Source organism: Methanobacterium sp., from assembly GCA_016222945.1.
In the GTDB taxonomy this organism is placed as follows: domain Archaea; phylum Methanobacteriota; class Methanobacteria; order Methanobacteriales; family Methanobacteriaceae; genus Methanobacterium_D.
On the sequence record JACRPY010000002.1, the window covers coordinates 57,672 to 115,342 of the forward strand.

Sequence of the window (57,671 nt, forward strand, 5' to 3'; positions counted from 1 at the left end):
GAACCCGATGAAGAAGAAGTTAAAAAAGTTTCCAGGCTTGCAAAACTCAGAATTTACGCCGCAGGATCTATATTTAATCTTAGTCTTGCAGCCATTGCATTGGGAATTCTTTATATATTAAGCAGTTTTTTCATTCCTGCCGCATTCCACTCTGAAGGAATTACAGTAACAAGCGTGGTTCCAAAAAGCCCGTCAGACGGTATTTTAAAGGAAGGAATGATTATTTACAATATAAATGGTCAAGATATAAAAAATATCACCGAATATGCGCAACTTAGAAATAATACAAAAATTGGTGATATTTTAACCTTTAAAACGAACCAGGGAACTTTTACCATTAAAACATTGCCCAATCCCAATAATTCAACTTTAGCTTATGCTGGATTTAGGTCTGCAGATAATTTAGTTTTAAATAAAGGTGTTTCTAACACTTATGGAGATATAATTCCATGGATCCTTTTCTATCTTAAAGAATTATTTACATGGATAGGTATATTAAATCTCGCTGTTGGAACAATCAATTTACTTCCAATAAAACCTTTAGATGGAGGATTAATCTTTGAAGAGCTTTTAGGCTATAAATTATCCAAAGAAACTGTTAGACCAATAGTTAACACTATATCATATGTTTTAATCGCGATTTTAGTGGTGAATATTGTTTATGGAATTGGAAGAGGTATTCTACTTTCAATTTAATTTTTTTTCTTTTTTTCACAATTAAAACAAAAATATGTTGCCCTATTAGTTTTGAAAATCTTGCCACATTCTTTACACATCACCTGTCTAAGCTGCGAACCTGCTCTTTCTACAGCTCTATCCTGGCATTGGCACCTTATTCCAACCATTATCTTTGATTCTCTAGTTTTTTTCCTCTTAACCATTATACCCTCTAGAAACTTAAAATCTGGTCAAATTTTTCCATTATATTTATAACTAAATCATCGTAACCTTCAAGTAGCATTATTCCACCTATTAAATCGTCTTTTTCAATGCCTCTGGCTTTTAAGTCACCTGAATTTGCATAAATTTGCGTATTTTCAATTAATTTTTCTATTTCACCCTGATTTGAATGTCCTTTCCTTGCACTAAACACTCCATTACCTATAAAATAAATAGAAATTTCTTCCTTTCCATGATATATATTCGCAAATTCCAGGAATGTTTTAAATCCTTCTTCTGCAGGAGTTTTAGTTAAAATAAGTCCAATATGCATGTTGTATTCCCTTATTGAGTGTCTATTTATAAAAATTATCTTTTTTTCATTGATTATGATTTCCAGCCGAGTATTTCCATTATTTGGATTCCTACTGTAGATTTAAGGCATTTTACATTATTCATATATCCCATTTCATGTAAAAGCATGCATTCATTGAGTTTACACTCTCCTGAAAGTAGTTTCATTGCAAATGCCATGCATGTTTTTTCCCCACATTCTTCACAGTCAGTTTGAGGCAGGCAGCTATAAATTGAAAGAGGACCTATTTTAGACAATTTTTCCTTTATTAACCTATAATCTACTGATTTTCCCTCTTTATGTTCTACATGTGTTTCGTTTATTATGGCTGTTATTTCTTTGATTATTTCAATAGATTCCTCTTTGGTGTTGGTTTTGTTCATACTGACTTTTCCAGAGGGATAAATCGTTATAAGTCGCTCGTAGATAGAAAGAGTTATAACATTTTTCTTTTCAAGATAATTCACCTTTCCTGGAGGGAATTTCGCCATAAGAAGAGGTAAAACATGATGAAGTTCACTGTCAAGCTCCATTAATACACTTATCTGCCCTTCAGATATTATACATGGCTTTATATTTTTAATTACAACTTTTTTTACCAGTACTCCATCCTCAAATAAGTCATATTCCAATTCTTCCATTTCCATTATTTATTCCCCCAACCACCATAACCTTTATAAACCATTAAATATCAAATTAAGCTTTCTAAATTTTTATAACCACTTCTTTAGACTTAGATAATTCATAAAGCTCATTATCATCGATTATTTCAATAGTTTCCATTAAATCTTCTTTATGAATACCTCTTTCTTTAAGGGAATTATTATAAACAAATATATTCCCTTCAGGGAATATTAGATAGGTTAGTTCTCCAACACCTGGAAATTTAAGTCCTTCTGAATTTTGATTATCAATGGCCGCATATACTCCATCTTCAATTAAAACAACATCCGCTACTAGCTGCCTGTTTAAACAAGCTATTTCTACAAAAAATCCGCTAAAAGCATCTTCATATCCATATGGAGCTTTGTTTATTATTATCAAAACTGAATTCATGATTATCAGCTTTTTTTTAGATTTATCCTAAACTTATAACTTTATCACTCGTTTTAATCCATTCAGGAATGTCATAAACAGTGGTTATAGTTATTCCCTGTATATATGGGAATTTAGCATCACATGCATAACCTCTTGCTGTTGCACACCTTACACAGGCCCTTATATCTGCGCCCATTTCCACCAGGGCCTTATATTTTTCTAATACATTAGGAAATGAGTGTGGATTCTGTCCTTTACGTGGTATATGGGTTGCATCCATGTATAAAAACATGTTAACATTATATTTATTATTTAAAGCACTTTTAGCAATTTCATGGGCCATATCTGCATATTGGGAGCGGTACGGGCCTTCTGTTAATATTATGGTCAATGTTTTGGTGCTTTCTTCCATGATTTAATATAATCTCTTTTAAAATAAATAATTGTCCATGAATAATAATGAAGAATATAAAAGCTCATATTAAATTATTGCAAAATAATTCATAAATTCAATTAAAAAAAAGGAGTTAAAGTATTTTAAAGATGACTCAATTTAAACTAATTTTTAAAATAACGTCTTTGGAAAATCAATGCAACATTAACAAGACCTATAAGCACTGGGACCTCAATTAATGGCCCTATAACTGCTGCAAACGCGACCCCTGAACCTATTCCAAAAATTGCAACAGCAACTGCTATTGCCAGTTCAAAATTGTTACTTGCAGCTGTAAAGGATATTGTTGCAGTTTTTGAATAATCTGCCCCTATTTTATATCCTAGATAAAATGTTATAAAAAACATTATTACAAAGTAAAAAAGGAGCGGAATTGCAATACGTACAACATCCAGCGGGATTTGAATTATAAAATTTCCTTTGAGGCTGAACATCACTACAATTGTAAATAGTAATGCTATTAATGTAATGGGGCTAATTTTAGGAATAAATTGGTTTTGATACCATTCTTTACCTTTATTTTTTATTAAAACAAATCTTGTAAGCATTCCTGCTAAAAAGGGAATACCTAAATATATAAATACACTTTGAGCTATTTGCAATATGCTGACATTTACAATACTTCCTTCTAATCCCAATAATGGTGGCAGGACTGTAATAAATACATAAGCATAAACACTGTAGAAAAGTACCTGAAATACGCTATTAAAAGCTACAAGACCTGCAGCATATTCAGTATCACCTTTTGCAAGTTCATTCCACACGATCACCATTGCAATACAAGGAGCTATTCCAATTAAAATTAAACCCACCATATATTCTGGATATCCCCTAAGGAAAACTATTGCCAAAATAAACATTAATATTGGTGCAATTATCCAGTTCTGGAAAAGTGCCAGCCCTAATATCTTCCAATCTCTAAATACATCCCCTAATTCTTCATATTTAACCTTAGCAAGAGGCGGGTACATCATCAAAATTAGGCCAATGGCAATAGGTATACTTGTTGTTCCAACTTGAAACTGATTGATAAATGATTCCACGCCAGGAATAAAATAACCTAAAGACACTCCAATAACCATTGCCAGGAAAATCCATAGTGTTAAATATTTATCAAGGAAACTAAGCCCTTTAGCATCGTATGTTCGCCCTTTAACATCACCAGGATTACTTTTTGACATAAATAAACCTCTTTTTGCTAAAATAATCAATGAACGAGAAAAATACAAACAATTAATTCTCTTTTTTCTTTTTTATTGCATTTTCGAATGCTTCTTTATGAAAATTAGCTGCCATTTCCTTTTTACACTCGTCATCAGCGAATAATCTCATTTTTGGAGCTCTACAAGGATAATGTTGCAGTTTAAGACCTGCTTTAATTGGTAAATCTTCTAAGTCTTGTCCAATCATTTCTTCAGCCACAAAAAATGTTGATCCACATGGGGAGGACCTTAAAACTTCTATATCCACTATTTTATCTCCCTGGCAATTTACTTTGACAATTGGCCTTCCAAATTTAGATACAAATTCATCAAATACTGGATTTCCATTTTCTTGAAGATCACACATGTTTTCAGGACATGTAACATTTCCAAATCGTTCCACCTGATTTTTAAAGCCATCTCCCCTCCATGCAGCCACTATTATCCATTTTACCTTATCATGAAGCAGTTCAACAAGATCAAGGGTGAGATCGGGGTGTAGTGTATAGGTTATCAGTATGTCTGCACCTCGAATTTCTTTAAGGGCATCTTCCGGGATTTCAATATCATCGGCAAACATGGAAGTCGGCTGTTCAAGCTCTATAAACTCTGTATCGAATTCTTTGCTTATGTGGTCATATGCACGTTCCCCATAAGGACCATCTGTTACGATTACAATTTTTAACATATTTTTATCTCCTACGCCCTATTTGAATTATTTAATTTCATCTACTAACGAATTTCGTATCCAATCATTAATTTCATCCCGTATAGCCCTAAATAACTTTAATTTTGCTTTTTTATCGCCGCCAAATGATTTGGGATCATTAAATCCGTGATAAATGTGTTTTTTACCCTTTAAAAACGTAGGGCATGAACCTTCTTCATCTCCACATAACGATACTACATAGTCAAATTCATATTCCTGGAATTCCTTCAGGCTTTTGGATCGGTTTAAAGATGTATCAATCCCTATTTCTTCTAAAACTTTTATTGTAAGAGGATTGATTTCTTTAGGATCAGACCCTGCACTATAAACTTCATAATATTCCCCATAAGCTTGTTTAAATATGCTTTCAGCCATTTGTGATCTTCCAGAATTATTTTTGCAGATGAAAATGATTTTTTTCTTATTAAAAGTCATTTAATCCCCTGATTATAAATGATTAATCTGTCATTTCATTGATCTTCTTTTTAATTTCTAAAACGCATTCTTCGCCAGATTCTCCCAGTCGAGCTACATCTCCCGGCTGCATATTCTTTTCTTGAAGAGGAGTCATTACATTCATGCTTTTAGCTACTTTAACTCCTTTATTTTCCATTATTTTATTCACACACTGGTGTTCACAGCCATTAACTGCAATTATGGGATATTTTTTTATCATATCTTTGAAACCTTCTTTATCTGCCGAAGTAGCAGTTATACAAATAGATATGATGTTTGAAGATTCTTCTACTGTGTCTGAACATGATGCCCGTGCAATTAAGCCATATGGGCTCATTCCATTGCAGGGACACAGTGCAATTTTATCTTTTTCCATTTTTTGACTCCTTTTATATCATAATAACCAATATTTGAAGTTATATCTCTAAATTTTCAATATATTCTAACAGATTATTATTTGAGAGTTTGTAATGAATCCAAAGTCCTTCTTTACGACCTTGAATAAATCCTGCCTTTTTTAAAACATTTAAATGATGAGATATGGTAGATTGAGGTTTATTTAGTGCCATTATTATTTCACATACACATAACTCGCCGCCCTGTAAAATATAGAGAATTTTAAGGCGAGTAGGATCAGAAAGAGCCTTGATATTTTCAGATTTATCTTCAATATCATTATCAGAAGGAATTTTTGACAATAACTTTTCTAAATTCTCCATTTGTTCACTGCATGGCTCATCTTTTCCGTTTATTTGACATGTCTTCACATAATCACCTTAAATTTTCAACTTTTATTTTGACAATCAGGACAAATATATTCATCTTTATCTGTTTTAAACACCTTATCACACTTTTCACATATGGCTTCTTTAAGATGAGACTGCTTTTGTACTGCTATTCCCCACTTACATGAAATTGCGCCTCTGCTGTGGGTATTTTTCATTTTTATCCCTTTATTTTCTTTTTCAACCATCTAATCATCTTATTTTAGGAGTTTAATTTTTTTTAATGTACTCTTTAATTCATCATGTCGCACATAGCTAATTACTCTGAACAGCACTTATTTTTATTTTTTTCCATTAATTTAGTATTCATTTTATCAAATTTATTTTTAACGTGCTCATATCCTTTTTTATCAAATGGACATTCTTCTATACAATATGTACATCCTTGACTGCAACCTATACACCGTTTTTGTATAAATTCGGTTTCTTTACCGCCACAACAAGTTTCTTTTTCAATCAGTGCTTTTTCAGGGCATGCTTTGATACATTTACCACATTTATCGCAGTAATCTGGTATCCATGAGTGTTCGTTATGTTCTTTTTGTGGTAAATTTTCTATATTGGTGAATATAGCAGAGATTTTTATTCTAGGACCTAATTCAGGAGTTATTAAAAGACCATTTTGTCCTATCCAACCTAAACCTGCCTTTTGACCAAGTAGTGAAAAACCTACCATATTACCATAGGGGTGAGCAATCTGGGTAGCATAACCCTTTGCTCTAATAAAATCAGATATTGCATAAGTTATATAGCCCAGCTTTGCATAAGTTGCGTCGTTTAGTTGTTTGGCTTCTGTACCGGGATCAGTTTCGATAATATCTTTACCCATCTCCATAGTTAAAACAATGGCATTGGAATAAAGAGGTTTTTCTTTATTTATTAATTCCGGAGTAATTTGTGTATATCCAATACTTACTATGCCTGTGGAATGGACAAATTTCTCAAAATCTTCAAAGAAATCATCGTCAGCTATATTTTCAGGCTTATCAGGATTCTTTACAAGTGATATATCCGGGAATTCTCCTACACTGCCACAGCCACATCCTGTATCTCCTTCTAAATCCGTGCTATCTTCTGTTTCTCCACATCCACATTCCTCTTTTTGAGGCATATTTTTTTTATCTTCAACTGATTCGTCAGTGTATTCCATATCTTCGCATCCGCATCCGCTTTTGTTATTTTCCATAGTTTTTACCTCTTTAATAATAAATTTTTAGTTTTAAATTCCTTTATATATCCTATTTACTTGCCTTAACTTGAATACTGGTGATTTTACCCACTAATCGCTCGTCCATGCCGGGTTCTGTAAAGTAGTGCTGTTCAACAATTTCAATATCGATGAATCCTGCTTTTTTTATTGTGTCAAGATACGACTGTTTTTCCATTGCCCCTGCAATGCACTCTGACCATGCTTGGAAGCTACGTTTAATTTCTTGTGGAATTTCTCCTTCAGTTACTATATCTGAAACTAAAATTCGTCCCCCGGGCTTTAAAACCCTGAATCCTTCTTTATAAGCAGCTAATTTATCAGGTGTAAGATTAATGACACAGTTACTTATAATAACATCGACAGAATCATCATCCACTGGTAGATTCTCTATTTCACCGAGTTTAAACTCCACATTTTCATATTTACCTTCGTGTGCGTTTTTTTGGGCTGTTTCAATCATTTCTTCAGTCATGTCCACTCCAATGACCTTTCCTTTATCTCCAACCTTATTTGCTGCCAGGAATACATCTATCCCTCCGCCGGATCCTAAATCAAGGACTGATTCACCTTCTTTTATTTCAGCCAGTGCTGTGGGGTTACCACATCCCAGGCCAAAGACTGCTTCCTCAGGAATACTTTTCAGTTCTTCCAGGGAATAACCTGCTTTTTTGGCTTGTTCCAGTGTTAAATCCGCTCCAGAGCAGCATGAACAAGAAGATTCTTCTCCCACGGCTATTTTTGAGTATCGGTTTTTTACATGTTCTTTAATTTCTTTTTCTCTCATTGTATTGCCCCTTTTGAAATTTAATTAATTCTATATATCCAAATCTATCGATATAATTAAGGGTGTTTGAAGTAGTATATAAACTATTTGATCAGTTAGTATTTTAAAAATAGAATAGAAAAAAGAATTATTTTCTTTTTGGCAATAAAAATCCACTTATAACCATAAATAGGGCAAATATTAGATAATTTATTGGTAATCCAGTTTTTTGCATTTTTATTGTATGATTTAATGCATATAACTTTGCTTGACTAACATTTAAACTTTTATCCACTCTTTGACCATCCAATGTAACCGTTAAAATGTATAATCCTGCTCCTGATGACGCTCTCAATGTGGCAATTGCTTTTCCAAAACTCATTACAACACTGATTTCTTTGCTTCCAATTTGACCCCGGTTTGTGGTAAATTTCACTGAAACATCACTGAAAAATAGAGGCCAATCATTACTATGATCACCGCCAGCACAATCATTATAGACATCTGCAGTTATTGTAGCTGTTTTACCCTCCCGTATTGAACTGGGATTTGTTTTAATGCTTAAAACCAGCCATGGGTAATAATTAATTTCGCCTACAAGTTTTTCTATTGCAGGACCACTGTTTAATCCCCACCAGTTATATCGAGCATCTACTTGGCCATTAGAACTAAAAATTGCACTACCTTGTGCTGCATTATTCCCAATAATTCTGCTGTAACATAAGATAGAATTACCAAAATAATTGCTTATAGCACCGCCATTAGCTGCAGTATTATTTTCAAAATTGCAACCAGTAATGGCAGAATTACCATGACGATTACCAAACGCACCCCCATCTATTGAAGCTTTATTATTAGTAAATGTACTGCTACTTAGAGTACAGTTACCATAGTAATTGTAGATAGCTCCCCCATAACTTGCCCTGTTACCTGTGAAAATGCTTCCAGTAACGGTACAATTAGCATAATCATTAGTGATAGCTCCGCCACTCACAGTTGAAGTGTTATTAATGAAGATGCTGCCATTAACTATGCAAGTGCCTTTATTAAATATAGCAGATCCGCAATTTATTACAACACTATTGTTTGCAAATAGGCCATCATCAACAATACAAACACCATTATTAAATATAGCACCACCACTGAGATATGCACTATTACTTATGAAATTACACTCTTTTAGAGTTATAAACCCATCATTATAAATAGCTCCACCCCTACTATCAGTTGCATTTCCATTAATAATCGTTAAATTATAAATAATAACATTTACATCGTTTATAATAAATATTCGGGCATTATTAGTCCCATCAATTATTGTTCCTTCCTTACTTTCACCATTAATGGTCATATTCTTATGAATAATAATGTTATTATTGCCTACTCCTTTATAATATCCCTTGGCAATATTCACCGTTCCATTCGAATTTACTGACCCTGTAGCACTTTTAATAGTCTTTTTAGCAAATTCCCACGAAAATCCATCATTAAAATCGTTTCCAGAAGAATCATTAACATATATCATATCGCCAGGAGCTGCTGAAACGACATTAACAGCAAACGCTACAGTTAATGTTAATAATATTAATGGAATATTAATTTTCATTCTTTTTATTTGTTCTATAATATTTTCACCTCCCTTTTAACATTATTAATAGATAATTATAATTTAAATGTAAAATGTACACATCAAAAAACTAATTAGTGCGAATAAGTAGTTATAATTGACTAATCAATGATAATTATCGTTGTTCTCTATTTTAAGATGTTATTAGCAACTTATATAAAAAATTATCTAAAATATGCAAAAAGCAGTGAATATTCCAAAGAATAATATTAACATTGAAATAAATAACTTGCTAAAACGTTTTATAGAACTAAATAAGAATCAATAAATCAAAATCAAGCTTAAATAGAAATTTTTGTAATATAATATTTTGATTTAAATTAAGTTTCCCAAACGAAATTATATATAGATTAACCAAATTAAAAAAACCCATAGATTTATTCCAAAAGGAGAAAAAAATAAAATGAAAATAGTTATAATCGGAGGAGGGGCTGGTGGCCTTTCCACAGCTTCAAACATTAGAAAATATGATGAAGACGCGGAAATAACTGTAATAACTCGTGATGAGCATATTGCATACTCCCCCTGTGCCATACCCTACGTTTTATCAGGGGACGTGGGATGCTTTGATGATATCATTATGCATGAGCCAGAAGATTATCTGGAAAGGGAAATAACAGTAATAACCCGAGCAGAAGTATTTGAAGTTTCAAGCGAGACTAATAAAATTAAATACAAATTAATTGACAATCACGAGGAATCTTCTGGGATTGAAAATGAATTATCTTATGATTATTTGATAATAGCCACTGGTGGAGCGCCATTTATTCCCCCAGTAGAAGGAGCAGAATTAGAAGGTGTTTTCAAGATCAGAACCATTAAAGACGGTTCTATGATAAACGAATGGGCCAAAAAGAGCCAGAAGGCAGTGGTTGTTGGTGCGGGTTTAATTGGACTGGAAATTGCCTACGGCCTTAAAAAAATTGGATTAGAGGTTACTGTCACAGAAATGCTCCCCCAAATTGTTCCAAGATCTTTAGATCCATCAATGGCCTCCATTGTTCAAAAATATATTGAAAAAAAAGGAATTAACGTTATTTTAGGACAAGCAATTGATAAAATTTCTGGAGAAGAAAAAGTTGAAGGTGCTGTTTTTGGTGATGAGGAAATAGAAGCGGATATGGTGATATTAGCTACTGGAGTGAGGCCTGAAACAAAATTAGCCAAGATGGCAGGAGCTAAACTGGGTAGATGGGCCATTCTTGTAAATGAAAAAATGCAAACCTCAATACCTAACATATATGCTGTTGGAGACTGTGTAGAAGTATATGATGCCATAACTGGTCACAATACCCAATCTCCACTAGGAAGCACCGCCGTGAGGCAGGCAAAGATTGCTGCTAAAAACATTACAGGCATAAATGCTGAATTCAACCCAGTATTGAATTCTATGGTTTCTAAAATCGGAGACTTAGAATTTGGTGCCGTGGGTTTAACCAAGACTGCAGCACTGCAAAACGGACTTAAAGTCATCTCCGGTAAAAGCAGAGCACTAACCAAGGCCCGTTATTATCCTGGAGCAAAAAGAATTGATGTAAAAATGACAGTCACTCTCAAAGGGAAAATTATTGGCTGCCAGATTATTGCCGAGGAAAGAGTGGCCGAAAGAGTAGATACCATGTCTCTGGTTATTGCTAAAGGTATAAACTGCTCGGAACTTGCTAATATGGAATTTTCATATGCACCACCTGTTTCTATGGTTATAGATCCCATTATTTTAGCTGCTGAAGATGCATGTGATAAATTAAATAAATTAAATAAATAAGTAAAATGATAAATATCAATATAAAAAAAATTGGTCCTTAAAAATATAAAAAAAGTTAAATACCAATGCAAACCAGATTCATTTTTCAAATTAAACCTTTGAAACTTTTCTAAGGGTTATATGATGCCCATATCCCTTTTGTTCCTTGTTGATTCTATATCTATAACCTGTAGTTTCTTCTAGAGCCATTGCTGCAGTATTTGTGTAAGGACATGTTGTTATTAGTACTCCTTGACTTTCCAATTGTTTGCATAGACCAAAAAAACGGCAATTTTTTATTTCAAGCTCCACTTCATCATCTTTAATTTCATATTCCATATCTTTAGCAAATTTATGGCTAATAAAATATTCTTTTACAGATTTAAGAGCTGATTCATCAGTTACTAAGTCCGCATTTGAATTTTTTAGTTCATTAATAAATGCACGGCCTATTTCACGAGTTACAGAGTAAGAACCCCTTCCTGAAATAGTCCATAAGCCATGGGTAAGGGCTAATATCATTAGAGCCATTGGAGACTCTCCATCAGATGCTCTTTTTTCATCATCCAATGGATAAAATTCCTCTTTTGTTATACCGCAAATAGGGCAAATCCAGCCTGAAGGAAGATCTTTTAAATCAACACCTGATTCAACACCGTTTTCATGGTCTCCTTTCGCTGTATCATATACATAACTGCAAATATCGCATTTATACTTCATTATTATCACCTAATGTATGGTTTTATCCGAACTAATTAAATTTAATTAAAAAAAAATAAAAAATGGGAAAATTTATCCCATAATCTCTTTTATATCCTCTTTTGGGTCTCCTATTGGTTTAATATCATAATTTTCAACCAATACATTCAAAATGTCATCATTAACCCATGCAGGGATAATTGGACCAAGATAAATTCCTTTTATGTCTAATGCGAGTAGGCTCCAGAGTATTGCAGCAGCTTTCTGTTCCATCCAGCTTAAAACAAATGTCAGAGGGAGATCATTTATTGGAAGGCCGAATAGATCTGAAAGTGCAGCTACTATGTCAATACCCACTATAGCATCGTTACATTGACCTAAATCTATTATTCTTGGGATTCCTTCAATGTCACCAAGATCCATATCATTAAATCTGTATTTACCACAAGCTAAAGTCAATACTACTGTGTCTTCAGGTAAATTCTTCACAAACTCCGTGTAATAACCTGTTTTAGGTAGTGGCGAGTCGCATCCACCAACTAAGAAAAATCTTTTTATTTTTCCAGATTCTACAAGTTCTTTTATCTTTGGTGCAAGTGAAAGAATTGTTGAAGCGCCGAATCCGGTTGTAAATACTTTTTCTCCTGGTTCTTCTTCAAGTTCAGGCAGCGATTTTGCCTTCTCAATTAGTGGAGTAAAATCATAGTTTTCAATGTGTTGCACGCCAGGTAATTGAGCAACACCTGAAGTGAACATTCTTTCTTTATAATCTTCTTTTGGAGTTAATACACAGTTTGAAGTTCCTAAAATTGCAACAGGATATTTTGAAAATGTTGTTCTTTGATCAAACCATGGGCCTCCAAGCTGCCCTACAAGATGGTCGAATTTTTTAAATTCAGGGTATCCGTGTGCTGGGAGAAGTTCTGAATGAGTGTAAACATTTATTCCAGTCCCTTCAGTCTGTTTAAGTAGTTCATATAATGATTTTAGGCTGTGCCCTGTAGCTAAAATAGCATGGCCTTTTTTAGTCCCAGTAGTTACTTCTGTTGGTTCTGGTTCGCCGTATTTTTCTATATGGGCTTTCTTTAGAAGTTGCATTGTTTTTATGTTCATTTTACCGGCTTCAAGTGCCAGTTTTACAAATTCTCCTGCATCCTGGTTAACATTGGTTAGTGTAGAGTAGAATCCTTTTTCTAAAAATCCATCTACTTCTGGATCTGTATATCCTAATTCTCTTGCATGGTAAAGGTAGGCTGATATCCCTTTAATTGCAAATAAAAGGTTGTCTTGAAGTCTTGCAACAGTAGGTTCCTTTCCACATACTCCCCTTACAGTACAGCCTGTTCCTCTTGCTGTTTGTGAGCATTGGTAGCAGAACATGTCTAATTTTTCCTTTTGTGGTGTAGGATTTCCACTTCCTTCAGAATTTGATTTATTTTTACCAAATATTTTCATAAAACTCCTCCCATTTTTTAACGTTCGCTCATATACGAATGTTTTATTATTTACGAACATTAGTATTTATAAGTTACGGTGATCATAGTTCTATACTATAAGAACGATCTTAAAGTTCATATACAAGCTAAAAAATTTTGATTATTATAACAATAAAAACTTAAAACAGCTTGAAATTAAAAATAAGAATGTGGAATTCAGATGAATGGTGTGGATAAAGAAAAATCTCCTGATAATATGCAAATTGAATTGTTTGCTACTTCAAAAGGTGTTCAAACAATAAATAGTCCTGTAAAATCTAAAATATTATCAATGCTTAGAAAATGCGAACTAAGCTTTGATCAAATAGTGAGTATGTCTGGTAAAGCTAAATCCACTGTTTCTGTACATCTTAAAAAGCTTGTAAAAGATGGAATAATAGATTCCCGACCAGATCCTACTGATGCACGGAAAAAAATATTTTTTATTAATGCAGAATATCTAGGTGGAGTATCCAGAGAAGCACAGATTGGTGATGATATAGAAAATTATGTGTCCAGTTATGTTTTAAGTGATGGAGATCCCTTTGAATTTTTCAGATTAATGTTTAAAACAATAAGAGTAGGTCTCATAAGTCAGGGAGTAAATATTGATCCAATATTACATGAAGCAGGTATTAAAGTAGGTAAGGCACTTTATGAAAGAGTATATAGCTCTGATATTAATAAATTCCTTCAAAACATTGCCCAATTTTGGGAAACCCACTATTTAGGAAGTGTTGAAGTAAAAAGTATGGAACCTCTTACAATTAGTGTTTCTGAATGTTATGAATGCAGGCATCTTCCATACTTAGGACATCCTGCCTGCGCATTTGATGCAGGGATACTAAAAGCTTTATTTTCCAGTTATTATAATGATCAACGCACTGTTGATGAAACTAAATGTTATGCTATGGGCGATAAATACTGCTGTTTTGTTATTGAAAAAAAGGAATAAATTTAATTTAAAAAGGGAAAAGAGAGTAGGAGGAGTAGTTAGCGACTACATTACTTAAAAGTATCTCTCTAAAATCCCCTGTAACATTCTTGCATGTCTTGCTTCGTCCCTGGAGCTTTCATCAAAGAAATCATGAGCAGGGTCAATATCACATTCTTTTGCTTTCTTTGCAGCAGCTTTCTTTTCATTGTTAGCCATTGTTTCCCCTTCAATCATCATTTCCAGGTTTTCTTTAAGTGTTGGTTTTATAACTTCGTTCATTTCCGCAAAATGGGATGCGTGTTCCGCTTCTTCCCATGCGATAGTCTTCAATACTTCAGCTACTTCTGGTAATCCTTCTCTTTGAGCCAATCTAGCCATAGCCAGATACATACCTACTTCCTGGCATTCACCATTGAAGTTGGCCTGTACAGCTTTCTCTAATTCAGTTCCTTTACATACTCCAATTTCATGTTCGTTTATTAATTCCATATTTTTACCTCCTTAAATATCTTTATCTTAAATTTCAATTAATTTTAAATGTTTTTTACGTCTTGAGCCAGCTTTTTACCTGTTTGGAAGCATTTATCCAGTTCATCTTGGTTAGGTACGTATAATATTTCATATTCTTCTTTTACATTGAATCCGCACTCTTTAAGGTCTCTGGCCAGTGTTGCTGGTGCTCCACCTTGTCCTCCCATAGACCCAAATGTCACTGCAAGTTTTTCAAACCCAGTTCGGTTGAATTTTAATCCTCTAAGGTAGTAAATCAGGTCTCCTACGCTAGGGAACGGCTCATCGTATATGGTAGGTGCTCCCAAGGCGATAGCTTTACTATCTAATATGTCCTTTACAATCTCACTTCGCTCGTCTTCATGGAGGTAGTACATTTTAACATCGACTCCCTCGCTCATTATACCTTCTGCTAGGGCATGTGCCATTTTCTGAGTAGAGTAATGCATGGTATCATATACGATTGTGATCTTGTCCTGGCAGTTTCCACTGGCCCAGTCACTATAGGCACCAATAACCTTCATGGGATCCGTCCAGATTTGACCATGAGCAGGAGCAATCATTTTGATTTTCTCCAATAGTCCAAGGTCAATTACTTCCTGGAACTTTTTTAAGACCAGTTTTGATAAAGGAGTCACTAAATTAGCATAGAATTTTTTGGTAGCATCCATCAAAACGTATTCTGGTATTTCATGATCATATCGTTGCGGGAAACATAGGTGCTGACCAAATGCATCGTTTGGGAATAAAATTCCGTCTTCTGCAAGCAGGGTAAACATGCTGTCTGGCCAGTGCAGCAAAAATGCTTCCAAGAATGCCAGGGTTTTTCCTCCAAGTTCCAAAGCTTCTCCAGTGCCCACAGTGATAAATTCTGCTCTTTCCAATGCGGGAAAATGCTTTAAAAGACCCTCAACAGCTATTTCCGTGCAATAAATAGGCGCTTGTGGGAATTTTTTATGTAATTCTACCAAGAGCCCACTATGGTCCTTTTCAACGTGGTTTTGTACAATCACATCAATATTTACATCCTTGCCTTCCTGGGCAAAAGCATCTTCCACACGGGCCATTAACTCTGGAAAGTTTCCATGGTATGCATTATCCACTAATGCTACCTTTTCATTTCCAAATACCAGGTATGCATTGTAACTAGTGCCATTTAAGGTGTATCCATGGTAAGTTCGAATATCCCAGTCTAATACTCCTACCCAATACACCCCATCAGTAATTTTACTTGCTTCTGCTTTCATAATTTTTACCTCACTAAATATTGTTTGGTTTCATCCGAATGTATGGTTATATCCGAACTAATTATATATAAATCTTTCTGTTTGGAATAAACCGAATGTACTTATATATCCGAACTAATTATATTATATAAAGGCAAAATGTAATTGAGGTTTAAAAGTGGCAAAAAAGGGTAAAAAAAATATAAAAAACTCCAATATAGAATTATTCTCCACTAAAGAGGGTATAAACATTATAAAAAGCCCTATGAAAGCAGAAATTGTGTCAATTTTAAATGAAAATGAAATGAATTTCGATAAAATTGTAGAACACACCGGCAAATCAAAATCTACAATTTCAGAGCATCTTCAAGCATTGACAGATGAAGGAATAATAGGAGAAAAGCCTGATAAAGAAGATCGCAGAAAAAAAATATTCTACATAAAATCAAGACATTTAGGTGGCGTATCCACTAAAAAAGAACTGGAAGAAACTGCGCCAGACATAAAATTTACCATTACAGATTATAAAAATCCTTTTGAATTTTACCGCCTATTATTTAGAACAATTAGAGTAGCACTTTTAAAGGAAGGAATAAATATAGACCCATTACTGCACGATGCAGGTATTAACATTGGAGAAACATTTTACAAAGAACTTCAAGCTGAAGAAATAGACAAATTCATAGGAAATATAGGCGAATTCTGGGAAAACAATAAATTAGGCCGAATAGAAGTTAAAAACAAAGAACCCTTGATTTTAAATGCTTATGACTGCTTTGAATGTGAAGACCTTCCACAAATTGGTAGATCTGCATGTGCATTTGATTCAGGAGTGCTTGAAGCCATATTCTCACAATATTTCGGCCACAAAGTTAATGTTGAAGAAGTTAAATGCTATGCCAAAGGTGACGATTACTGCTCCTTTGTAATAAAAGAAAAATAAAAAAATTAAATTATTTTTACAGATTTAAAGCCATTAATTACTAAAATTAAGTAAATATAACCATTAAAATCAGTACATTATTTTTCTGCATTAAATTTCACTATTGTAGTTGAAAGATATTTTTTATTCTTAGAAAATCCATTAAAGACTACTTCATCATCCATACTACAATTTTGAACAGATACAACTTTTTTATCCCGTTTATCCTTATTTAAAGTATTTTCTAATAAATCAGAATGTCTTGAAGTTTTCATTATAACAAATGTATCTCCATGCTCCAATATTTGCTCTAATCTCTCATCTACTTTAGGCACAATTACAATAATCTCATCTTTTTCTGCCAATGGGAGTTTAGCGCTTGCTGCACAGCCTGTAAATGAAGTAATCCCTGGAATGATAGATACTTCATAGCCTCTTTCCTTTATAATTTTAAACACATAGGAAAATGTGCTGAAAACAGTAGGATCTCCAAGAGTTATAAACGCAACATCCAAACCCACATCCAATTTTTCAATTATGCTCTCTGCAGCATCGTTCCAATACATTTGAAGCTCATATTTATCCTCTATCATAGGAAAAAGTGGTTCTAAAGTTTCATAATTAGTACTTCGATTATCTAAAACATTTTGAACGATTGAAAACGCCAAACTGGGCTTTGATTCCGCTGATTTAGGTGCGCATATTACATCAACTTCATTTAACATGTTGACTGCCTTTACTGTTAAAAGATCAGGATCTCCGGGTCCCACACCAATACCAATAAATTTACCTTTTTTCATGAATTTACCTCAAATATACTAGTTATATCCTTTAATTTGAATTTAAAAACTTAATTAAGATTAATTAATATGTTTAGCCTTTTGAATAAAAAAGTTTTGTAAGCCCTCAAATGCGTGGCTTTTGGGGCACAAAACGAAGTTTTGTAAGCCCTCAAATGCGTGGCTTTTGGGGCACAAAACGAAGTTTTGTAAGCCCTCAAATGCGTGGCTTTTGGGGCGTTAAAATTGTAAATTTTAACAACACTCGAAATTCTATGAATTTTTGAGCAGTTTATCTATTTATAGCATTATCAAAATATAAATGATTATGGATAATAGCTTTTTTTGCAGTGAATGTAAAATGATAAAACAACGTTGCATCTGCTCAACAACTAACGCGAAGAATAACAAAGCCGTCGGAATTTCAAAAAATAATATTTCAAAGCTTAAAAATGAAAATCCCCGTGTTTCAAACTCTATAATTGAAAATTTTCCCTTTAAAGAACCCCGAGAAGGGCAGCTGGAAATAATCTCAAAAATTAAAGATGCTATTGATGATGGATTTAAATATATATTACTTGAAGCTGGAACAGGTACAGGTAAATCAGCCATAGCTACAACACTTTCAAAGATTTATGAACCGGCTTACATCCTTACCATGACAAAACAGCTGCAATCACAGTATGCAAACGAATTCAACTACTCCTTAGTAAAAGGAAGAGGAAATTTTTCATGTAAATCAGCTGATTTAGAAGCAAACTGTGATACAGGAATATGCCAAACAACCCCTCAATCCCGGAAATTTTCATGCGAATTCGGAGTTACAAAAAAAGAAGCTGATCAAACCCATTTCGCGTTTGAAGATGGTGGAGGATCTCCCTATTTCTTTAAATCACCAGATAGATGTAACTACTGGGATCAAAAAGCAAATGCAGTTAACAGCAACATAACACTGATGAACTATGACTATGCCATCCTTGAACTGAATTATGTGCAACATTTTGCAAAAAGAAACCTAATGGTTCTTGATGAAGCCCATAATATCGAAAATAAATTGATGCATAGATTAGAAGTTAATTTATACAACCAGCAGCTTGAAAAAGACATTAAAAAGACCATACCTCCCCAAATGTTACAGTACGAAGACCCTGAAGAATGGATAATCTTCATTGAAATTCTCTACAACGCCTATAAAGACATTAAAACCAAAAATCTACCTAAAAACAAGGCAGATAGAATATTTAGCACTCGTTTTAGGCTGGGAGAGCTTTTAAAGAATTTGGAAGAGCAATCAGAAAACTGGGTTGTGGATCCCACGCCTGGAGGCGTATCATTTAAACCATTGAAGATTGATACATATGCAAATGATATGCTGTTTAAACATGCTGATATTTGCCTTTTTATGAGTGCAACAGTCTTAGACCACCGTTTATTCTGTAAATGGCTGGGAATAGACTATGATGCAACATATTCCATTAAAGTTAAAAGTAATTTCCCTGCTTCAAGAAGACCAGTTTACATTAAACCTGTGGGAAACATGTCAAAGCGTTCCATTAAATTCACCGCCCCCAAGACACTCCCAATCCTACAAAAGATAATTGACCACCATAAACGTGAAAAAGGACTTATACACACCCACAACTACAAATGTCAAAAGTATATAATGGGTAATTTAAAAAATCAACGTTTAATGGCCCATACTCCAATTAACAGAGAATTAAAATTAATGCAATTTGAAAAAACAAATGAGCCTAAAGTACTTGTAAGCCCATCCATGAGTGAAGGAGTGGATTTACCCTATGAAAAATGCCAATTTCAGGTAATTTACAAAATACCATTCCCCTATCTTGGAGACAAACAAATAAACAAAAGAAAAGCAAAAGATCCCAAATGGTATGCCTATAAAACAATAATGACATTGATACAGGCTTATGGTCGGGGAATGCGGGCTGAAGATGATTTCTGTGCCACATATATCCTAGATAAAAATGTGAAAATGTTATTTAACAGCCCTCTTTACAAATCACTTCTTCCACGTGGATTTAAAGAAGCTATAGCTATTGAAGAAGATTGGCTGGTGGATTAAAAATAAAAAAAAAATTTTTTATCGGTTAAAAAGCTTAAACATACCATCTAAAACTTTACCTACAATTTTACCCGAAATTCCATAGTCTTGATCCACATCTATACCCTTTTTTTCGGCTAATTGCATAACGTATTCATTGGATTCCTGATGCGATGTTAAGGTTACCCTTTCATATAATGCAATAGCAAATAACACTCCCAAGCCGCCACCCCTAATGTTTTCTACTAAAACATCATCTAATCCTTCAAGATCGTCTTTTAATTCTGTATAATTAAACATACAATTAGCACAGAAGTACTGACCCTGTCTCTCTATTAAAAGGCCATTCTTCTCACATTGGGGGCATTTAATGTAAATTGTAGATTTTTCCATTAATATAATATTATTAGATTCTCATTTAAATAATTAGATGAAATTAAAAAAATGAATTTAAAATGTATAATGAATTAGAATTAATACTAAAAAGGCGTTTTATTTTCTGCTGCAAGTATCACAGTTTTTTCAATCCTATTTTTTCTTGTTTGAGGTCTTTTAGCGGTTTTTATCCAGTAAAGAATCTGCTTTTTAACTGAATCGCTGAAAGCTTCAAAATGTTTTTTTGCCAATTCATTTGCATTTAATGCTTCTTTTAAATCTTCAGGAATTATTAAAGCTTCAATATCATCCAAAAAATAGTATGATCCGTCTTTTTTAGCTGATTCAACTTTTTTAAGGCCTGCAGGCATCATTAAACCATCGTTTACTAGTTTTTCTACTCTTTGCTTATTTAATTTTGACCAGATACTACCTGGCTTTCTTGGAGTGAAAATCTGCATGTAACGCTCTTTATCAAGGGCATTCACCTTGCTATCAATCCAACCAAAGCTAAGAGCTTCTTCAACCGCTCCATCATAAGAAACTGTTGGCTTTCCGCTCCCCTTTTTATAATAAATAAGCCAAATACCTGGAGAAGTTAAATGGTTCTGTTGAAGCCAATTGTGCCACTCTTTACGATTTTTAGCCTCAAATCGTTCAAATTGATCCAATTTTGACATGTAGTAATATTTATATTCATATAATAAAAATAATCATCAAATTAAATTTTTAGTTAGATTAAAGTAAAAGTTTAGCGGACCTGGGGGGATTTGAACCCCCGACCTTGGGATCCGAAGTCCCACGTCATATTCCTGGCTAGACTACAGGCCCATTTGAACATTTAACATATTTTATATCTTCATTTCAACCCTGCAAAAAACTTTGATTTTTGCGGCCATGAAACTATGTTTCACCGGCTTTCAAAAAAGGTTGATCAAAAGGTAATCAAAAACTTAGTTTCTAATACTTTATATCTTTATTTATTTAAACTCACTAAATAATTATGTTATAACACTTATCTATCACTAATTGAAATTTATAGGAGATCAAATTATATGCTTGCAAAAAGAATCATACCCTGCCTTGACTGTGATTTAAACGTGCCCCACGGACGAGTAGTAAAAGGAATTGAATTTAAACAAATCCGATACGCTGGAGAACCCGTTGAGCTGGCCACCAAATACTACGAGGACGGTGCCGACGAAATAGTATTTCTGGACATCACAGCATCCCATGAACGCCGGGAAACCATGACACATGTTATTGAAGCAACAACAGAAAATGTGTTCGTTCCTATTTGCGTTGGCGGAGGCATAAGAAAACCTGAAGACTACGTAAACATGTTAAAAGCTGGTGCAGATAAATGCTCCACAAATACGGCAGCAATACACAATCCTAACCTTATTAATGAAGCATCGAAGGTTGTAGGTTCACAGGCATGTGTAATTGGAATTGATGCCAAGCGCAGATATATTGAAAACCCCAAGGAAAGTGATGATAAATTTATAATTGAAACAGACAAGGGTTACTGCTGGTTTGACTGCAGCATTTATGGTGGACGTGAATTTACAGGTATAGATGCTGTTTCATGGGCTATAGAGTGTGAAGAGCGCGGTGCAGGTGAAATTTTGCTAACGTCCATGGATGGTGACGGAACTAAAGATGGGTACGATAATTATCTTAATAAAACCATAAGTGAAGCTGTTAATATCCCTGTAATTGCATCTGGCGGCTGTGGAGTTCCTGAACATATTTATGATGCTTTTACCAAGGGCAAAGCAGATGCAGCACTTGCAGCAAGTATATTCCACTTCGATGAGTATCCTGTTCCTGTAGTTAAGGAATACTTACAGAAGAAGGGTGTTGTGGTTAGGATTTAAAATTTACTTAATTCTTATTATTTTTTTAAAGATATAGATGGAATATTTTATGAATTCATTGGATTTTTTTATCAATTTCAACATCTCACCAACCTTAATAAGGTCCATGATCTAAATGTATAAAAAACAAGTGATCAGGCGAGAGATTTGAAAAAACGAAAACATATTTTCCTGGATGAAAAGGCAAAAATGGATAGGCTAGCCCATAAAATAAAAAAATATGAAAAATACAAACCGCACAGCCTAAAAACTTCTGAAGAAGACTTCCGCCTGCAGGAAAAACTTGCCCAACTGAGCATAGTGGCCAGTAACTTTATGATGACCGGTCACAGCCCTACCCTGGTTCTAACTAAAAGAGAAGAAGGAGATGAAGTCTTGCTGCCTGTGGGTGGAGGCCAAAAAGACCGGGCCAAAGAATTAATATGTAAAGTTGATTTCAGGAAACTTTATCGTGGGGGAAAGGGTAGAAAAACAGACCCTTTAATGATTATAACTGCCATCTGTATGTACGTTATGCGGAAAGATAACCCCAAAAGAGGAGATATAAGATATTCTAACGATTTTATTAGGAATGTTGGAGTAACTAAGGATATTTACCAGCACATCAGTCAAAAGCTGGATGATTATCAGAATTCATGATTCTAATTACTTAAATGAAGATTATTTTTAAAGAGCCATTAAAAGTTAATTTAGGAGGATTTTATTATTCTTAATATACTTAAAGAAAATATAGCAGATTTTATCCAGAATAGCCCAAAGAACTTCTTAAATGAGCTGGATATGATGCAAATATATGATGAACCGCTGATTGGTAAAGCTGCCGCCTCTGATCCGCTATGGGAAAAATTGAAGGAGCCACAGGTAATTGGCCCCCAACATTTAACCCCTGAGGAATGGCTAGCGGGAGCAAGATCGGTTATTTCTTACTTCTTACCCTTTACTGAAAATATTCGGACTTCTAATAGGTCCAAGGGTCTACCATCAAAAGAATGGCTTTATGGGCGTTATGAGGGAGAGATGTTCAATACTGCTTTAAAATCTTTTATTGTTGGTGAAATAGAATCATCTGGTGGCCAGGCCATAGCTCCAACTTTAGATAAACGTTTTGAAATTGTCAACCATGTAAGTAACTGGTCAGAACGCCATGCAGCATTTATTGCTGGCCTGGGAACATTCAGTTTGAATGATTCTTTAATCACCAGTACAGGAGCGGCAGGTCGTTTTGGCAGTGTTATTGTAGGCTTGGAGTTTGAAGTTGAACCACGATTATATCAAAAACTAGATGAGTACTGTACCAAATGCGGCGAATGCATGGACCGTTGTCCACCTCGCGCCATTACTGAAAAGGGTAAAGATAATGAATCCTGTTCTAAGTTCCTGGATAAGATGCTTAAGTTAAATAAGCCAAGATATGCGTGTGGTAAATGTCAAACTGGAGTTCCCTGTGAATATACAAATCCAAAGCTTATTTAATAATGGAATATGCATAGCAATTTTAAAATACTTGGATTAATTTTCTTTATTAAAACCAACCCTATTTTCCTTTAAATGTCAATAGCAACTACAAACATCTCATGTACGTTATGAGGCAGATAATCTACATGAAGGAGACATCAGACATTCTAACGATTTTATTAGGAATGTTGGAGTAACCAAAGAAATTTACAGCCATATTAGTGAAAAACTGGACTCTTACCAAAATTCGTGAAATCTGATAGGTCGCTCTATATAGTGATAGCAAAAATATCGACTACTTTTTTTTGAAATTATAAAATTTACATAATAATGATTTTATGGCCAATTTCTAAAAATAAATAGTTTTAAGAAGTATTTCACTCCTTCTCTGCTTTTTCTTCTTCATCTTCGGTGGTCATTAATAAAGCTAACCAGCGAGTATCATCAAAGTTTTCCAGATATTTAATGATTACCAGAGTTAATGGCACGGCCAGAAACATTCCAATTAATCCCATAACCCAACCCCAGACGAATAAGGAGATAAATACCACATATACAGACATCTGAAGTCCTTTACCCGTCAGTTTAGGGAATACGTAGCTTTCGGCAATGGTGTTAATTATCACAAACAGGACTGTGATGCCCAATGCAGCCCATATTCCATATTTAGCCCACGCTATAAGAATAGGTGGTACTGCGGCTAGCATTATCCCTATATATGGAATAAATCCCAGTACAAATGTCAATATTCCCCAAAGGACAGCAAAATCAATATCAAAGAGTAAAAAAACAGCAAAAAATCCCACAGCAGCAAATAAATTCACCTTAATCCTTATTACGAAGTATTCGATAAAGTCTCCAACCAGATCAAAAGTGTGCTTTAAGGAGGGACTATCCTCGCCAAAACCTTTTATAAGCCTTGATTTTACGTAAGGTAGTTCATATATCAAGAATATGACGGCAAATAGTAAAAAAAACCCTATTTCTATAAAACCTGCTATATTTTCGTAAGGTATATTTGATAAGAGGAATTGAATGATTTGATTGGCATAAGTAGCCAGGAAAGAATTGGGATCGATAGTTATAGTGGGTGCTGCTGCTACCAGCTGGCTTAAACTATTGACAAGAACTGCCAATAAGCCTGCTCCCAAAAAAAAGGTTAATACTATGGTTATAATGATAGATACATTGTAAGAAAATCCTTTCTTTTTAAGCCACATTAAAAACGGATAAATGAGTAAACAAATGAAAATAGAAAGGAGCACTGGCCCTAAAATTGGAGCAATGTACTTTATTCCTATAAAAGCTAATATTATAACAGCTATAATAACGATTTGATTAAGAAAAGGCGGTATTTTATATTCTTCAGCCATATTTGATCCCCCTACTTTTTAAATTTATTATTTATTATTATTTGATTGAAGTCTCAAATATATTTATTCTAAAGATTTTCTAAGGAATGTTTTAAAAAATCATTGAATTTAAGATATTATTGGTTAAAATAAGTTGAATTATTCAGAATACTATTTTCTGATAGGTCGCTTTATATATTGATAGCAAAAATATCGACGTTTTTTCTGAATTATTTAAAAAAAAATTTATTTCATCTATTTACACTAATAAACTGTGTTTTATTTAATTAACCCTACTATTAAGGCCCATCCCTTCTTTTTGAGCGGTTTTGGCCTTTTTTATTAATAATAGCGTCATTTATTAGATTCTAATTAGCATTTAATATTTAATTTTAAAAATTCTTAATAACTCCTAAAACCTAATATTTAACATTATCATGATTTTAGTTATTTAATCAGGAGTAATATCCATGGAAACTCAAAAAACATCCAAAATCAAACTATTTTTAACTTTCATCTACATTCTTATCTTTCCCGCTGCCCTTTTATTTATTTCAGGGAACTGGTTATGGATTCAAGGATGGATATTCAGTATCTGGTTTTTAGGACTGTGTTACACTACCATCATTTTCCTGTACCGCCACGATCCTGCACTCCTGGAGGAAAGATACAAACAGCCGGGAAGTGAGGGTGAAAAGGGATGGGACAAATATTTTGTTATTATCCTGGTTATCAGCTTCATAATATGGATTTTAATCATGCCTCTGGATGCTGAAAGGTTTAACTGGACCACTAATTTCCCTATATGGCTGGAAGCACTGGGATTAGTCCTATTATTCGGTTCGGCCTTTTTGTTATTTAGATCATATAAGGACAACACATTTCTCTCGCCACTGGTTAGAATCCAGTCTGAAAGGGATCAAAAAGTTGTATCCACTGGAGTATATGGCTTTGTAAGGCATCCCATGTATTTAGGGGCAGTACTGTTATTTTTAGGAACTCCTTTACTATTAGGATCATTATATGGCTTATTAATTGGTGTGTTCATATGCTTATTAGTTGTGATTCGTATTATGGGAGAAGAAAATATGCTTATAGAAGAATTAGAAGGATATAGAGATTATAAAAAGAAGATTAGATACCGCTTAATCCCTTATATCTGGTAATTTATAAATTAAATTAGTTACTCACCACTGCCAGAGGTAGATTACTCACTTTCCAAGCTACAAATCCACCTAAATATTGTAAGCTCTAGTAAATCCAGATTATTTCATTTTTTTCTGTGATAAATGCATGTTTTTTGAGAAACTTAGAGTTTATATTTATTATAAACAGCCCATATACCTGCAATCAGTTAAAATACAAGAAATACCCTATTCACTGCTAAATTTTTGATTTTAAAAGCAAAATATGTGCTGTTACAACCACTCCAATAATAATTAGTAGTATTAGAAGATAATACTGATTAAAAACTATGATGGACACCGTTAAACACGCCCATAAAAAAACAATGCTTTTCAGTTTTACATCTAAAGGTACACCTTCTTTAGTCTTATAATTTTCAATATAACTTCCAAAGTAGCGGTTATTTGAAATCCATCTTTCAGCTCTCTTTGAACTTTTGGCAAAACAAAAAAATGAAGCTATAACAAGTGGAGTTGTGGGCAGTAGGGGAAGAAATACTCCGACAGCCCCCAATCCCAAGAAGGTTGCACCTAAACTAAAGAAAAATAAACTCTTTATCCTCATAACTTCCCCTCAGATACATTTTATCCCCTAATAATAGATTTATCATGGTAGTTCTGGATTTACATTTCAGATAGGCTTTTTTTATCTATAAATTAATAATTTATTCCTCTAATAATCTTAAATGAAAAAAAATAGTACATGAAAATTCATTTAACCTGCATCTTCAAATTATTTGCTAGTTTAACACTACTAACTCAAAGTAGCCTGCACCCTTTTCTCTTGACTCATTTCTGCTAATTTCTTAACCATGACAACGTCCAACCCCACAGCTTCTGCTACTCTAGTTCCATAATCTGCATCGCATTTATAGAATAATGCAGCCTGACGGTAACGGATGTTTTCCTTAGCATTTATGAGGTGACCTGCAATGTTGGAAACCAGATTGTTTTTGGCCTGATCATCCATAACTCGACGGTACAATTCACCCGATTGCACAAAATCCACGTCTTCAGTGGGTCGGGTGTGTCTATCAATTATGGCTTGAACCTCTATGGTCGGAGGACTAAATGTAATGTCAGGTTCAGGACCATTCATAGAATTAGGATAATAGTTGGGTCCAGATCCTCCATTATCATTTACAGTCATAGGGCCGTCCCTTTGATAATTATCTATTTTTGTATTTTTAGGCTGGTTAACTGGTATTTGATGGAAATTAGCTCCTAATCGGTGCCGTTGGGTGTCTTCATAAGAAAACAATCTGCCCTGAAGCAACCGGTCAGGTGAGGGACCTATTCCTGGTACGAAGTTAGAAGGAGCAAATGCAGCCTGTTCCACTTCAGCAAAAAAGTTTTTCGGAGCCCGATCTAAAATCATCCTTCCTAAAGGAATTAAAGGATAATCACCATGATACCAAACCTTGGTAATGTCAAAGGGATCGAATTTGTATTCTTTAGCTTCATCCGGAGTCATTATCTGGACATAAACTTTCCATTCTGGATAATTTCCTGCTTCAATAGCTTCATAAAGGTCTTCAGTGGCATGGTTAGGGTTTTCTCCTGCCATTTTCACTGCTTCATCATTGGTAAATGTTTTATTGCCTAAAACAGATTTAAAGTGTACTTTAACCCATACGTATTCATTCTTCTCATTGTACCACATGAATGTGTGGCTGGAGAATCCATCCATGTGACGGAATGAGTAAGGCGTTCCTCTGTCTGAAAAAAGAATAGTGACTTGATGAACTGATTCAGGAGTCAGTGATAGGAAGTCCCAAAACATATCTGCATCAGGTAAGTTGGTTTTAGGATGCCTTTTCTGGGTGTGTATGAAATCAGGGAATTTTATAGCGTCTCTGATAAAGAATATGGGTGTGTTGTTCCCTACCAGATCATAATTTCCTTCTTCGGTGTAAAATTTAACTGCAAATCCTCTAGGATCACGCGCGGCGTCTGCTGAACCCCTTTCACCTCCAACAGTGGAAAATCTTACAAATACTTCAGTTTTTTTACCCACTTCTTCTAAAAATTTGGCTCGGGTGTACTGGGAAAGATCATGGGTTACCTCAAAGTATCCATAGGCCCCTGCACCTTTAGCATGCACCACTCGCTCAGGTATTCTTTCTCTATCAAAATGAGCCAATTTTTCAATTAAATGAACATCCTGCAGCATAGTATAACTGGATCCTTCCCCAGTGGTAATAGATGCCTGGTCATTAACCACAGGATGCCCTTTGTTATCTGTAAGTTCTTTATCTTTCACAAATATTCCCCCTTTTACTTATTCTATGCAGATTTAAGTCCTTTATTTTTTTTAATTTAATTTCTTTCGACCTTTCAAATTCTTTTTGAGTTATATAAACAAAAAAATTGAAAATAATATCATTAATCCCTTACCAAGGGGAAGTTTACTCACTTTCCAGGCTGCAAATCCGCCTAATATATTGTAAGCCCCAGTAAATCCAGATTCTTTCATTTTTTCCATGAAATAACCTCCTCTAACTCCACTCTTGCAGTAAATGATGTACTTTTTCTCTTTATCCAGCTTTTCCACTTTACTCTGGAATTGATGGCCGTTATAATCCAGATTCTCTGCCCCCTGAATGTGTTCCCTTTCAAATTCTGTTTGGGGCCTTATATCCAGAATACTGATTTCAGAGTGTTTTTTCATTAGTTCAAATGCCATTTGAGGAGTTATGGTAGTGAATTTAGACATGATATCATTCTTTTTAACTGAATCAATCTGTTTAATTATATGTTCAATGTAATTGTTAAATTTTTAAATATGCATGTTGTTTTTTGTGTGGTGGTGGATTTAGGGATTAAAATCTCTATTTAAGCTAAAGAATTTTTTATTTTTATTAATGAATTTGTAAAAAAAGAAAATTATTTTAAACCTCGAATCATAACCTTACACATATTAATAATGGGGGTTGAATTAATTGTCAGATGTATCAAGTCTTGCTATTCATATAATACCACTTGCTTGGGCTGCAGCCGTAAGCCCAGTAATTTTATCAGTTTTTCTGGTGGTGATGTCATTATCAGACGATCCAAAGCTACCAGGAGTCTCATTTTATTTAGGAGCCATTATGGTTTTCCTTATAACGGTTTTTATAGGCATATTCCTGGGCCATAAACTAGCAGGAAGCGATGCTGCGAACCCTACAACTTTAGCGTCTTTAGACATGTTTTTAGGAGCTGTACTTGTTTTATTAGCCTTTAGAAATTTCACAGCCAAAGATGAAAATAAAGGAAGTAGAATATTCAAATTCCTGCAAGTTGACCCAGAGGCTGGGACATTTTCACGTTTCAGGAAATATTTCGTCTTAGGATTTATTGCATTTTTAACCAACTTCAGCTCTGCCATATTCATTTTAGCAGCTGGAAGAGAAATAGGAATAGAAAATGCAGGCTTCATGCCTGATGCTGTGGCCATCATTATCCTTGCAATCATTACGTTGCTTGTAATTGAAGTTCCACTGTTGTTTTTCCTGATTTTACCGCAAAAATCCAAAAAATTAACTAAACCAATAAATGAATGGATTAGCAGTCACGGAAATATTGTAACTGGCCTTTTCTGTCTGTTTATCGGATTATTGATAATTTATGATGGAATGAGTAAGCTGGGAATGGTTTAAAAAAATAATATTTAAGACTAAAGCATAATATCCCTTATAAATTTATTTAAACAATGTAAATAGTTTATCACCATGTTATAGATTGTTTTCAATATTCAAAAGTTAAAAAATGAATTAAAAAGGTGAATGAAAAGGAATTTAACTTCATTCTACACAATCTTGGGCAAACAAAATCCATCATAACTTGTGTAACAAAAACTCCATTGGGAAAATCAGTATATACATTAATCCACTAAAACTAGGAAGTACAAAAGAAATTGATAGTGCCAATAGAGAGATAGCTATGAAAAGAACATTATCTCTCTTAATCAGAGTTATATCGTGAGGATCCACTGTTTCATCGATAGAACCAATCCTATGGGCATAGTAAGTGTTCAAAAAAAGAAATATGGATATTCCCAACATATTTATATTGAAAAGAACGTGAGAAATGGTAAAGTGTGGGTATTTTCCAGTTAAGGATGCTGAAAATGGAACCAAAACGATGAATAAGAGCCATATCATATTTATCCACAACAAAATGGTGTCCACATGTTTTATTCGTTGGAAAACACGGTGATGTATGTTCCAAAATAAAGCCAACAGTACGAAACTCAAAACTAAAACATAAAATGTAGATACAAGACCTAAAAGAGAATTTTGAACGGCTTCATTAGATACGGGGCCAGTAATATCAGGGACAGCTAAGGCCAAAACCAGTAAAGTCATGGCAATTGCAAATATTCCATCAGTCAGCGCTTCAATACGATTGGTAGTCATGTGAAAACTTGAATTTTTATTCTCCATCATTACAAACTCCTAAATGAAAATTATAAACATATCATTAATATAAACATATCACATAAGTATCTATCGATATTTGTAGTAATGTATTATTTAATAATTGATTAATAGTTATTTATTGAATAAACAACAATCAAAACGCTGCCATAATTACAATAATCGATTAAATGGGGAAAAATATCATTAAAACTTAAAAGATGGAGAATATAGTATGAAAGATGAAAAACCAGTGCTGGGATATGATAAATTTCTGATGATGGCCCTTCTAAAGGAAGGCCCGCTAAGTTTAGATAAATTATGGGAAAAATCGATACTATTTCTATCTTTAATCTGGTACCAGCAGTTACCTGAAAAAGGTCAGCCCTTAGCAGAAAGATTACTTTTCACCCTTTCCCATGTGCGCTCCCAGATAGAAGATGGAAGAGCAAGTAAAGCCACTCACAGTACCGAAGCTGAAATGGAAAAATTAATCGATGATGGCCTGGTAAAGCTAAATGAAGATAAAAAATACGAATTAACCGATGAAGGGCATATTAAAGCTAATGAATATGAAAAAAGTATGCAAAAAGAGGCCGTTATGGCAGATAAGGAGTTAAAACCTTCCACCACAGCCAAAAACACCACTTATTTAGATGCATTCCTGGCAGTACTTAAACTGGGAAGTGGTTTGATTACCGGCAGTATGGGTCTAATCGCCGACGGAACTGACGCCACTATGGACACAGTGGAAGCTATTCTGGTTTGGCTTGGAATTAAATATCATCGAGAGAACCTAAGCACGTTCCTGGTTATTTTTGGACTATTCATTGCTTCCATTAGTGTTTTATACGATTCTATCACTCATTTATTAGGAATGTTAGCCGGGCATGCGGATCCTATGACCATGCCACTTCTGGTAATAGCTGTTGAAGGAATAGCAATACTTGCTGCAGTCTTTCTTTTCTATTACCAACGTTTCGTGGGAAATGTCTCCAACAGTTTAACTTTGATATCTCAATCCGTAGATTCTAAAAACCATATATTCATCGGTACCTCCGTAATTATAGGCGCTATTTTCGCCATATACGGTGTTTACTTCGTAGATGCTTTAATTGGGTTAGTTGTAGGGGCCAACATTTTTAAAGATGCAACTAGCTTACTTAGAGAAGCTATTTCCGCCCAGCAAGGAGAAGAAGAAGATTATTCCGCGGAATATAAACTTCCACTGCAACAATGCTGGGAAGAAAACCAGTTAATGGCATTTAGAAACTGGATCCTATACACACTATGGACAAAAAAATCAAAAACCCGTCCCGATATTATTATATCCCTTAAAAAAGTTTTCCGTCCTGATAACTACATTCCCGTGCTAAGCGAGCTTAATGCAACATGTACAGAACATTATGACTTTGAGGGAGAATTTGACAATCTCCTACATCCCCTGAAGGAACATGAACTTTTAGTTGAAGAAATTGATGAAGAGTACGTTTTAACCGAAAATGGTGAAGAACACCTCAAAAAGTTTATTCACAACTTCAAATACTACGATGTGCATGAATCCGATGCAATACTGCTGGCTATGGCCCAAGATAAGAAAAAATGATTTTATATCATTTTTATTACTTTTAGGACTGATTTAAAGGGTAATTAGGAAATTATGGTTATAGACAATGTTATTATTTGTTATGTAGGTGAATATAAGGAAAATATGTTATAATATATGAAAATGAATTTTAAATCCTTAAAATATTATTATTTTGGATCCCAGTCTCCATCTTCATTATAATTACGAGATTCTGGATATCCGCATGCATTCCATAATGAATCAAATGATAATTTCAAAGATTTCTCTATTTCAATGCCATAGTTCTCTAGGAGTGTTTCTGGCAATAATAGTACATCCCTATCAATAAGATAGTGCGGTCTGAGATGTTCCAATTTATATGCTCTCGCATTTGTAGCCATTGCATATCCTTTAACTCCTATTAAAGATATAAAAATTAAAATAGGAGTTTCAACGCCCAAATCTTCTAGAATAGCCAAATATTTTTTAATTGCTTCTAATATCTCTTTTTCATAAATGCCACTAGGTATCACGTTACCATCATAACGAGTATCTAATAAATTTTCATCAACTGCCTCAATTATTCCATCTCTGAAAATTTGAATATAATTAGAAGTCCTTTCAGTATAAGCAATTAATCCATCTAAATTATATCTTTCCTTACTCTTATGGGTGGAAATGGGCTGAAAATTTTGATTATTGTTGTATATGTTATTTAAATCGCTAATTTGCCCAGGATCAAATGAATTTAAAGGTATAATATGAATAACTGTCTTTGCACTGTTATTCATACCTACAGGACCTTCATCAGCAATTATATTCGATAATCTATCTTCCCTAAACCTTTTAATCTTTTCAGTTAATGTTTCTGATAAATTAAAAGCATTTCTTAATTCTGATACGTCCATTTCATGATTTGAATTAGAGATTCTCAAATAAAATTTATTATGACCTCTCAAAGTTACCCTATGTGGACTTCTCCAACTTTTAGGAACTTTAACAAGTATTATAACTTTACCTGAATCAGAAAGTCTAATTGATATCATTTCAATTGGGGAGATTTTTGGTTCAATACCATTTCTGATCATGTTTTCCAATCTAGTAATTTCATCATCAGGATTACTAATATCTAAACCTTTTATTTCTTCGGGAATTGCATTATCACTACCCTCGCTAATACCATATATCAATAAACCTCCAGAGGTATTTGCAAATGCTGAAACATCTTTAAGGAATTCTTTTTTATTATCCTGGCTGTTTCCAGGCAGTATTTCTTTATAATCCAATTTTTTGCCCTCAGGCACTTCATCTTCTTTTAAAGAATTTAAATCTTCCTCAGTGATTTGATTAATATCTTTATCAATCATTCTTAGCCCCCAAATCATGTTCCTAAATTAATTCAAATATTAATCATGAAGCTTTGTCTAACTTATACATTAATAGACTAGAGACAAAAATATAGTGAATTGCTTCATCTTTACCTATTTTGATATTCCCATGAGCTTTAGGATTTCTAATACCTTGTATTGCACCGCCAAAAATAAAATTATATCCTTCTTGAATATTTCTTTTAGATTCAGATGTCAAATCTGTTAAAAAAATAACAGGATCGTCTGTAATGACATTGTTATTCTTGTCATATTTAAATCTAAAAGATTGAAACATCAAATCTCGCCCATCCAATTCTTTTCCTGTTTTATTTTGAAATAGTTTCTTAACACGCGTATTTACTTCTTTAAATGCGGATTCTACAGCATCAGAATAATGTCCATCTTCAAATTTCTTTTTTGATATGTTAATGATCTCTTTGTGAATAATTCCCCAAAAATCAATAATTTTTTCTCCAAAAATAAGTTTTTCATTGTTAAAATCAATTGTGAAACCATCAGATTCCAATAACTCTATGACTTTAGGGTACCATTCTTTGACTCCCTCACCATAATAGTTCCAATTACTATTCTTGGTGTTTATAATCAAATCGTTAAAAATTAAATCCTTTAAAATATCTAAATATGTATAAGAAGTTACATTTTGCATAAAATTAGCAAAATCATAGTTTTCTTCACTCATAAAAGTGTAACCTGTTGTAGTATCATCTAATTTTGAGTATATTTTGTTATTATATGGTATTCCAAAATTCCTTAAATATTTAATAAACTCATCAGCACCATAGCAATGAATATAAAGTCTTTCGATGTAAATCCATATTTTTGGGTTTATTCTATCTATATTTTTGAAATCTATGTTAAATATTGACCCGTCTCTTTTGACTTCAAATGGAGCATCACATCTCGAACAATTTGGATTTTTACTTAATATTTCAATTAATTCGCCTTCGCTACTCACTGCTCCCATTATTTTACCACAATTAGTGCAAAAGGGTGATGTTTTCATTGAATTTGAAGTATTTGACATATAAACTCCTATTTTTAAATTAAAGATTATAAATACAATCTTAGTTTTAGTATATTAACTCTCTTCATAATTTAATTTAGAATAATATAAATTTTTAATTTTATAGTAGTGAAACCTATAATTTAGTCAGATTTGATCCATGAATTCAATTTAAACATCTATAATTAACAATAAACGCGGTGATTCTAACACTATTATCTTCAAACCCACCATATAACATGTTTTTATAAATCAAAACCAAATTAGTTCCCTTTTATTTTTTATAGAAAATAACTTATCCTCAATTAAACATATAAATAAACATGAGGTGATTTATAATGTGTGAAGATAAAGACTGTGACTGCAAAAGCAGCCATCACGGGAAACATCACAGATATCATCACATGCACCACAAAATGGGCTATGCATCCATAGTTAAAAGAACTGAAAACGAAGTAATGGTTCCTGAAGTTCTCCTAGAGGTTGCAGATGTTGGTGTAGGTGAATTTTTAGAAATACGAATCCAGAAAGTTAAAAAACACAAACATCACCACCACAAATAAACAAATTATTTTTTAAAAACACGTTTTATGCAAAATTTTGGTGATTAGTGTCCATGAGTTATATTCAAACATGAATTGATACATGCTACCTTGAAAAATATTGGACTTAGCCCTGCTTTTAATGTAAATTCTTCAGATGCATTTTAACTGAGTCCTCGTTAATTGGTTTATTCCATGGCTTAATTAATTCTTATTTATTGAAAATAAGAAAAGAGATGAGACTTAATATTTTTTTCTCTTTTTTATAACGATTGTGTGTGCCACGCTATCTCCAAGTCTCTGATTCTTATCACTTCCATGAATAAGGAGTACTCCAACCAAATACCAGAAAAACTCATCTATCATTCTTAAAAGGTTTCTTATAGCACTTTTTTTAAAACCTATCCGACTTTGGTCTTTTTCTCTTACTACCCTCAATCCAAGGACCATTTTTCCTATGGTTCTCCCATTAAATAGCCCTTCCATTAAAAAAAAGTACCCATAATAGAGAGGCACAAACAATATTATTAAAATTAAATAAATTTGAACATCGTCAGGGTTAAAATAGATATATTGAATTACAAGTGAAAACACAACAATAATTACAGCTATTATGGATAAAACGATAGCATCAATTAAATAAGCTCCAATTCTCCTTCTAAGACTCGCAAGTTCAAATTCACCATCTTCAATATTATAATTAGCTTCAAATCTTTTTTTTGTATCTTCATTTCTATATATTCCTATTTTTTCACTGCAATGAATACAAAAATCATTATCTATATTGTTTTCCTTTCCACAGTTTGGACAATACATACTTAATTCCTCCTATAAATGTATTATTATTCCATATAAATATACATATTAGTATGAATTTATAATCCATTTTAAATCCATATCACCAAATGCATATAATTAGAAAAATTATTGTAATTTGATTTATAAACTAAAACTGAAATTATGAAAACCAGAATCAAAATAGAAAATGATGAATACAAAGGCCCCTTTGACATTGAATTAACCATAGGAAGCGGTCAAACATCTCAGCCAGCATGGAAAAAGAAAGATGATTACTTCCAGGAATTAATAACAGTAGATAATAAACCATGCCTTGTGAAAATTGCCCATAAACCCAATTCCAATGATCCAATTGATATATTAGCCCAATCCCCTCAAGACATAGATGATGAAAGAATTAAAACTGAAATTATGGACATTTTCGGGTTAAATGATGATATTCCCCAATTATACGATTTTTTAAGGGATGATCCTCAGCTTGAGCCTACAATTGATTTTTGTAAAGGTTTAAGGCTTTTTAAGGCTAATAACATTTTTGAATCAGTTATATGTTCCATTACATCAGCCCATAACTCTATTAGACAGTGGAATAAAGCAATCAACCTTGTAAAAGAAAAATGGGGAGATGAATACATGTTTCCAGATGGAACATTTTATTTATTTCCAAGCCCTCAAAAACTGGCCAAAGCTCCTGAACAGGAATTTGATGAAGAAACCTGTAATGCTGAGCTTTTAAAATCCAAATCATCATGGAATGACCTTAGAAGCTGTAGGGTGGGTTACAGATCCAAATACATTAAAAAAACCTCAGATATGGTCCAAAATGAAATAAATCTAAGTTCAATAGGAAACATGGACTATGAATCCGCATTCCAAACCATTTTAGAGCTCCAGGGAGTAGGTCCTAAAGTTGCAGACTGCATCTTACTCTATGGTTATGGATTTAAAAAAGCTTTTCCAGTGGACATATGGATAAGTAGAATTGTATCCCATCTCTATTTTGACAAAGAAGTAAATAATACTAAAATAAGGTTATTTGGAATGGAACAATTTGGTGATTATGCTGGTTACACCCAACTTTATCTTTTCCATTATGCCCGTAAATCAGGACTTATGAATGAGTTAAAACCTAAAAAATAAAATGATTTGAAGATAAAATACGGTTTATACACGTTTGGTTAATATTAATATATTCATTCCATTCTCAAATTCGTGTTTAATATTGTTCATATATTTTCTAATAAAATATACCTTTAATTCTTCCTTTCTATCATTGGAAGAATCTGTTTTTAAACTTGTTTTCTTAAATGCTGCAGGATCAAAGGATTTTCCAGGATACTGAATAAATATTTTAATTTCACCATTCTTTTGGCATTTAATCTTTATTTTATCTTCTTCCAGATTTCCATGTTCCATAATATTTTTAAGAGCTTCTTCTACTGATATTTGGACTTGAAATTGTGTATAATCATTTAAACCAAATTTAGCCATTGTATTTCCAATAAATTTGGAAGCAATTCCTAAATTTTCTGTTTTACCCCTTATCTCTATTCCCACATGCCCATTCATCCTATCACTTTGCTTTTTTTTAATTATCAATATTATAATAAATTTAATAATTTTAAAAACAATCATTAGTTTTTAAATTCATATATTTAATTTAAGTGATTCTATGGGAGAACTTAATAACGCTTTAGAAGAATTCAGTGGAATTTCCAGGGAATATCACAGGAAAATAATGGAAATTTTAAAGGAAAATTACTGCTGGAAATGTCCAATGCGTTCCACAAGCAAAAAAGTGGCATGCAGAGAAATTGACGGATGGATACGACTTACAGGAGCATTCGAAAAAGGTGTTCAGGAAAACATAATCTCAGGCGATATTTCAAAGGAAGAATTAGATGTTTTATCCACCAGATATTTATTAAAGCTTGTAAAAAAACAAAAAAGACCATTTAAATATGATAAAACAGTTATTTTAAAATTAAAAGAAGATTTAAAGCCTTTTGCATATAAAGATGATGTGATTTTTGTTAAAGAGAATCCAGAATCTGTAAAGACTGATGATCTCATTTTATGGCCCCAAATATGTCCCCTATCCTTTTACTGGTTTTCAAAATCAAAATCACTGGGAATAATTCCATTTAAAATCTTAAAAGTCCAAGAATTAATCCAAAAAGAAGGTCATACATATATAAAAGCCGAAGATAACTTAGAAATTCCATTAGAGTATGTTACAGGGAAAATCACTAAAATCATAGCTAAAGAGGACGAGTTATACTCCCAATTAGATTTATAAAAAAATAAAAAAATAAACCTTTAATTAGCGAAATATCCCATATATACAAATATATAAGTTATAAAAAGTAATATAAGTCCCCAGCCATAGCGTGAAACCTGCTTATCGCCTTTAGATAAGATATATGCTCCAAAAATTACAGGTACTATGGATGCTATAAAACCCTGTGCATATCCACTCTTAATAAAATACATGCCTAAAAGCAGTGCTATCACACTTATAATGTATCCTACGTTCACTAATTTCATGTATTCTGATTTATGTCCTTCATTTTCCATTGAATTCACTTCACATTTTTTTGAATTGATATTATAGAGTATCCACACAATTTTTGAGTAATTTCTTTAATTTAGACTTATTTTTAGGCCACAATATATATGCAGAACTAATAAGCTTTAAGAAGGATGATGGTTGAGGTATTTCCACTTTATCCCTCATTTCCTCTGTTTCAGGAAGTCCAGATAATCTAAGTCTATTTAATATAGGGTCAGCATAGCCAGTTGATTCTGCAAAACCTCGCCCAATTAAGTTTCCTTCACGGTCCTTTAAATACACAGCGCCTTCTGAATAATGTAATCCGCTGCCAAAAAATCCAGATTGACCTCCATCAACAATTGGAGTCATAACAAAATTCCTAATATCCTCTGGAACATCTTCACCAAATTCAAATTCCCATCTTTGAGGGTACCATGTATTTGTAACAGGATACAAATCTGGATCCTGTGATTTTACACTTTTTATCCATTCAGTTACCTTTAAAGTTCCCTTAACACCTTTAGAATTGTTTTTTTCATCTATATATTTTCCTGAAACGTTAACTTTCATTACTCCTGGAGGATTTGGCCCTGTCTGTTCATAGAATTGTTTCATTTCATTGGAATGTATGGAAGCCATGGTTAACTCTCGATCTTCATCAAATTGAGCCATGAACCAATCCCATCCTCCCGCAGGCTTTTCAGACAGATTATTAGCCACTCTTAAAACCTTTACTCGAGGACTACCAGCAGGAAGCATTCCATTACACCATTGATGGTCATACCAGAACTTACCACTTTTTAGGGAAACTTCTTCTTCATTAATTCTCAAAATACTTTTATCTGGATCAACTCTAAGGTTTGGTACAGAATAATAGAGCGTTCCCACCCCTCCACAGCAGGGATCACATCCATTTTTACCTTGAAGTAAATAATCTTTATTTTGTGTAAGCGTAATATCCACTTCAATATCTGATGGTGAATCAGGGTTTAAATCTATTCCCCAACCTTTTATCTGGAGCGGAAATGTGCTGTCTTCATTTAAAGCTTTTATTTTATTCTTTCCAAACGTATAATCAAAGGGGTTGTCTGAAAAATCAATTAATCCAGTTGTTCCTGCAATTAATATAGGTTTGGAGCGGTAATGTTTTCCCCCAGCTTCACTTACAGCCAGATGTAATTCCAGAATCTGATTTTCAATTTCAGAAAGCCCAAAATGTTTGGCTATTTCTGGAGGAAGCAGTGCATACTGCCAGAACATGAATTGAACACCATATTCTTTTCCATTTTCGCCAACACAGCTTCCAACAATAAAATGCCAACCTAATTGGTAATTAAATTGAGGAGCATCATCTTGAGGGAGTTTAAAATCAGCCTTTGCTGGTATTGCTTCATACCCTTTAGAACTGTCCATACCTAAAAATAGCGTCATTGCATATGCTTGGTGGGGTGAAAGTGATTTAGAATGTTCAATTAATGTTTTATAGACATTTTTATAGCTTGGTGTGAACGAATCAGGATTTTTTAATCGTTCTTCTAAAAGATACTGCATTCGCCTACCAAAACTTTCATTACTATTCTTTTCGCGTTTTAATTTTTTAATTATATCTTCTGGAATTTTAGAAGCGTCAAATTCATGCATCCATAAAGCTTTGGCTATATTATCCCTTGTTTCTTCATCTAACATATCTAATAACTCTTGATTTTCCATGTTTAATACCTCATTTGCTTTTATTATCTTTCTTTTATTAATTACTCTTTTCGGAGTCTAAAAGATATTAATAAATTAGATATAATATAATAGTTTAATAGGATTAAGAGGGATTTTAAATGAAAGAAAGCTTTGAAAACATTAACAAATCCAGTAAAATTAAACAGATTATAGCAGACTTCGTTAATTCAAAACTTGATAACTATGAAACTGATATTTCAGATGTTTTAAAAGATTTATCTTTAAAAGAAGTTTCTGATCTAGTTTTTAACGAAGCCATTAACCTAACTGGAAGTAAATATTGTTATGTTGCTTACCTAGACCCTGAAAATAATGATAGTGTGGGAATATCCTTTTCACATCTTACAGATGGCTGTAAAATGTTTGCTGAAATGGGAGAGGCTCGTTTCAAAGTTCGAAAGGATGGTAGCTACGGCGGACTTCTTGGTTACTCCTTAGATACTGGAGAATCATTTTATGTACATGATATAACTTCTCATCCTGTTGCTCACGGCTTACCAAAAGGTCATGCGCCTGTAGATCAGTTTCTTTCAGTTGCAGTAAAGTATGAAGGGAGAATATTAGGGCAAATTGTTCTTGCAAACCCTAAAGGAGATTATAACAACAATCATTTGGAAATAGCAGATAGATTAGCTGATTTTTATGGTATTGCCCTTAAAGAAATGGTTTACAGTGAAAAATAGAAAAAATAAGTCACTGAGAATATTATTGTACTTTGAAACTATTTTGTATCATTTTAAAGTTTGTTTCTTGGCCTTCAAAGTCTCCAGGTAGGGCCGTGAAGATTAGAATGTATTGAGCTTGATTTTTCTCAAAAAGAATTAATCTTTCTTTTTTAACAGTTCCACCTGAAAGAGTCGTATTATACACAAATTCATGTGCAGATACACCATCAACAGTAACTTTACCCTCAGACATTAAAAATCCATATTTTCCAATTGCAGCTTTAATTGAACCAGTTGATATCTCCCCAGATGTATTGTTATTAGCCAAGAGAACTAAAACTCCAGTTTCTTCATTAAACTTATCCCCCACTGTAACTATAACTGGAATATCTATATCACTAACATTAACGTTGCCTTGGCCTGGAGTTTTGTACCATCCCCCAGGATAATTGAAACTTATCCCATTTGAACTGTAGGTTTGATTTCCACCAATGCCAATACATCCTGATATAAAAATTAAAATAGATATGGTTAAAATGACCAAAAAAGAATGTTTATTAATCTTTAATCACCCCTATTAGCCTTTTCGTTTTTGAATTGGATTTATCCAAGGAAATCTTCAGGTAAACCCTGCTCCAGGCATTTCTCCAGTACTTCTTTAATTTTACGCTGGTTAGATGGCCGGGCCATGTACAGTAATCCTTTTAACTTCAACCAGGATGAAGGCTCTGGTGGTTCTACCAGTTTACGCATCTGGGGAGTGTCAGGAATACCTGCCAGGTGGAAAATGTTGGGATGAGCATCAGCATAATAAACAGATTCTGCAAAGCCCTTACCCAGCAATTCTCCATCTAAATTCTTGATATAGACTCCACCTTCAGAATACTGAGCACCACCGGCATTGTAACCTGTTTGTCCTCCTTGAACAATAGGAGTCATGGTGAAGTGACGGATATCCTCTGGAACCATGTCCTGGAACTGGAATTCCCAGTGATCAGGGTACCATGTGTTTGTAACGAAATAATGCTCAGGATTAGATGATTTCACACTTTTAACCCACTTATCGATTTTTAATGTTCCCCTAATATCTACAACGTTGTGTTCAGCATCAATGAACTGTCCCTTTACCTCCACAGTCATAGTTCCTGGTGACTCTGGGCCAGTGAGCCAGTAGAATTCCAGATTCTGATCTGTATGTGGTGCGTACATGGTTATTTCCCTATCTCCCTCAAATTGAGCCATGAACCAGTCCCAACCTCGTGAATGGGACGTTTTACCCAACACACTTGCTGCCCGGACCACCTCACACCTGGAGTTCCCCAGAGGTTCCAGGGCATTGCCCCATTGATGATCAAACCAGAACTTACCCTCTTCAAGAGTTATCTCCTCTCCATCCAGCTTTAAAAGACTGCCAGACTCCATTTTGAGGTTGGTAGCAGAATAATAGAGAGTTCCAATGTCGCAACAGCAAGGAAGACATCCCTTATTTCCCTGGAGCAGGAAATCCTTATTGGAAGAGAATTTCAGGTCAACTTCCATCTCCACATCCTTTTTGCTGCCCTGATTTACTCCCCAGGCCTGCACCCTCAAAGGGAAGAGTTCATTTTCTTTCTCAGATATTATCCTGTTTTTCCCGGCTTCATAACAAAATGGTTGGGAAGCAAATTTTAAAAGTCCAGTGGTACCTGCTAGTGCAAATGGCCTGCTTTGAAGATGTTTTTCTCCTGCTCTGGCCACAGCCAGTTGCATCTCAAATATCTGGTTTTCCCAGTCAGTTAAACCAAAACTATGGGCCATTTCAGGAGGTAATAAAGAATAACGGTAGAATGAAACTAGAATTCCATAGTCACGTTGTTGAGTGTCGCGACAGTTACCTACAAAGAAGTGCCATCCTACCTGATAGCCTAATTGCGGGGCAAAATCCCGGGGAAATTCTATATTAGACTTTTTAGGGATTTTTTGGTAGCCACGGCTGCTGTCCACTCCCAAAAGATGGTTCATAGCATAAGCTTGCATGGAAGTTAGTGAAGAACAGTGCTTCAGAAGTTCTTGATACCGTTTCTTGTAACTGGGAGTAAATGAATCAGGATTATCCAGTAAATCCTGTAAACGATGCCTCATCCTTTCTCCAAAGGCATCTGGACTGTTTTTATCACTTGAAAGACACTTTCTCACGTCTTCCGGTATTTTTTCCGCCTGGAATTCCTTCATCCAAAGAGCCAGGGCAATGTTTTCACGGCTTATTTCATCCAAACCATTCAGTGCATCTTTTTCCATTATTTCTTCCCCTATAACTTTCTGATTTAAAAATTGATCATCAAGTAAATTTTTTATCTTATTCCTTATTATCTTATGTTAGAGTTATTAAACCTCCCTATTGAACCATTAACAGGAAATAACCATTAAAAATATCTTTTTATAGATTTATCCCTGAAGGTTGCTATTTTAGTGGAAAAAAGATAATATAATCATAATTACTCTAAAATACGTAAATTTGTAAGATAGTTAGATAAAATTGAATTTTTAAGTCCAAATTTAGAATGCAGTGGTAAATTAAAAAGAAAATGAATTAAAAAAAAGAAAAATAGGATTATTCATCCAAAACTGTGACTTTATTCATTACATCATTTGGTTGAATCTTGTTTACAACGTCCATTCCTTTAACAACCTTACCAAAAACGGTGTGTACTCCGTCAAGGTGTGGCTGTGGAGAATGTGTTATGAAAAACTGGCTTCCACCAGTATCTTTACCTGCATGAGCCATGGAAAGTGCTCCAGTTCCGTGTTTATGTGGGTTTATTTCACATTTTATTGTGTAACCTGGTCCACCTGTTCCATTACCTTTAGGACATCCTCCCTGAATTACAAAGTTAGGTAAAACTCTGTGGAAAGTCAATCCATTGTAAAATCCTTCACCTGCAAGCTTTTCAAAGTTAGCAACTGTGTTTGGTGCTTCTTTATCAAATAAGGTTAATTCTATGTTTCCTTTATCTGTTTCAATTATTGCTTTTTTCATATTTTCACCATAATCTTGAAATAATGTTTTTGCATGATATTTTTTATTATTAAATATATGCAGTATCTATTTTTTTGTCCTTCAAATTAATTAAATATTCAGTTTTCCGCATTATTTTAATAGGGTATCCAACAAATTATTTATTGACAGATTTTTAATATAATATCCAGTTTTAATGAGCTTCCCCATTTATACTGTTTATTTAAGGTGATTAAAATGAATACAGAAGAAATTATAGATTTAGATAAAAAATATGTTATGCAAACTTATGGACGGTACCAATTAGCTTTAAAAGAAGGAAAAGGAGCTTTAGTTACCGATTTTGAAGGAAAAACTTATATTGACTGCTTTGCAGGGATTGCTGTAAACAATGTAGGACATTCACACCCGAATGTTGTTGAGGCAATATGTAAACAGGCTAAAAAACTGATACACTGCTCCAATCTTTATTATACACAAGAACAGGTGGAACTCGCCGAATTACTGGCTAAAGTTTCTCCACATGACAAATCCTTCTTCTGCAACAGTGGTGCAGAAGCAAATGAAGGAGCTATAAAGCTTGCACGGAAATTTACGGGTTGTGGCGAAATTATTGCTATGGAAAACTCATTCCACGGCCGAACCATCGCCATGATCACTGCTACAGGCCAGCATAAATATAAAAAAGGGTTTGAGCCATTACCAGAAGGATTTAAACACGTAGACTACGGAAACGTGGAAGCAGTGGCAGATGCTATAACCGATAATACAGCAGCAGTTCTTGTTGAACCTATTCAAGGAGAAGGAGGAGTTATAGTTCCTCCAAAAGGTTATCTAAAAGACTTAAAAAAGCTTTGTAATGAAAACGATGTTCTTTTAATATTTGACGAGGTTCAAACAGGGTTTGGACGGACTGGTGAAATGTTTGCATCCCAAACATTTGATGTAACTCCAGATATCACCACTGTAGCCAAAGCACTTGGTGGAGGATTCCCTATTGGTGGTGTTCTTGCAAATGGAGAAGTTGGAGATGCATTTGAACCTGGAAACCATGCTGCAACATTCGGTGGAAATCCACTTGCCTGTGCAGCTGCAAAAGCTTCAATTGAAACCATAATAGATGAAAATTTACTTGATAAGGCAAAAGAAAACGGTAAATACCTCAAAAACAAGCTTGAAGAGCAAAAAAACCTTCATAAAATAGTGGAAGATGTTCGTGGTGTTGGAATGATGCTTGGAATGGAAATGAGCATCAACTGCGGAGAAATAGTCAAAAATGCACAAGATCAGGGCGTGCTTATAAACTGCACCGCGGATACTGTTTTACGGTTCTTACCGCCGCTTATAATAGAAAAAGAGCAGATAGATACTGTTGCAGCTGTTTTAGATGGTGTTTTAGGGAAGATTTCTTAAATATGGTTTTTAGTGGTTAATTTTTCCTTTTTTCTTTTTATTTTTAGTTTATACTTGTTTATCACTGCAAAATGGACCGTATGTAACATTAACAGGTATTTTTTTACCACATTCTTTACAATAAGCTTGATTTTTGATTTTTTGAGATTTTTCATTAACATATAATGAGATCTTAGAGTCTTCACGTTTAGAAAACCATTATTATAGAATAAGAGATCGTTTAATTCATTATGTTAAATTTTTATAGTAGAAAGTAAATAAATTCCATGTCAACTTTTTTTTCAGTATGGAGGATTTTGATGGACTTTGATATTAAAACTAATGAGAAAGGAAATTTGAGCATCGGTGGAGCAGATGCAATAGAACTTACAGAAAAATATAACACACCCCTTTACGTTATAGATGAAACAAAAATACGGGATAACTACAGAAGAGTTTATGAATCATTTTCTAGCCATTACAATGATTTTAAAATATTCTATGCTTGTAAAGCTAACACAAACCTGGCCGTTATGCGAATATTAGAACAGGAAGGAAGTGGAATTGATGCTGTGTCTCCTGGAGAGATTTATACAGCACTTCTGGCAGGATTTGAAGCCGAAAGAATTATTTACACTGGAAACAATGTCACAAATGAAGAACTTAAATTTGCTGTAGATTCAGGAGTTATAATTAATCTTGATTCAATTTCAGCCCTTAAAAGGCTTTCAAAACTCACCGATCCTAAGAAAGTGAAAATATCATTTAGAATAAACCCAAAGGTCGGTGCGGGACATCATGAACACTGCATAACTGGTGGGGACTTATCTAAATTTGGTGTTATGGAAGAAGAAGCTGCAGATGTTTACAGTATGGCTAAAGACCTTGGGTTCACCCCTGTTGGAATTCATACACATATAGGATCAGGAATACTTGACCCTGAACCATTCATGCTTGCAGTTGAAACCCTTATGGACGTTACAGGAAGAGTTCATGAAGAAGCAGGAGTTAAATTTGAGTTTATAGACTTTGGTGGAGGATTAGGAATACCTTACGAGACAGAAGAATCTAAACTGGACATAGAAAAATTCTCCAAAGAAATTACAGGACTATTTAAAGATAAATTAAATGAATACAACCTTGGAAAACCGACAATGTGTATTGAACCTGGCAGATATATTGTGGGAGATGCATCAGTGCTTCTTACAAAAGTAAACACTATAAAACAAAGTTACAGGAAGTTTGCAGGTGTTGACGCTGGGTTTAACACTCTTTTACGTCCTTCAATGTATGGATCATACCATCACATTGTTGTTGCAAACAAACCAGAAGCAGAAAACACCCAGAAGATAGATATTGCCGGAAATGTATGTGAATCTGGCGATTTATTTGCAAGAGACCGTCCAATGCCTGAAATTAATGAAGGGGACACCTTAGCCATTCTCAATGCTGGAGCTTACGCATTTTCAATGTCATCCCAGTACAATTCAAGGCCAAAAACAATGGAAATCCTTATAAAAGATGGGGAAAGTGAGATTATAAGGGAAAGAGAAATATTTGCTGATGTTCTTGCCAAACAAAATGTGCCTATAAGACTTTTAAAATAAATTGAGATAATTACAGTTTAATGAGGCTATAATAATGAATATACAGGAAATTAAGTTTTCAAAGATGCATGGACTTGGAAACGATTATATTGTCATAGATGAAACTTCTAAAGAGCTTATTAGTGAAGAAATGAAGCCAAAAATTTCAGCAGAGCTCTGTAGACGTGGTTTTTCAATAGGATCAGACGGGGTAATCTTTGTCTGCCCAGCTACATCCCATGATATTGATATTAAGTTTAGAATCTTTAATTCTAATGGATCAGAAGTTTCAACATTGAATAAATGTGATATACGTTTTAGAATCTTTAATTCTGATGGTTCTGAAGCTGAAATGTGTGGAAACGGAATAAGATGCTTCTCCAAGTACGTATACGACAAAGGAATCATAAAAAAAGAAAAAATCATCGTTGAAACCCTGGGTGGCATTAAAGTAGTTGATTTAACCATCAAAAATGGAGAAGTAGCATCATCTAAAGTTGATATGGGTCTTGCAACATTTAAAGCATCTGAAATTCCCATAATAAGTGAAAATGATGAATTTTTAGATGATGAATTAATGGTTAATGGAAAACCTTATAGAATGACCACCGTAAATGTTGGAAATCCTCATGCAGTGATTTTCACTGATAATCTGAAAGGAGTGCCTTTAAATGAGGTTGGGCCTGCAATTGAAACCCATGAAGCTTTCCCTCAAAAAACTAATGTGCATTTTGTTAAAATATTAAATAAAAATGAAATAGACATGATTACATGGGAAAGAGGTGCTGGTTTCACATTTGCATGTGGTACTGGAGCTACATCCTCTGTTTTAGCTGGATTTAAACTTTCTAAGCTGGATAAAAATGTTTTAGTCCATCTTCCTGGTGGAGACCTTAACATTGAAATTTATGAAGAAAAGGGAATCCTTGGAGCATTTATGGAAGGAGATGCAGTTCTAGTCTTTGATGGAACCATTAAAATTGAATTATAAATCTCTATTTTCTCCAATAAATTTAATATTGTGTCTTTTAAATTATCGCTTTTAAACATTCTGAAAGTGATAATATATTTTATTTTTAAAATATATCCTTAAATCTTTAAAAAAAATATATAATGGATTCTAATTAGAGACTAATTTATTCTGTCCTTTGAATGCATTCCCTTCTTAATTTTAAAAGCTCTTTCTTTCTTTTTTTAAGGTCATCTACTTCCTTAACTATTTTGCTGAACTGGGGCAATATGCATTTAACCACATTGTCTTGATGTATCCAACTACAGTCCTGGCAGCTCCATACACCCTTATCTTTTATCCATTTACCCCCAGTAGTACTATCTCCACAGGGATAGAATGGACAGTAACAGAATGTGCAGTTTTCGCCTTTAGTGTGGCAGGGGTAGAATTCACATCCCAAATTAGGCCCTTCAACCACCTCTCCATCTAAGAAACATTCATAAAACTCTCTTGAAAGCTGATGTATGTCTGATTTAACCACATAACCACGAGGCGTCACCATGTGCCCATTCTGGATATATGTCATGGAATTTCCAATGATTATAGTTGTTGACATGTTTATTTCATGATCCCTCATGTTTCCAAGAGTGGTTACAGTAACATCCACACCACTTTCTCTGCTTTTTACAATTCCAACAGGGGTTGATCTTTTTTTGTTTCGAAGTAAAATTTTGTAGGCTTCTTCAAATGGTTTCTTCCTTGTTTTACTTAATGGGTTATAAATAGCTATAACAAAGTCGCCTTTAGCTGCAAATTCCACTTTTCTTTTTATTTCAGATAATGGAGTTAAAATATCACTTAAACTTATAACTGCAAAATCATGTAAGGGTGCCCCCAGCTTGGAAGCTGCAAATGTCGCTGCAGTTACCCCTGGAATAACATTCACTTCAATATCACTGTATTTATCAATAAGCTGGAAAATAACGTTCCCCATTCCAAATACGCCAGGATCTCCTGAGCTTATTATGGCAACTTTCTTTCCTTCCCGTGATTTTTGTATGGCAATCTCTGCCCGTTCTATCTCATCACCCATACCCTTCTTAATCACTTCTTTTCCATCTATTAAGTGTTCTATTTGCTTTATATATGCTTTATATCCGATAATAACCTCTGAATCTTTAATAGTGTTTAATGCCCTTATGCTCATGTCTTCAGGGGAAGGTCCAATACCTATAATACTAATCATTGCATCACCATGTTCTAAATAATAAAAAGAAAATTATTTTTGATTAATTTTTCATAAAACTGTAAATTAAATCCATCTGACGATTTTTGGGGAGTAAAGAAAAAATATAGGGTTATTGATTATATAATTTCTTGAGAGATGTTATCTGAATAGTGTTAACATCCACTTCAAATCCCCTTGTTTTCTTCTTTCCCACTGCTAAAGCCGTTACAGAGTATATTTCACTTTGTCTTATTACTATCTGCCCCGATGAAGAAGTTTTATTAGCCTTTACTCCACCTGTTTGATTTTCCTTATATCCTGTAGCTGAAATGGTAAGATTCATAGTATCAGTGCTTAAACTGTTGCTTACAACTGCAGAGAGAGTGTCAACATTGATTCCATTTAAACCTGTCTTACTTATAAGAACCGGGGCAACAACATCAGGATTTGTGACATTATAGCTTTTAACTGTTATATTTTCTGTTTTAAGATTTATGCTATCCCATATGGCATTTAATTTACTGATCTGCATGTCTATAAGCTTTCCAATGTCTGGGGGTTCAGAAGTCACTATTGTATATGAACTTAAAAGTCCTGCTTCAAACACCATCACAAAGAGTAAAAGGAAGAGTATAATTTTTATGATTCTTGGCAAATTATCACCTAATTAATATATCTTAAATATCCCTAAATTTTCATTCTAATTTTATTTTCTACTTAACCAATTTAATTTTATTGTCTAAAAATTAGATTAATATTATATGATGTATATTATTATATAAAAAAAGGTTTGCACGGAGTAGCCATGAGCGATGATATCATTTTAAAGTTCAGTAATGCCAACATCTTAATTAATGATAAAGCATATGAACGCATTAAAAACCAAGAAAATTCACATGAATTCACAGAATCCCTAATAGACGAACTATTATATTCTAAAGAAGATGTTTTTATTTTAACAGAAGAAATTCTGAATCAATATCTAAATAAAGATAATTTAGAGGATATAAAGCTTGATCAAAGTACTTCTAAGGATTTAACATCCAGCACGGATGTAATTTTGAAAGTTCCTCAAAGCAAGTTTCCAACAGGAAGACCATTTGACTTCCATGTGATCCAGGATACAAGTAAAAAATCATATACAAGCGGGGAACTCAAAGACTTCACCACTTACTTCAAGAGCAGATACCAAAAATTATACGAGCTTTTAGATAGAAGAGGAGAATTAAAGGATCATAGATCAATTAGCGATATAAAAAAGACTGATGATGTTGTTAAGGTAATAGGAATAGTAAACGACATTAAAAACACTAAAAATAACCATAAATTCATAGAACTAGAAGATGAAACCGGAAGCACTACTATTCTTGTGCATAATGAAAATCACCAACTCTTTGAAAAGGCAGAGAAAATTGTAAAGGATGAAATTATTGGTGTTGTTGGAAGTAAAAAAGGAACATTTGTAATAGCATCTGAACTGGTGCATCCTGGTGTGCCGCGAATTGATGAAAAACCAATGGATTTTTCTACTGTTTTCATTTCTGATGTTCATATTGGCAGCTCCACATTCCTTGGAGATGCTTTTAACCGGTTTATAAACTGGATAAACGGAGACTTCGGCGATACCAAACATCAAGAAATAGCTCAAAACGTTAAATATCTTGTTATTGCTGGGGATTTAGTTGATGGAATAGGTATATACCCTCATCAAGAAAAAGAACTCACTATAAAAGATATTTACGGGCAATATGATGAAGCTGCACGGCTTCTTGGCGAAATCAGGACAGATATTAAGATAATAATATCTCCTGGAAACCACGATGCAGCAAGATTGGCCGAACCCCAGCCTGCAATTTCCCAGAATTATGCTAAATCACTTTATGAACTTAAAAATGCTGAATTTGTAAGTAATCCGGGAATTGTAAGTTTAGATGGGATTAATGTTCTTATATATCATGGTAGAAGCTTTGATGATATGGCTATGTCTGTTAAAGGATTCTCCCACCAGCAATCAGACCTTATAATGAAAGAATTACTGGAAAAAAGACATTTAGCCCCTATATATGGAGAAAGAACCCCTCTTGCATCAGAATATGAAGATCATTTAGTAATTAAAGATGTGCCTGATGTTTTTCACACAGGCCATGTTCATATAAACGCTTATAAACGGCATAAAGGCGTTCATATGATAAATTCAGGCACATTCCAGTCTCAAACAGAGTTTCAGAAGATCTACAACATTATGCCTACATGTGCAGAAGTTCCTGTAATTCACAAAGGCCAGTTTAAGCTTTTAAATTTTGCTTAAATTGATATTAACTGAATTTTTATATCTATTTGCCATATAAACAAGGCAGTATGAGTTATGAAGTAAAAATTGGATTTTATGTTCCTAATATATACTAAAGGAGAATTTAAATGGATAAAAATGTTATTATAAAAGAATTAATCAATGTTTCACATTACATATATAAAAAAGGCCTTAGCCCTGGAAAATCAGGAAATTTAAGCTGTAGATTTTATGATAACAACGTTTCAAAAGTAGCAATAACAAGAAGCGGGATTTCCAAAGGAAGAATACAAAAAGAAGATGTAATTATCATAGATATGGATGGAAACATCCTGGAAGGGGATAAAAAACCATCTTTAGAAATGTTCATGCATCTTGGAATCTATAAAGAAAGAAACGATATTAATAGTGTTGTTCATAATCATTCTCCCTTTGCAACTGGTTTTTCAATGTCGGATAAGCGATTAAAAAGACTTGAAGGATTTGGACCAATTGAAAATCCATATATTCCATCTGTGAAGTACTCAAAGCCTGGAAGCATTGAACTTGCAGAAGATACAGCTAAAATGATGAAAAATGAGGATGCTGTACTCCTTAAAAATCATGGTGTTGTTGCAGCAGGTGTGAATCTTGATGAAGCAGTTCTTCTTGCTGAATTCGTTGAAGATATAGCTAAAATACAGTTTGTAGCTCAACTCCTCTAATATTTTTCTTTTAAAAAATACTATAAAAAATTAAAATTAAAATTGAACTTCTAATTTTAACTTCTAATTTTTTTATTTAATATATTAAAATAATGTAAAAAATTTAAAAAAGTAGCAGCAAAATAGAATATAAATCTGCTAATAAATCTGATTAAATAGATAAAACTAATTAAATTAATTAAAAATAGAATTTAGTCTCTGATAGACTCTAATTCACTTAAAACATTCCAAACAAGAGTTCTTGCATGTATAGGGATGTTTGGGTCGTTACTAATTTCATCAAGTATTGAAATTACGGTACTTGCACGAACTGTGGCATCATCATCATCTTTAGATAAAATATCCTTTGATTCTTCTGCTGCCCTTCTAATATTCCTTGGAACACTTGTATCTTCCATGATATGTCGTAATATTTGAGTAACGCGATCAATTGCATCTTTATTCATAATATAACCTCCATAGTGTTAAATAAAATAATTTTATAAATAGACTAAATATAATAGACTAACTATTAATCTTTATACATGATGAGATAAAAACCTTTTGTATCCAATTTTCTTAAAATTGAATTCACTTATAATTTATAACTTATAATAAACCCATCTAAAAAAACCATGAATGATGTTTTTAATTAGTTAGATGATACTGCAACAGCTATTGTAACTCCATTAAACGCTGTTTTTCTAAATATAAGCTTTGAATTGTTCCCTGCAGCAATTAAAGCCGATGGCTCACAAACTCCAGGAATTCCAAATTTTCCCTCAACAAACAAAGACTTTGCACACTGCGGGTCCTTAAAATCTTTCAATTTATCTAAAGAAATGATTTCAAGGGGAATATCAAGTTTCATTGCTGTTTCAATTATTCCTACCTCATTTTTTTTCACTTCAGCAGTTGCAAGCATGTCTATCCTATCTAAAGATAAATTAAGGGCATTAATTGCACTTTCAACCGCTGATTTGACATCTAATTGTAAAACAGCTTTTCGAGCTCCAATACCTACAACCAGTTTTTTTGGTTTTAAAACTATCTCTGTATCTTCAAATACGGCTTTTAAATCTTTATTTTCAAATTTAAGCAAGTTATATGAATTTTTAATTAATGGATCATTAAAAATAAATTCAAATTTAGAGGGAACATATAAATCAGGGGTTTTATTGTTAACCAAAGCTGAATTTATAGTCATTATTTTTTTAGGATCATCTATTTCTAAGTGGTATCTTCTTGCAAGAGAATCTATCCCTATTTTGCCATGAATATCTGTAGCTGTTGTTATAACCGGATCTGCACCAGATATTTCAGCAATCTTTAATGTAATCTCATTTGCACCGCCAAAATGTCCTGAAAGCAGGCTTATTACATGTTTTGCCTGATCATCCATAACCAAAACTGCAGGATCCTCTATTTTATCCCTAATAAGGCCACAAATATTTCTTACCATTATTCCAGTTGCCATTATACCAATTATACAATCATAATCCCTAAAGACATATTTTAATGTCTCTTTAACATTTTTATGGAATATACCTACTTTTATTACTGTTGAATCCTCATCTAAAACCTTTTTTAGGTTAAATGCGACATCTTGAGCATCTTTTGTTATGGTAAATATGGCTATTTTCATTTTCTGCCTCAACATCATATTCTAAAAATAACTATAAATATTTTCAATTTAATAGAACAATATCCATGGTATGTTAACAAGAATTTAAATTATTTATCTCTTATTAATTAATTCAAAATATTTAAAAAAAATCAAATCTTAAACATAAAAAAAATCAAATCTTAAACAATTTTAAATCATCTAAACTTAAGGAGCATAAAAATGTATGTAGTGATACTTGGTAGTGGAAGAGTAGGTCTAAATCTTGCCTCTTTTTTGATTTCTGATGGTCAAGATGTTACTCTCATCGAAAGTGATGCAGAATTATGCTCCAAGGCTGCTTCTGAATTAGATTCTTTAGTTATTTGTGGTAATGGGACTGATATTAAAACTTTAAAGGAAGCAAATATAGAAGATGCAGATGTTTTTGTTGCAGCCACAGGAAATGACGAAGTTAATTTACTTACCTGTGTTCTGGTAAAAGGATTCAATGTACCAAAGATTATAGCCCGAGTAAGTGATTATACCCATAAAAAAGCGTTTAAAAGCGCAGGTATTGATTTTGCTATAAGTCCAGAACTTACAGCCGCGAGTTATCTTGAAAAAATAATATTAAGACCAAAGATAGCAGATTTAGTGGTTTTAGGAAGGGGAGATGCAGAATTATTAGATCTTACATTGAAAAATAAATCATTTATTGGTAAAAAAATAGGAGAAATTAGCCCTACTAAAAAATATATAATAGTTGCAGTGTTTGAAAACGGGAATATAAACATTCCAATGCAGGACGACGTCTTGAAAGAAGGTTCTAAAATTTCTATTCTTGTAAAAACAAAATATATAAAAGATATTATAGAATTATTCACAGATTAAACCATTGAAAGCTGAAATAAAAAAATTATGGATTTAAACTCATTTTAAAGTTAATTTTAAATTTTATATCCTAACTGCATCAAAAGAACTATAAAAAGTCCGAATAACAATGCTATCAATATAATAAACAACAAAATCGTTGTTTTTGTAAGTAATAGAGCTTCTGAAATTTTATCTGGTGTTAAATTAGTTAAATCATCCCCAATTTTATAATAACCTATTTTTTCAAGGCTAATTTCCAGTGCACCAGCTGCAGCAGCCATGGAGTAACCCGAATTCGGGCTATCAGGCTTTCTTGCATCTCTTCTCATTATTTTATACGCATTCTTCCAGTTCATCCTAAGAATAAAAGCTGCAATAACAACAAGAATACCAGTAAGTCTTGCAGGGATATAATTTAATATATCATCCACATTTGCAGGAAACCAGCCTATTTTAATGTTTTCAGGGTTTTTATAGCCCACCATAGCATCAAGCGTATTTATAACTCTGTATGCAACAGCTCCAGGAACACCAAAAATAAATGCATAGAATATTGGGGCAATCACTGAGTCTGTGATGTTTTCTGTTAATGTTTCAATTGTAGCTGAGATTAAATCTTCCTTTGAAAGATTAGAAGTATCTCTACTTACAAGATAAGACATTGATTTCCTTGCAACCCCAATATCATGATCCAACTCAGTTCTTATATCTTGAGCTGAAGTTATAAGAACTTTAATTGCAAAAGTAGTTGTTAAAATCAATGCTGAAACAATTAAATAAATTAAGTTATTAAATGCTAACAAAGAAGTAAGGACGTAGGTTGCAAGTGTAAAAATAATTACCAAATCCAGTGTTAATATTATTCCTGAGATTTTATTTCTATATTTTATTAAATTACCATTATAAATGTCAATAAGTTTCCCCATCCATACAACAGGATGTATTTTTGCAGGAAATTCTCCAAATATAACGTCGATGATTACTGCAATTATGATTATGGATATTAAATTTATTTGAAGTTCCATGAAATCCCCTGAATAACACTTTGAATTTAAATTAGTTGCCAAATATATTTTATTTGAATTATATACCAATAGCAAGAATTTGGTGTAATCTAATTACAGTACTAAATATTGTTTAATCTATGAAAATAATTTTAGTTTCAAAATATTTAATTCTAATACAAGTAAACATTAATTGTAGATAAAGTTCAAAAAATACACTGATAAAGTTAACAAGGTGTTAAAAATGTCAAAAATCGAAGATAAAGTTCAAAAATGGCTCTCTGATGAGGGTTTTTTCAGGCAGAAAGTTTCAGATGATAACACAAACTTCCATTTCATGATAAATTATCCTGAAGGTCACGCTCTGGATGTTATTCAGCCAAAAGGTAAAAAAGACTTAGTTGTAATAGGATGTGCTACAAATATTAGTCCAGAACACCAATCAAAGATAAAAATGCTTAAAAATACAAAAAGAGAAAGTTTTATGTGGGATTTCAGGTTTCTTTTAAATAATCAATTTGTTGATTTCCAATTACAGCATCCAGACAATGTTTTGCAAAGTTTTGTGATTACAGATGAAATATATGAAGACGGATTAAGCAAAGACAGATTAATTTCCACTGTAAAAAAAATTTTCAGAGCCAAGCTACAAGGAATATGGAAAATACAGAAAGAATTTGGAGTTTATGACGAAAGTGAAAAAAATAGTCAACCAGACAGTATGTACGTATAACGTTAAGAACATTTTAATGCTCTAAATAATAAAATAATCTTAAAAATAATTTATTTAAATGAAATAACAGTATTAAAACGTTTTTTGCACAAAATACTGGTTTTAATAATTATAAAATAAGATGTGAAATTTGAAGTATAATATATTTAATTTGTTTGTGTGTAAGTTCACAATTAATAGATTGAGACATGCATTTCAAGTGTAAAATATATTCACCAAATTAAATTTTTAAGGTGAGACATCAATTTCAAGTGTATCACAGAATAGAAATCTAGAATTTTCAGATAATTTTAGGAAAATATTTAATCAAACACTTTTTAATCATGTTATATTAAAAAATATATAGATTAAGAGATTTAGCTGAATCAATATTTAAATAGGATTTAAAAATGAATCTAAGAGCATTATGGAATCCAAGTAGCATTAGCACAGAGCAAAAAAAATAATCCTCAATTTTAGTAATGCCTAATAACATAAATACAGAACAAATGAAGAAATCATAGTTGAAGATGTTAAATGCTTTTAATACAAGATAACAGAAATAATGCTTCATCCAATATAATCTATTAACTATTTCAAGCTATGTTGCATGATTAATAGAACTAAGTAAAATAACCTCTAAACTGTATTAAATAGTGCCAATAAACACATCTATTCCTTATAAAAGAAGTATTGTGCATTGATCACTCTATTTATAGTGTAATATTTGGGAATAAATAGAGAAAATTTGTTTTATTAAGTTAAAACTAATAAAAATATTTATAGTGTAATATTTGGGAATAAATAGAGAAAATCTGTTTTATTAAGTTAAAACTAATAAAAATATTGATTTAAACTATATCTTTAAATTATATCCTTTTCTCGTATTTTAATTCAGGGAATGTGATTTTATAAACTGTTCCTTCCTCTTCTAAAATCTCTATATTACCATCTAATTGATCTACCAAAGAATCAACCAAACTTAAACCTAATGTTGTCCCGTTTTCTAAGTCATGTTCTTTAATGTGCCCTACACCATTATCCTTCACAATTAAGACATATTCATCGTTATCAGGATACATTTTCACCATTATTTTACCTTTTCTACCTTGAGGAAATGCATGTTTTAGGGAATTTGAAACAAGTTCATTTATGATAAGACCACATGGAACTGAAGTTTCAATATTAAGCTCTATTTCCTCAATATCTAACTCTAAATCAATATGAGACAAATTAGAATAACTATATATTAAACTATTCAAAAAAGTTTTCAAATAATCAGAGAAGTTTATTGAACTTAGATTATCTGATTGATAAAGTTTTTCATGGATCATGGCCATTGATCTCACTCTATTCTGACTATTAATAAAAAGCTCATAATCCTCATCATTCACCACATTTTTAGATTGTAAATTCAAAAGGCTTATGATAATCTGCAAATTGTTATTCACCCTGTGATGAATTTCTCTAAGGAGAGCTTCTTTTTCAATCAACGAGCTCTTAACAAATTCTTCAGCTTCTTTTTGTTCACTAATATCTCTGCTGCTGTAAATAAATCTTTTAATCTTGTTATCTTTAAAAACAGGTTTTCCAATTGTTTCCAGCCATATATATTTAC

Annotated in this window: 62 protein-coding genes, 1 tRNA gene and 1 pseudogene (2 of these 64 cut by a window edge); 22 read left to right on the forward strand and 42 right to left on the reverse strand. The window is 33.2% G+C overall.

Going from position 1 to position 57,671, the window contains the following annotated elements; translation table 11 throughout:
• Positions 1-696 carry the 3' portion of a site-2 protease family protein gene (locus HZC47_00280; GenBank protein MBI5679326.1) on the forward strand. The gene continues 462 nt to the left of window position 1, outside the view, so only the last 696 of its 1,158 coding nucleotides appear in the window; its start codon lies beyond the left edge, outside the window; its stop codon occupies positions 694-696.
• On the opposite strand, the gene HZC47_00285 is transcribed toward HZC47_00280, so the two are convergent.
• From HZC47_00285 to HZC47_00350, 14 genes are all read right to left on the reverse strand, one after another.
• Positions 693-881 (reverse strand): hypothetical protein, encoded by a 189-nt coding sequence (locus tag HZC47_00285; protein MBI5679327.1) that lies wholly within the window; start codon positions 879-881, stop codon positions 693-695. The genes HZC47_00280 and HZC47_00285 overlap by 4 nt on opposite strands.
• An 8-nt stretch (positions 882-889) precedes the next feature.
• Entirely contained in the window at positions 890-1,213 is a 324-nt protein-coding gene (locus tag HZC47_00290) for a DsrE family protein (protein ID MBI5679328.1), read from the reverse strand.
• Positions 1,214-1,266: 53 nt separating this feature from the next.
• A complete protein-coding gene (locus HZC47_00295) occupies positions 1,267-1,881 on the reverse strand; it encodes a hypothetical protein (protein ID MBI5679329.1) in 615 nt (204 codons plus the stop codon).
• Positions 1,882-1,939: 58 nt separating this feature from the next.
• Positions 1,940-2,290 carry a DsrE family protein gene (locus HZC47_00300; GenBank protein ID MBI5679330.1) on the reverse strand — a complete coding sequence of 117 codons (351 nt, stop codon included), beginning with the start codon at positions 2,288-2,290 and terminating at the stop codon, positions 1,940-1,942.
• A gap of 22 nt (positions 2,291-2,312) precedes the next feature.
• A complete protein-coding gene (locus HZC47_00305) occupies positions 2,313-2,684 on the reverse strand; it encodes a DsrE family protein (GenBank protein ID MBI5679331.1) in 372 nt (123 codons plus the stop codon).
• Positions 2,685-2,830: 146 nt separating this feature from the next.
• A complete protein-coding gene (gene arsB / locus HZC47_00310; protein ID MBI5679332.1) occupies positions 2,831-3,907 on the reverse strand; it encodes an ACR3 family arsenite efflux transporter in 1,077 nt (358 codons plus the stop codon).
• 52 nt (positions 3,908-3,959) lie between these two features.
• The gene (locus HZC47_00315) at positions 3,960-4,616 is read right to left on the reverse strand and encodes a DUF166 domain-containing protein (GenBank protein MBI5679333.1); all 657 of its coding nucleotides are present in this window, start codon (positions 4,614-4,616) and stop codon (positions 3,960-3,962) included.
• A 27-nt stretch (positions 4,617-4,643) separates the two neighbouring features.
• Complete coding sequence (locus HZC47_00320; GenBank protein ID MBI5679334.1) at positions 4,644-5,072, reverse strand: arsenate reductase ArsC; 429 nt, start codon at positions 5,070-5,072, stop codon at positions 4,644-4,646.
• Between the two features lie 22 nt (positions 5,073-5,094).
• Positions 5,095-5,469 (reverse strand): zinc-binding protein, encoded by a 375-nt coding sequence (locus HZC47_00325; protein MBI5679335.1) that lies wholly within the window; start codon positions 5,467-5,469, stop codon positions 5,095-5,097.
• Positions 5,470-5,509: 40 nt separating this feature from the next.
• On the reverse strand, positions 5,510-5,860 hold the full coding sequence (locus HZC47_00330; protein MBI5679336.1) for a winged helix-turn-helix transcriptional regulator: 351 nt from the start codon (positions 5,858-5,860) through the stop codon (positions 5,510-5,512).
• A gap of 17 nt (positions 5,861-5,877) precedes the next feature.
• Complete coding sequence (locus HZC47_00335) at positions 5,878-6,066, reverse strand: hypothetical protein (GenBank protein ID MBI5679337.1); 189 nt, start codon at positions 6,064-6,066, stop codon at positions 5,878-5,880.
• 71 nt (positions 6,067-6,137) lie between these two features.
• The gene (locus tag HZC47_00340) at positions 6,138-7,064 is read right to left on the reverse strand and encodes an epoxyqueuosine reductase (protein MBI5679338.1); all 927 of its coding nucleotides are present in this window, start codon (positions 7,062-7,064) and stop codon (positions 6,138-6,140) included.
• Between the two features lie 52 nt (positions 7,065-7,116).
• Positions 7,117-7,872 carry an arsenite methyltransferase gene (arsM, locus tag HZC47_00345; GenBank protein ID MBI5679339.1) on the reverse strand — a complete coding sequence of 252 codons (756 nt, stop codon included), beginning with the start codon at positions 7,870-7,872 and terminating at the stop codon, positions 7,117-7,119.
• Positions 7,873-7,999: 127 nt separating this feature from the next.
• Positions 8,000-9,457: a hypothetical protein gene (locus tag HZC47_00350; protein MBI5679340.1), complete on the reverse strand. Its 1,458-nt coding sequence runs from the start codon at positions 9,455-9,457 to the stop codon at positions 8,000-8,002.
• A gap of 424 nt (positions 9,458-9,881) precedes the next feature.
• Between HZC47_00350 and HZC47_00355 the strand changes: the two genes are divergently transcribed.
• On the forward strand, positions 9,882-11,243 hold the full coding sequence (locus HZC47_00355) for an FAD-dependent oxidoreductase (GenBank protein ID MBI5679341.1): 1,362 nt from the start codon (positions 9,882-9,884) through the stop codon (positions 11,241-11,243).
• Between the two features lie 90 nt (positions 11,244-11,333).
• On the opposite strand, the gene HZC47_00360 is transcribed toward HZC47_00355, so the two are convergent.
• Positions 11,334-11,942 carry a rubredoxin gene (locus HZC47_00360; protein MBI5679342.1) on the reverse strand — a complete coding sequence of 203 codons (609 nt, stop codon included), beginning with the start codon at positions 11,940-11,942 and terminating at the stop codon, positions 11,334-11,336.
• A gap of 72 nt (positions 11,943-12,014) precedes the next feature.
• A complete protein-coding gene (gene hcp / locus HZC47_00365) occupies positions 12,015-13,301 on the reverse strand; it encodes a hydroxylamine reductase (GenBank protein MBI5679343.1) in 1,287 nt (428 codons plus the stop codon).
• A 276-nt stretch (positions 13,302-13,577) separates the two neighbouring features.
• Between hcp and HZC47_00370 the strand changes: the two genes are divergently transcribed.
• A complete protein-coding gene (locus tag HZC47_00370) occupies positions 13,578-14,351 on the forward strand; it encodes an ArsR family transcriptional regulator (GenBank protein MBI5679344.1) in 774 nt (257 codons plus the stop codon).
• Between the two features lie 54 nt (positions 14,352-14,405).
• Here HZC47_00370 and HZC47_00375 read toward each other — a convergent pair whose 3' ends face one another.
• Positions 14,406-14,822, reverse strand: coding sequence for a rubrerythrin family protein (locus tag HZC47_00375; protein ID MBI5679345.1), 417 nt, complete (start codon positions 14,820-14,822; stop codon positions 14,406-14,408).
• 44 nt (positions 14,823-14,866) lie between these two features.
• Positions 14,867-16,090, reverse strand: a complete 1,224-nt coding sequence (locus HZC47_00380; GenBank protein MBI5679346.1) for an FprA family A-type flavoprotein — start codon at positions 16,088-16,090, stop codon at positions 14,867-14,869.
• A gap of 244 nt (positions 16,091-16,334) precedes the next feature.
• Here HZC47_00380 and HZC47_00385 point away from each other — a divergent pair, with 244 nt between their 5' ends.
• Complete coding sequence (locus HZC47_00385; protein ID MBI5679347.1) at positions 16,335-17,012, forward strand: ArsR family transcriptional regulator; 678 nt, start codon at positions 16,335-16,337, stop codon at positions 17,010-17,012.
• A gap of 77 nt (positions 17,013-17,089) precedes the next feature.
• On the opposite strand, the gene cobI is transcribed toward HZC47_00385, so the two are convergent.
• Positions 17,090-17,791 (reverse strand): precorrin-2 C(20)-methyltransferase, encoded by a 702-nt coding sequence (gene cobI, locus HZC47_00390; protein ID MBI5679348.1) that lies wholly within the window; start codon positions 17,789-17,791, stop codon positions 17,090-17,092.
• 307 nt (positions 17,792-18,098) lie between these two features.
• Between cobI and HZC47_00395 the strand changes: the two genes are divergently transcribed.
• Entirely contained in the window at positions 18,099-19,856 is a 1,758-nt protein-coding gene (locus tag HZC47_00395) for an ATP-dependent DNA helicase (protein ID MBI5679349.1), read from the forward strand.
• An 18-nt stretch (positions 19,857-19,874) separates the two neighbouring features.
• Here HZC47_00395 and HZC47_00400 read toward each other — a convergent pair whose 3' ends face one another.
• The 3 genes from HZC47_00400 to HZC47_00410 form a co-directional block, all read right to left on the reverse strand.
• On the reverse strand, positions 19,875-20,228 hold the full coding sequence (locus HZC47_00400; protein ID MBI5679350.1) for a hypothetical protein: 354 nt from the start codon (positions 20,226-20,228) through the stop codon (positions 19,875-19,877).
• Between the two features lie 86 nt (positions 20,229-20,314).
• Positions 20,315-20,890 carry a YdeI/OmpD-associated family protein gene (locus tag HZC47_00405; GenBank protein ID MBI5679351.1) on the reverse strand — a complete coding sequence of 192 codons (576 nt, stop codon included), beginning with the start codon at positions 20,888-20,890 and terminating at the stop codon, positions 20,315-20,317.
• Positions 20,891-20,965: 75 nt separating this feature from the next.
• Positions 20,966-21,041: transfer RNA gene (locus HZC47_00410), tRNA-Arg, on the reverse strand.
• Between the two features lie 224 nt (positions 21,042-21,265).
• Between HZC47_00410 and hisF the strand changes: the two genes are divergently transcribed.
• The 3 genes from hisF (at position 21,266) to HZC47_00425 (ending at position 23,563) form a co-directional block, all read left to right on the forward strand.
• Entirely contained in the window at positions 21,266-22,090 is an 825-nt protein-coding gene (gene hisF, locus HZC47_00415; protein ID MBI5679352.1) for an imidazole glycerol phosphate synthase subunit HisF, read from the forward strand.
• Between the two features lie 147 nt (positions 22,091-22,237).
• Positions 22,238-22,729, forward strand: a complete 492-nt coding sequence (locus HZC47_00420; GenBank protein ID MBI5679353.1) for a hypothetical protein — start codon at positions 22,238-22,240, stop codon at positions 22,727-22,729.
• Positions 22,730-22,870: 141 nt separating this feature from the next.
• Positions 22,871-23,563 (forward strand): epoxyqueuosine reductase, encoded by a 693-nt coding sequence (locus HZC47_00425; GenBank protein ID MBI5679354.1) that lies wholly within the window; start codon positions 22,871-22,873, stop codon positions 23,561-23,563.
• 359 nt (positions 23,564-23,922) lie between these two features.
• Here the strand turns inward: HZC47_00425 and HZC47_00430 are convergent, their stop codons facing one another.
• Positions 23,923-24,918 carry an AI-2E family transporter gene (locus HZC47_00430; protein MBI5679355.1) on the reverse strand — a complete coding sequence of 332 codons (996 nt, stop codon included), beginning with the start codon at positions 24,916-24,918 and terminating at the stop codon, positions 23,923-23,925.
• 449 nt (positions 24,919-25,367) lie between these two features.
• Here HZC47_00430 and HZC47_00435 point away from each other — a divergent pair, with 449 nt between their 5' ends.
• Complete coding sequence (locus HZC47_00435) at positions 25,368-26,063, forward strand: isoprenylcysteine carboxylmethyltransferase family protein (protein ID MBI5679356.1); 696 nt, start codon at positions 25,368-25,370, stop codon at positions 26,061-26,063.
• Between the two features lie 217 nt (positions 26,064-26,280).
• Here the strand turns inward: HZC47_00435 and HZC47_00440 are convergent, their stop codons facing one another.
• From HZC47_00440 to HZC47_00450, 3 genes and pseudogenes are all read right to left on the reverse strand, one after another.
• Entirely contained in the window at positions 26,281-26,646 is a 366-nt protein-coding gene (locus HZC47_00440; GenBank protein MBI5679357.1) for a YbaN family protein, read from the reverse strand.
• 189 nt (positions 26,647-26,835) lie between these two features.
• Positions 26,836-28,329 (reverse strand): annotated as a pseudogene (locus HZC47_00445) (catalase).
• A gap of 105 nt (positions 28,330-28,434) precedes the next feature.
• The gene (locus HZC47_00450; protein ID MBI5679358.1) at positions 28,435-28,797 is read right to left on the reverse strand and encodes a rhodanese-like domain-containing protein; all 363 of its coding nucleotides are present in this window, start codon (positions 28,795-28,797) and stop codon (positions 28,435-28,437) included.
• Positions 28,798-29,023: 226 nt separating this feature from the next.
• Between HZC47_00450 and HZC47_00455 the strand changes: the two genes are divergently transcribed.
• On the forward strand, positions 29,024-29,722 hold the full coding sequence (locus HZC47_00455) for a GAP family protein (protein ID MBI5679359.1): 699 nt from the start codon (positions 29,024-29,026) through the stop codon (positions 29,720-29,722).
• Positions 29,723-29,899: 177 nt separating this feature from the next.
• Here the strand turns inward: HZC47_00455 and HZC47_00460 are convergent, their stop codons facing one another.
• The gene (locus HZC47_00460; GenBank protein MBI5679360.1) at positions 29,900-30,508 is read right to left on the reverse strand and encodes a DUF1211 domain-containing protein; all 609 of its coding nucleotides are present in this window, start codon (positions 30,506-30,508) and stop codon (positions 29,900-29,902) included.
• A gap of 208 nt (positions 30,509-30,716) precedes the next feature.
• On the opposite strand from HZC47_00460, the gene HZC47_00465 reads away from it, so the two are divergent.
• Positions 30,717-32,087, forward strand: a complete 1,371-nt coding sequence (locus HZC47_00465; GenBank protein ID MBI5679361.1) for a cation transporter — start codon at positions 30,717-30,719, stop codon at positions 32,085-32,087.
• 149 nt (positions 32,088-32,236) lie between these two features.
• On the opposite strand, the gene HZC47_00470 is transcribed toward HZC47_00465, so the two are convergent.
• Positions 32,237-33,415: an ATP-binding protein gene (locus HZC47_00470; protein MBI5679362.1), complete on the reverse strand. Its 1,179-nt coding sequence runs from the start codon at positions 33,413-33,415 to the stop codon at positions 32,237-32,239.
• Between the two features lie 43 nt (positions 33,416-33,458).
• Positions 33,459-34,463 carry a TIGR02391 family protein gene (locus HZC47_00475; protein ID MBI5679363.1) on the reverse strand — a complete coding sequence of 335 codons (1,005 nt, stop codon included), beginning with the start codon at positions 34,461-34,463 and terminating at the stop codon, positions 33,459-33,461.
• A gap of 317 nt (positions 34,464-34,780) precedes the next feature.
• Here HZC47_00475 and HZC47_00480 point away from each other — a divergent pair, with 317 nt between their 5' ends.
• A complete protein-coding gene (locus HZC47_00480) occupies positions 34,781-35,005 on the forward strand; it encodes a hypothetical protein (protein MBI5679364.1) in 225 nt (74 codons plus the stop codon).
• A 222-nt stretch (positions 35,006-35,227) separates the two neighbouring features.
• Here HZC47_00480 and HZC47_00485 read toward each other — a convergent pair whose 3' ends face one another.
• On the reverse strand, positions 35,228-35,800 hold the full coding sequence (locus HZC47_00485; protein ID MBI5679365.1) for an RDD family protein: 573 nt from the start codon (positions 35,798-35,800) through the stop codon (positions 35,228-35,230).
• Positions 35,801-35,944: 144 nt separating this feature from the next.
• On the opposite strand from HZC47_00485, the gene HZC47_00490 reads away from it, so the two are divergent.
• Positions 35,945-36,922: a DNA lyase gene (locus HZC47_00490; GenBank protein MBI5679366.1), complete on the forward strand. Its 978-nt coding sequence runs from the start codon at positions 35,945-35,947 to the stop codon at positions 36,920-36,922.
• Positions 36,923-36,946: 24 nt separating this feature from the next.
• Here the strand turns inward: HZC47_00490 and HZC47_00495 are convergent, their stop codons facing one another.
• Positions 36,947-37,351 (reverse strand): ATP-binding protein, encoded by a 405-nt coding sequence (locus tag HZC47_00495; protein MBI5679367.1) that lies wholly within the window; start codon positions 37,349-37,351, stop codon positions 36,947-36,949.
• A 103-nt stretch (positions 37,352-37,454) separates the two neighbouring features.
• On the opposite strand from HZC47_00495, the gene HZC47_00500 reads away from it, so the two are divergent.
• Entirely contained in the window at positions 37,455-38,081 is a 627-nt protein-coding gene (locus tag HZC47_00500; protein ID MBI5679368.1) for a hypothetical protein, read from the forward strand.
• Between the two features lie 20 nt (positions 38,082-38,101).
• On the opposite strand, the gene HZC47_00505 is transcribed toward HZC47_00500, so the two are convergent.
• Positions 38,102-38,359: a hypothetical protein gene (locus HZC47_00505; protein MBI5679369.1), complete on the reverse strand. Its 258-nt coding sequence runs from the start codon at positions 38,357-38,359 to the stop codon at positions 38,102-38,104.
• A 31-nt stretch (positions 38,360-38,390) separates the two neighbouring features.
• Positions 38,391-40,046 carry an ATP-binding protein gene (locus tag HZC47_00510; GenBank protein ID MBI5679370.1) on the reverse strand — a complete coding sequence of 552 codons (1,656 nt, stop codon included), beginning with the start codon at positions 40,044-40,046 and terminating at the stop codon, positions 38,391-38,393.
• Between the two features lie 119 nt (positions 40,047-40,165).
• Here HZC47_00510 and HZC47_00515 point away from each other — a divergent pair, with 119 nt between their 5' ends.
• Positions 40,166-40,750, forward strand: a complete 585-nt coding sequence (locus HZC47_00515) for a GAF domain-containing protein (GenBank protein ID MBI5679371.1) — start codon at positions 40,166-40,168, stop codon at positions 40,748-40,750.
• Between the two features lie 22 nt (positions 40,751-40,772).
• Here HZC47_00515 and HZC47_00520 read toward each other — a convergent pair whose 3' ends face one another.
• The 3 genes from HZC47_00520 to HZC47_00530 all read right to left on the reverse strand — a co-directional run bounded on the left by HZC47_00520 (position 40,773) and on the right by HZC47_00530 (position 43,748).
• Entirely contained in the window at positions 40,773-41,276 is a 504-nt protein-coding gene (locus HZC47_00520) for a hypothetical protein (protein ID MBI5679372.1), read from the reverse strand.
• A gap of 59 nt (positions 41,277-41,335) precedes the next feature.
• Positions 41,336-43,009, reverse strand: a complete 1,674-nt coding sequence (locus HZC47_00525; GenBank protein MBI5679373.1) for an ATP-binding protein — start codon at positions 43,007-43,009, stop codon at positions 41,336-41,338.
• 313 nt (positions 43,010-43,322) lie between these two features.
• Positions 43,323-43,748: a peptidylprolyl isomerase gene (locus tag HZC47_00530; protein ID MBI5679374.1), complete on the reverse strand. Its 426-nt coding sequence runs from the start codon at positions 43,746-43,748 to the stop codon at positions 43,323-43,325.
• A gap of 216 nt (positions 43,749-43,964) precedes the next feature.
• On the opposite strand from HZC47_00530, the gene HZC47_00535 reads away from it, so the two are divergent.
• The 3 genes from HZC47_00535 (at position 43,965) to HZC47_00545 (ending at position 47,696) form a co-directional block, all read left to right on the forward strand.
• Positions 43,965-45,140: an acetylornithine transaminase gene (locus HZC47_00535; protein MBI5679375.1), complete on the forward strand. Its 1,176-nt coding sequence runs from the start codon at positions 43,965-43,967 to the stop codon at positions 45,138-45,140.
• Between the two features lie 299 nt (positions 45,141-45,439).
• Positions 45,440-46,726: a diaminopimelate decarboxylase gene (gene lysA / locus HZC47_00540; protein MBI5679376.1), complete on the forward strand. Its 1,287-nt coding sequence runs from the start codon at positions 45,440-45,442 to the stop codon at positions 46,724-46,726.
• Between the two features lie 34 nt (positions 46,727-46,760).
• A complete protein-coding gene (locus tag HZC47_00545; GenBank protein ID MBI5679377.1) occupies positions 46,761-47,696 on the forward strand; it encodes a diaminopimelate epimerase in 936 nt (311 codons plus the stop codon).
• 145 nt (positions 47,697-47,841) lie between these two features.
• On the opposite strand, the gene cobJ is transcribed toward HZC47_00545, so the two are convergent.
• Together cobJ and HZC47_00555 are read right to left on the reverse strand one after the other, a co-directional pair.
• Entirely contained in the window at positions 47,842-48,903 is a 1,062-nt protein-coding gene (cobJ, locus tag HZC47_00550; protein ID MBI5679378.1) for a precorrin-3B C(17)-methyltransferase, read from the reverse strand.
• Between the two features lie 112 nt (positions 48,904-49,015).
• Complete coding sequence (locus HZC47_00555; protein MBI5679379.1) at positions 49,016-49,540, reverse strand: hypothetical protein; 525 nt, start codon at positions 49,538-49,540, stop codon at positions 49,016-49,018.
• Positions 49,541-49,690: 150 nt separating this feature from the next.
• Here HZC47_00555 and HZC47_00560 point away from each other — a divergent pair, with 150 nt between their 5' ends.
• A complete protein-coding gene (locus tag HZC47_00560; protein ID MBI5679380.1) occupies positions 49,691-51,193 on the forward strand; it encodes a DNA-directed DNA polymerase II small subunit in 1,503 nt (500 codons plus the stop codon).
• A gap of 110 nt (positions 51,194-51,303) precedes the next feature.
• Positions 51,304-51,879, forward strand: a complete 576-nt coding sequence (locus tag HZC47_00565) for a class II aldolase/adducin family protein (GenBank protein ID MBI5679381.1) — start codon at positions 51,304-51,306, stop codon at positions 51,877-51,879.
• Positions 51,880-52,070: 191 nt separating this feature from the next.
• Here the strand turns inward: HZC47_00565 and HZC47_00570 are convergent, their stop codons facing one another.
• Together HZC47_00570 and HZC47_00575 are read right to left on the reverse strand one after the other, a co-directional pair.
• The gene (locus HZC47_00570) at positions 52,071-52,325 is read right to left on the reverse strand and encodes a UPF0147 family protein (GenBank protein MBI5679382.1); all 255 of its coding nucleotides are present in this window, start codon (positions 52,323-52,325) and stop codon (positions 52,071-52,073) included.
• A 185-nt stretch (positions 52,326-52,510) separates the two neighbouring features.
• Positions 52,511-53,503 carry a cobalt-precorrin 5A hydrolase gene (locus tag HZC47_00575; GenBank protein MBI5679383.1) on the reverse strand — a complete coding sequence of 331 codons (993 nt, stop codon included), beginning with the start codon at positions 53,501-53,503 and terminating at the stop codon, positions 52,511-52,513.
• Between the two features lie 201 nt (positions 53,504-53,704).
• Here HZC47_00575 and HZC47_00580 point away from each other — a divergent pair, with 201 nt between their 5' ends.
• The gene (locus tag HZC47_00580) at positions 53,705-54,355 is read left to right on the forward strand and encodes a TrkA family potassium uptake protein (protein MBI5679384.1); all 651 of its coding nucleotides are present in this window, start codon (positions 53,705-53,707) and stop codon (positions 54,353-54,355) included.
• A gap of 56 nt (positions 54,356-54,411) precedes the next feature.
• Here the strand turns inward: HZC47_00580 and HZC47_00585 are convergent, their stop codons facing one another.
• A complete protein-coding gene (locus HZC47_00585; GenBank protein ID MBI5679385.1) occupies positions 54,412-55,350 on the reverse strand; it encodes a cobalamin biosynthesis protein in 939 nt (312 codons plus the stop codon).
• 235 nt (positions 55,351-55,585) lie between these two features.
• On the opposite strand from HZC47_00585, the gene HZC47_00590 reads away from it, so the two are divergent.
• Complete coding sequence (locus HZC47_00590; GenBank protein ID MBI5679386.1) at positions 55,586-56,074, forward strand: DUF2299 family protein; 489 nt, start codon at positions 55,586-55,588, stop codon at positions 56,072-56,074.
• A gap of 848 nt (positions 56,075-56,922) precedes the next feature.
• Here the strand turns inward: HZC47_00590 and HZC47_00595 are convergent.
• Positions 56,923-57,671 carry the 3' end of a PAS domain S-box protein gene (locus HZC47_00595; GenBank protein MBI5679387.1) on the reverse strand. Its footprint extends 1,273 nt past the window's final position, so only the last 749 of its 2,022 coding nucleotides appear in the window; its start codon lies beyond the right edge, outside the window; the stop codon is at positions 56,923-56,925.

Excerpts from the sequence above, each read along its gene's own strand:
- HZC47_00490 (MBI5679366.1), top strand. The coding sequence starts at position 35,945 with ATGAAAACCAGAATCAAAATAGAAAATGATGAATACAAAGGCCCCTTT.
- HZC47_00575 (MBI5679383.1), bottom strand. The coding sequence starts at position 53,503 with ATGAAAATAGCCATATTTACCATAACAAAAGATGCTCAAGATGTCGCA.
- HZC47_00370 (MBI5679344.1), top strand. The coding sequence starts at position 13,578 with ATGAATGGTGTGGATAAAGAAAAATCTCCTGATAATATGCAAATTGAA.
- HZC47_00525 (MBI5679373.1), bottom strand. The coding sequence starts at position 43,009 with ATGGAAAAAGATGCACTGAATGGTTTGGATGAAATAAGCCGTGAAAAC.
- hcp (MBI5679343.1), bottom strand. The coding sequence starts at position 13,301 with ATGTTCTGCTACCAATGCTCACAAACAGCAAGAGGAACAGGCTGTACT.
- HZC47_00530 (MBI5679374.1), bottom strand. The coding sequence starts at position 43,748 with ATGAAAAAAGCAATAATTGAAACAGATAAAGGAAACATAGAATTAACC.
- HZC47_00305 (MBI5679331.1), bottom strand. The coding sequence starts at position 2,684 with ATGGAAGAAAGCACCAAAACATTGACCATAATATTAACAGAAGGCCCG.
- HZC47_00590 (MBI5679386.1), top strand. The coding sequence starts at position 55,586 with ATGTCAAAAATCGAAGATAAAGTTCAAAAATGGCTCTCTGATGAGGGT.
- cobI (MBI5679348.1), bottom strand. The coding sequence starts at position 17,791 with ATGAAAAAAGGTAAATTTATTGGTATTGGTGTGGGACCCGGAGATCCT.
- HZC47_00350 (MBI5679340.1), bottom strand. The coding sequence starts at position 9,457 with ATGAAAATTAATATTCCATTAATATTATTAACATTAACTGTAGCGTTT.
- hisF (MBI5679352.1), top strand. The coding sequence starts at position 21,266 with ATGCTTGCAAAAAGAATCATACCCTGCCTTGACTGTGATTTAAACGTG.
- HZC47_00515 (MBI5679371.1), top strand. The coding sequence starts at position 40,166 with ATGAAAGAAAGCTTTGAAAACATTAACAAATCCAGTAAAATTAAACAG.
- HZC47_00465 (MBI5679361.1), top strand. The coding sequence starts at position 30,717 with ATGAAAGATGAAAAACCAGTGCTGGGATATGATAAATTTCTGATGATG.
- HZC47_00565 (MBI5679381.1), top strand. The coding sequence starts at position 51,304 with ATGGATAAAAATGTTATTATAAAAGAATTAATCAATGTTTCACATTAC.
- HZC47_00430 (MBI5679355.1), bottom strand. The coding sequence starts at position 24,918 with ATGGCTGAAGAATATAAAATACCGCCTTTTCTTAATCAAATCGTTATT.
- HZC47_00580 (MBI5679384.1), top strand. The coding sequence starts at position 53,705 with ATGTATGTAGTGATACTTGGTAGTGGAAGAGTAGGTCTAAATCTTGCC.
- HZC47_00470 (MBI5679362.1), bottom strand. The coding sequence starts at position 33,415 with ATGATTGATAAAGATATTAATCAAATCACTGAGGAAGATTTAAATTCT.
- cobJ (MBI5679378.1), bottom strand. The coding sequence starts at position 48,903 with ATGATTAGTATTATAGGTATTGGACCTTCCCCTGAAGACATGAGCATA.
- HZC47_00500 (MBI5679368.1), top strand. The coding sequence starts at position 37,455 with ATGGGAGAACTTAATAACGCTTTAGAAGAATTCAGTGGAATTTCCAGG.
- HZC47_00405 (MBI5679351.1), bottom strand. The coding sequence starts at position 20,890 with ATGTCAAAATTGGATCAATTTGAACGATTTGAGGCTAAAAATCGTAAA.
- HZC47_00440 (MBI5679357.1), bottom strand. The coding sequence starts at position 26,646 with ATGAGGATAAAGAGTTTATTTTTCTTTAGTTTAGGTGCAACCTTCTTG.
- HZC47_00325 (MBI5679335.1), bottom strand. The coding sequence starts at position 5,469 with ATGGAAAAAGATAAAATTGCACTGTGTCCCTGCAATGGAATGAGCCCA.
- HZC47_00295 (MBI5679329.1), bottom strand. The coding sequence starts at position 1,881 with ATGGAAATGGAAGAATTGGAATATGACTTATTTGAGGATGGAGTACTG.
- HZC47_00380 (MBI5679346.1), bottom strand. The coding sequence starts at position 16,090 with ATGAAAGCAGAAGCAAGTAAAATTACTGATGGGGTGTATTGGGTAGGA.
- arsM (MBI5679339.1), bottom strand. The coding sequence starts at position 7,872 with ATGAGAGAAAAAGAAATTAAAGAACATGTAAAAAACCGATACTCAAAA.
- HZC47_00535 (MBI5679375.1), top strand. The coding sequence starts at position 43,965 with ATGAATACAGAAGAAATTATAGATTTAGATAAAAAATATGTTATGCAA.
- HZC47_00480 (MBI5679364.1), top strand. The coding sequence starts at position 34,781 with ATGTGTGAAGATAAAGACTGTGACTGCAAAAGCAGCCATCACGGGAAA.
- HZC47_00560 (MBI5679380.1), top strand. The coding sequence starts at position 49,691 with ATGAGCGATGATATCATTTTAAAGTTCAGTAATGCCAACATCTTAATT.
- arsB (MBI5679332.1), bottom strand. The coding sequence starts at position 3,907 with ATGTCAAAAAGTAATCCTGGTGATGTTAAAGGGCGAACATACGATGCT.
- HZC47_00505 (MBI5679369.1), bottom strand. The coding sequence starts at position 38,359 with ATGGAAAATGAAGGACATAAATCAGAATACATGAAATTAGTGAACGTA.
- HZC47_00425 (MBI5679354.1), top strand. The coding sequence starts at position 22,871 with ATGATGCAAATATATGATGAACCGCTGATTGGTAAAGCTGCCGCCTCT.
- HZC47_00395 (MBI5679349.1), top strand. The coding sequence starts at position 18,099 with ATGGATAATAGCTTTTTTTGCAGTGAATGTAAAATGATAAAACAACGT.
- HZC47_00335 (MBI5679337.1), bottom strand. The coding sequence starts at position 6,066 with ATGGTTGAAAAAGAAAATAAAGGGATAAAAATGAAAAATACCCACAGC.
- HZC47_00570 (MBI5679382.1), bottom strand. The coding sequence starts at position 52,325 with ATGAATAAAGATGCAATTGATCGCGTTACTCAAATATTACGACATATC.
- HZC47_00460 (MBI5679360.1), bottom strand. The coding sequence starts at position 30,508 with ATGGAGAATAAAAATTCAAGTTTTCACATGACTACCAATCGTATTGAA.
- HZC47_00315 (MBI5679333.1), bottom strand. The coding sequence starts at position 4,616 with ATGTTAAAAATTGTAATCGTAACAGATGGTCCTTATGGGGAACGTGCA.
- HZC47_00290 (MBI5679328.1), bottom strand. The coding sequence starts at position 1,213 with ATGCATATTGGACTTATTTTAACTAAAACTCCTGCAGAAGAAGGATTT.
- HZC47_00435 (MBI5679356.1), top strand. The coding sequence starts at position 25,368 with ATGGAAACTCAAAAAACATCCAAAATCAAACTATTTTTAACTTTCATC.
- HZC47_00475 (MBI5679363.1), bottom strand. The coding sequence starts at position 34,463 with ATGTCAAATACTTCAAATTCAATGAAAACATCACCCTTTTGCACTAAT.
- HZC47_00360 (MBI5679342.1), bottom strand. The coding sequence starts at position 11,942 with ATGAAGTATAAATGCGATATTTGCAGTTATGTATATGATACAGCGAAA.
- HZC47_00545 (MBI5679377.1), top strand. The coding sequence starts at position 46,761 with ATGAATATACAGGAAATTAAGTTTTCAAAGATGCATGGACTTGGAAAC.
- HZC47_00400 (MBI5679350.1), bottom strand. The coding sequence starts at position 20,228 with ATGGAAAAATCTACAATTTACATTAAATGCCCCCAATGTGAGAAGAAT.
- HZC47_00300 (MBI5679330.1), bottom strand. The coding sequence starts at position 2,290 with ATGAATTCAGTTTTGATAATAATAAACAAAGCTCCATATGGATATGAA.
- lysA (MBI5679376.1), top strand. The coding sequence starts at position 45,440 with ATGGACTTTGATATTAAAACTAATGAGAAAGGAAATTTGAGCATCGGT.
- HZC47_00375 (MBI5679345.1), bottom strand. The coding sequence starts at position 14,822 with ATGGAATTAATAAACGAACATGAAATTGGAGTATGTAAAGGAACTGAA.
- HZC47_00285 (MBI5679327.1), bottom strand. The coding sequence starts at position 881 with ATGGTTAAGAGGAAAAAAACTAGAGAATCAAAGATAATGGTTGGAATA.
- HZC47_00485 (MBI5679365.1), bottom strand. The coding sequence starts at position 35,800 with ATGTATTGTCCAAACTGTGGAAAGGAAAACAATATAGATAATGATTTT.
- HZC47_00495 (MBI5679367.1), bottom strand. The coding sequence starts at position 37,351 with ATGAATGGGCATGTGGGAATAGAGATAAGGGGTAAAACAGAAAATTTA.
- HZC47_00355 (MBI5679341.1), top strand. The coding sequence starts at position 9,882 with ATGAAAATAGTTATAATCGGAGGAGGGGCTGGTGGCCTTTCCACAGCT.
- HZC47_00320 (MBI5679334.1), bottom strand. The coding sequence starts at position 5,072 with ATGACTTTTAATAAGAAAAAAATCATTTTCATCTGCAAAAATAATTCT.
- HZC47_00340 (MBI5679338.1), bottom strand. The coding sequence starts at position 7,064 with ATGGAAAATAACAAAAGCGGATGCGGATGCGAAGATATGGAATACACT.
- HZC47_00385 (MBI5679347.1), top strand. The coding sequence starts at position 16,335 with ATGAAAGCAGAAATTGTGTCAATTTTAAATGAAAATGAAATGAATTTC.
- HZC47_00450 (MBI5679358.1), bottom strand. The coding sequence starts at position 28,797 with ATGTCTAAATTCACTACCATAACTCCTCAAATGGCATTTGAACTAATG.
- HZC47_00510 (MBI5679370.1), bottom strand. The coding sequence starts at position 40,046 with ATGGAAAATCAAGAGTTATTAGATATGTTAGATGAAGAAACAAGGGAT.